Origin of the sequence: Pseudomonas sp. B2M1-30 (assembly GCF_025447575.1) — a bacterium.
In the GTDB taxonomy this organism is placed as follows: Bacteria; Pseudomonadota; Gammaproteobacteria; order Pseudomonadales; family Pseudomonadaceae; genus Aquipseudomonas; species Aquipseudomonas botevensis.
Window position 1 is genome coordinate 56,775 of sequence record NZ_JAOEJT010000002.1, and the last position, 56,172, is coordinate 112,946.

The 56,172-nt window shown below is 61.8% G+C and carries 53 protein-coding genes, 1 tRNA gene, 2 pseudogenes and 1 riboswitch (2 of these 57 running past the window's edge); of the genes and pseudogenes, 23 read left to right on the forward strand and 33 right to left on the reverse strand.

Annotated elements, in window-relative coordinates:
• Positions 1-213: the start of an NAD(P)-dependent alcohol dehydrogenase gene (locus N8H74_RS03920; RefSeq protein ID WP_262146301.1), read on the reverse strand. It extends 819 nt beyond the left edge of the window; 213 of the gene's 1,032 nt are visible here — the first part of the coding sequence; it begins with the start codon at positions 211-213; its stop codon lies beyond the left edge, outside the window.
• Positions 214-302: 89 nt separating this feature from the next.
• The gene (locus N8H74_RS03925; RefSeq protein WP_217829650.1) at positions 303-536 is read right to left on the reverse strand and encodes a hypothetical protein; all 234 of its coding nucleotides are present in this window, start codon (positions 534-536) and stop codon (positions 303-305) included.
• A gap of 162 nt (positions 537-698) precedes the next feature.
• Here N8H74_RS03925 and N8H74_RS03930 point away from each other — a divergent pair, with 162 nt between their 5' ends.
• The 3 genes from N8H74_RS03930 (at position 699) to N8H74_RS03940 (ending at position 2,316) form a co-directional block, all read left to right on the forward strand.
• Positions 699-1,343: an ATPase gene (locus N8H74_RS03930; protein ID WP_262146303.1), complete on the forward strand. Its 645-nt coding sequence runs from the start codon at positions 699-701 to the stop codon at positions 1,341-1,343.
• 83 nt (positions 1,344-1,426) lie between these two features.
• The gene (locus N8H74_RS03935; protein WP_217829652.1) at positions 1,427-1,765 is read left to right on the forward strand and encodes a hypothetical protein; all 339 of its coding nucleotides are present in this window, start codon (positions 1,427-1,429) and stop codon (positions 1,763-1,765) included.
• 170 nt (positions 1,766-1,935) lie between these two features.
• Entirely contained in the window at positions 1,936-2,316 is a 381-nt protein-coding gene (locus tag N8H74_RS03940; protein ID WP_217829653.1) for a DUF1801 domain-containing protein, read from the forward strand.
• Positions 2,317-2,374: 58 nt separating this feature from the next.
• Here the strand turns inward: N8H74_RS03940 and N8H74_RS03945 are convergent.
• Both N8H74_RS03945 and N8H74_RS03950 read right to left on the reverse strand, forming a co-directional pair.
• Positions 2,375-2,449: transfer RNA gene (locus tag N8H74_RS03945), tRNA-Gln, on the reverse strand.
• Positions 2,450-2,646: 197 nt separating this feature from the next.
• Positions 2,647-2,874, reverse strand: coding sequence for a hypothetical protein (locus N8H74_RS03950; RefSeq protein WP_262146304.1), 228 nt, complete (start codon positions 2,872-2,874; stop codon positions 2,647-2,649).
• A 207-nt stretch (positions 2,875-3,081) separates the two neighbouring features.
• On the opposite strand from N8H74_RS03950, the gene N8H74_RS03955 reads away from it, so the two are divergent.
• Positions 3,082-5,004, forward strand: coding sequence for a tyrosine-protein phosphatase (locus N8H74_RS03955; RefSeq protein WP_262146306.1), 1,923 nt, complete (start codon positions 3,082-3,084; stop codon positions 5,002-5,004).
• Positions 5,005-5,046: 42 nt separating this feature from the next.
• On the opposite strand, the gene N8H74_RS03960 is transcribed toward N8H74_RS03955, so the two are convergent.
• The 4 genes from N8H74_RS03960 to N8H74_RS03975 all read right to left on the reverse strand — a co-directional run bounded on the left by N8H74_RS03960 (position 5,047) and on the right by N8H74_RS03975 (position 8,965).
• Positions 5,047-5,973, reverse strand: coding sequence for an AraC family transcriptional regulator (locus N8H74_RS03960; RefSeq protein WP_262146307.1), 927 nt, complete (start codon positions 5,971-5,973; stop codon positions 5,047-5,049).
• A gap of 164 nt (positions 5,974-6,137) precedes the next feature.
• Positions 6,138-6,701 (reverse strand): manganese efflux pump MntP, encoded by a 564-nt coding sequence (gene mntP / locus N8H74_RS03965; protein WP_262146308.1) that lies wholly within the window; start codon positions 6,699-6,701, stop codon positions 6,138-6,140.
• Between the two features lie 8 nt (positions 6,702-6,709).
• Positions 6,710-6,879, reverse strand: a riboswitch (yybP-ykoY riboswitch).
• A 47-nt stretch (positions 6,880-6,926) separates the two neighbouring features.
• Complete coding sequence (locus N8H74_RS03970; protein WP_262146309.1) at positions 6,927-8,306, reverse strand: ATP-binding protein; 1,380 nt, start codon at positions 8,304-8,306, stop codon at positions 6,927-6,929.
• Positions 8,303-8,965, reverse strand: coding sequence for a response regulator (locus N8H74_RS03975; RefSeq protein WP_217829658.1), 663 nt, complete (start codon positions 8,963-8,965; stop codon positions 8,303-8,305). Before N8H74_RS03975 ends, N8H74_RS03970 begins: the two co-directional genes overlap by 4 nt.
• 167 nt (positions 8,966-9,132) lie before the next feature.
• On the opposite strand from N8H74_RS03975, the gene N8H74_RS03980 reads away from it, so the two are divergent.
• From N8H74_RS03980 to N8H74_RS04000, 5 genes and pseudogenes are all read left to right on the forward strand, one after another.
• Positions 9,133-9,399, forward strand: a complete 267-nt coding sequence (locus tag N8H74_RS03980) for a PepSY domain-containing protein (RefSeq protein WP_217829659.1) — start codon at positions 9,133-9,135, stop codon at positions 9,397-9,399.
• Positions 9,399-9,944: a cytochrome b/b6 domain-containing protein gene (locus N8H74_RS03985; RefSeq protein WP_262146310.1), complete on the forward strand. Its 546-nt coding sequence runs from the start codon at positions 9,399-9,401 to the stop codon at positions 9,942-9,944. Before N8H74_RS03980 ends, N8H74_RS03985 begins: the two co-directional genes overlap by 1 nt.
• A 51-nt stretch (positions 9,945-9,995) precedes the next feature.
• Positions 9,996-11,291: a sialidase family protein gene (locus N8H74_RS03990; protein ID WP_262146311.1), complete on the forward strand. Its 1,296-nt coding sequence runs from the start codon at positions 9,996-9,998 to the stop codon at positions 11,289-11,291.
• Positions 11,291-11,902 (forward strand): hypothetical protein, encoded by a 612-nt coding sequence (locus N8H74_RS03995; RefSeq protein WP_262146312.1) that lies wholly within the window; start codon positions 11,291-11,293, stop codon positions 11,900-11,902. The genes N8H74_RS03990 and N8H74_RS03995 overlap by 1 nt, the downstream gene beginning before the upstream one ends.
• 22 nt (positions 11,903-11,924) lie before the next feature.
• A pseudogene (locus tag N8H74_RS04000) lies at positions 11,925-13,958 on the forward strand (LTA synthase family protein).
• A 6-nt stretch (positions 13,959-13,964) separates the two neighbouring features.
• Here N8H74_RS04000 and N8H74_RS04005 read toward each other — a convergent pair.
• From N8H74_RS04005 to N8H74_RS04020, 4 genes are all read right to left on the reverse strand, one after another.
• Positions 13,965-15,428: a GDL motif peptide-associated radical SAM/SPASM maturase gene (locus tag N8H74_RS04005; RefSeq protein ID WP_262146313.1), complete on the reverse strand. Its 1,464-nt coding sequence runs from the start codon at positions 15,426-15,428 to the stop codon at positions 13,965-13,967.
• Positions 15,429-15,530: 102 nt separating this feature from the next.
• Complete coding sequence (locus tag N8H74_RS04010; RefSeq protein ID WP_217829665.1) at positions 15,531-16,103, reverse strand: DUF1842 domain-containing protein; 573 nt, start codon at positions 16,101-16,103, stop codon at positions 15,531-15,533.
• Between the two features lie 41 nt (positions 16,104-16,144).
• Positions 16,145-16,777 (reverse strand): DUF1842 domain-containing protein, encoded by a 633-nt coding sequence (locus N8H74_RS04015; protein WP_217829666.1) that lies wholly within the window; start codon positions 16,775-16,777, stop codon positions 16,145-16,147.
• Between the two features lie 32 nt (positions 16,778-16,809).
• Entirely contained in the window at positions 16,810-16,995 is a 186-nt protein-coding gene (locus N8H74_RS04020; protein WP_217829977.1) for a DUF1843 domain-containing protein, read from the reverse strand.
• Positions 16,996-17,682: 687 nt separating this feature from the next.
• Here N8H74_RS04020 and N8H74_RS04025 point away from each other — a divergent pair.
• Complete coding sequence (locus N8H74_RS04025) at positions 17,683-18,063, forward strand: VOC family protein (RefSeq protein ID WP_225929852.1); 381 nt, start codon at positions 17,683-17,685, stop codon at positions 18,061-18,063.
• A 3-nt stretch (positions 18,064-18,066) separates the two neighbouring features.
• Here N8H74_RS04025 and N8H74_RS04030 read toward each other — a convergent pair whose 3' ends face one another.
• Complete coding sequence (locus tag N8H74_RS04030) at positions 18,067-19,404, reverse strand: 2-hydroxycarboxylate transporter family protein (protein WP_262146316.1); 1,338 nt, start codon at positions 19,402-19,404, stop codon at positions 18,067-18,069.
• A gap of 131 nt (positions 19,405-19,535) precedes the next feature.
• Between N8H74_RS04030 and N8H74_RS04035 the strand changes: the two genes are divergently transcribed.
• Positions 19,536-20,453 (forward strand): LysR substrate-binding domain-containing protein, encoded by a 918-nt coding sequence (locus N8H74_RS04035; RefSeq protein WP_217829668.1) that lies wholly within the window; start codon positions 19,536-19,538, stop codon positions 20,451-20,453.
• 36 nt (positions 20,454-20,489) lie between these two features.
• Here N8H74_RS04035 and leuD read toward each other — a convergent pair whose 3' ends face one another.
• The 3 genes from leuD to N8H74_RS04050 form a co-directional block, all read right to left on the reverse strand.
• Positions 20,490-21,098, reverse strand: coding sequence for a 3-isopropylmalate dehydratase small subunit (gene leuD, locus N8H74_RS04040; RefSeq protein ID WP_262146317.1), 609 nt, complete (start codon positions 21,096-21,098; stop codon positions 20,490-20,492).
• Between the two features lie 3 nt (positions 21,099-21,101).
• Entirely contained in the window at positions 21,102-22,523 is a 1,422-nt protein-coding gene (gene leuC, locus N8H74_RS04045) for a 3-isopropylmalate dehydratase large subunit (RefSeq protein WP_262146318.1), read from the reverse strand.
• 174 nt (positions 22,524-22,697) lie between these two features.
• Positions 22,698-23,090, reverse strand: a complete 393-nt coding sequence (locus N8H74_RS04050) for a RidA family protein (protein WP_262146320.1) — start codon at positions 23,088-23,090, stop codon at positions 22,698-22,700.
• Between the two features lie 133 nt (positions 23,091-23,223).
• Here N8H74_RS04050 and N8H74_RS04055 point away from each other — a divergent pair, with 133 nt between their 5' ends.
• Positions 23,224-24,165 carry a LysR family transcriptional regulator gene (locus N8H74_RS04055; protein ID WP_262146321.1) on the forward strand — a complete coding sequence of 314 codons (942 nt, stop codon included), beginning with the start codon at positions 23,224-23,226 and terminating at the stop codon, positions 24,163-24,165.
• Here N8H74_RS04055 and N8H74_RS04060 read toward each other — a convergent pair.
• Positions 24,128-24,988: a LysR substrate-binding domain-containing protein gene (locus tag N8H74_RS04060; protein ID WP_262146322.1), complete on the reverse strand. Its 861-nt coding sequence runs from the start codon at positions 24,986-24,988 to the stop codon at positions 24,128-24,130. The two genes, N8H74_RS04055 and N8H74_RS04060, sit on opposite strands and share 38 nt — an antisense overlap.
• A 137-nt stretch (positions 24,989-25,125) precedes the next feature.
• Between N8H74_RS04060 and N8H74_RS04065 the strand changes: the two genes are divergently transcribed.
• The 4 genes from N8H74_RS04065 to N8H74_RS04080 are packed head-to-tail and all read left to right on the forward strand — an operon-like array spanning position 25,126 to position 29,363.
• Positions 25,126-26,178 carry an agmatine deiminase family protein gene (locus tag N8H74_RS04065; protein ID WP_262146324.1) on the forward strand — a complete coding sequence of 351 codons (1,053 nt, stop codon included), beginning with the start codon at positions 25,126-25,128 and terminating at the stop codon, positions 26,176-26,178.
• A 3-nt stretch (positions 26,179-26,181) separates the two neighbouring features.
• Positions 26,182-27,090 carry an N-carbamoylputrescine amidase gene (gene aguB / locus N8H74_RS04070; protein WP_262146326.1) on the forward strand — a complete coding sequence of 303 codons (909 nt, stop codon included), beginning with the start codon at positions 26,182-26,184 and terminating at the stop codon, positions 27,088-27,090.
• Between the two features lies 1 nt (position 27,091).
• Positions 27,092-28,195 (forward strand): extracellular solute-binding protein, encoded by a 1,104-nt coding sequence (locus tag N8H74_RS04075; RefSeq protein WP_262146327.1) that lies wholly within the window; start codon positions 27,092-27,094, stop codon positions 28,193-28,195.
• A gap of 49 nt (positions 28,196-28,244) precedes the next feature.
• Entirely contained in the window at positions 28,245-29,363 is a 1,119-nt protein-coding gene (locus N8H74_RS04080) for an agmatine deiminase family protein (protein WP_262146328.1), read from the forward strand.
• A 50-nt stretch (positions 29,364-29,413) separates the two neighbouring features.
• On the opposite strand, the gene N8H74_RS04085 is transcribed toward N8H74_RS04080, so the two are convergent.
• The 4 genes from N8H74_RS04085 to N8H74_RS04100 all read right to left on the reverse strand — a co-directional run bounded on the left by N8H74_RS04085 (position 29,414) and on the right by N8H74_RS04100 (position 32,911).
• A complete protein-coding gene (locus N8H74_RS04085) occupies positions 29,414-30,076 on the reverse strand; it encodes a glutathione S-transferase family protein (protein WP_262146329.1) in 663 nt (220 codons plus the stop codon).
• Positions 30,077-30,144: 68 nt separating this feature from the next.
• A complete protein-coding gene (locus tag N8H74_RS04090) occupies positions 30,145-30,528 on the reverse strand; it encodes a hypothetical protein (protein WP_262146331.1) in 384 nt (127 codons plus the stop codon).
• Positions 30,525-31,031 carry a PaaI family thioesterase gene (locus N8H74_RS04095; protein ID WP_262146332.1) on the reverse strand — a complete coding sequence of 169 codons (507 nt, stop codon included), beginning with the start codon at positions 31,029-31,031 and terminating at the stop codon, positions 30,525-30,527. The genes N8H74_RS04090 and N8H74_RS04095 overlap by 4 nt, the downstream gene beginning before the upstream one ends.
• 203 nt (positions 31,032-31,234) lie before the next feature.
• Positions 31,235-32,911 (reverse strand): MFS transporter, encoded by a 1,677-nt coding sequence (locus N8H74_RS04100; RefSeq protein WP_217829681.1) that lies wholly within the window; start codon positions 32,909-32,911, stop codon positions 31,235-31,237.
• Positions 32,912-33,180: 269 nt separating this feature from the next.
• Between N8H74_RS04100 and N8H74_RS04105 the strand changes: the two genes are divergently transcribed.
• Positions 33,181-33,561: a RidA family protein gene (locus N8H74_RS04105; RefSeq protein WP_262146333.1), complete on the forward strand. Its 381-nt coding sequence runs from the start codon at positions 33,181-33,183 to the stop codon at positions 33,559-33,561.
• 207 nt (positions 33,562-33,768) lie between these two features.
• On the opposite strand, the gene N8H74_RS04110 is transcribed toward N8H74_RS04105, so the two are convergent.
• On the reverse strand, positions 33,769-39,396 hold the full coding sequence (locus N8H74_RS04110; RefSeq protein ID WP_262146334.1) for a DUF6543 domain-containing protein: 5,628 nt from the start codon (positions 39,394-39,396) through the stop codon (positions 33,769-33,771).
• A gap of 278 nt (positions 39,397-39,674) precedes the next feature.
• Here N8H74_RS04110 and N8H74_RS04115 point away from each other — a divergent pair, with 278 nt between their 5' ends.
• Entirely contained in the window at positions 39,675-41,663 is a 1,989-nt protein-coding gene (locus tag N8H74_RS04115) for a U32 family peptidase (protein ID WP_217829683.1), read from the forward strand.
• A 73-nt stretch (positions 41,664-41,736) separates the two neighbouring features.
• On the opposite strand, the gene N8H74_RS04120 is transcribed toward N8H74_RS04115, so the two are convergent.
• Positions 41,737-43,047 carry an MFS transporter gene (locus tag N8H74_RS04120; RefSeq protein WP_217829684.1) on the reverse strand — a complete coding sequence of 437 codons (1,311 nt, stop codon included), beginning with the start codon at positions 43,045-43,047 and terminating at the stop codon, positions 41,737-41,739.
• A gap of 360 nt (positions 43,048-43,407) precedes the next feature.
• On the opposite strand from N8H74_RS04120, the gene N8H74_RS04125 reads away from it, so the two are divergent.
• Positions 43,408-44,478 (forward strand): GlxA family transcriptional regulator, encoded by a 1,071-nt coding sequence (locus tag N8H74_RS04125; protein WP_262146335.1) that lies wholly within the window; start codon positions 43,408-43,410, stop codon positions 44,476-44,478.
• 22 nt (positions 44,479-44,500) lie between these two features.
• Here N8H74_RS04125 and N8H74_RS04130 read toward each other — a convergent pair whose 3' ends face one another.
• Both N8H74_RS04130 and N8H74_RS04135 read right to left on the reverse strand, forming a co-directional pair.
• Positions 44,501-45,565 (reverse strand): alpha/beta hydrolase, encoded by a 1,065-nt coding sequence (locus N8H74_RS04130; RefSeq protein ID WP_262146336.1) that lies wholly within the window; start codon positions 45,563-45,565, stop codon positions 44,501-44,503.
• Positions 45,566-45,776: 211 nt separating this feature from the next.
• Positions 45,777-45,971, reverse strand: coding sequence for a PLDc N-terminal domain-containing protein (locus tag N8H74_RS04135; protein ID WP_217829687.1), 195 nt, complete (start codon positions 45,969-45,971; stop codon positions 45,777-45,779).
• Positions 45,972-46,171: 200 nt separating this feature from the next.
• On the opposite strand from N8H74_RS04135, the gene N8H74_RS04140 reads away from it, so the two are divergent.
• Entirely contained in the window at positions 46,172-46,864 is a 693-nt protein-coding gene (locus N8H74_RS04140) for a tRNA (adenine(22)-N(1))-methyltransferase TrmK (protein ID WP_279309265.1), read from the forward strand.
• 4 nt (positions 46,865-46,868) lie between these two features.
• On the opposite strand, the gene N8H74_RS04145 is transcribed toward N8H74_RS04140, so the two are convergent.
• From N8H74_RS04145 to N8H74_RS04160, 4 genes are read right to left on the reverse strand one after another with little or no spacing between them, the layout of a single operon-like run.
• Positions 46,869-47,555 (reverse strand): phytanoyl-CoA dioxygenase family protein, encoded by a 687-nt coding sequence (locus N8H74_RS04145; RefSeq protein WP_262146697.1) that lies wholly within the window; start codon positions 47,553-47,555, stop codon positions 46,869-46,871.
• Entirely contained in the window at positions 47,536-48,450 is a 915-nt protein-coding gene (locus N8H74_RS04150; protein ID WP_262146338.1) for an aldo/keto reductase, read from the reverse strand. The genes N8H74_RS04145 and N8H74_RS04150 overlap by 20 nt, the downstream gene beginning before the upstream one ends.
• A gap of 34 nt (positions 48,451-48,484) precedes the next feature.
• Positions 48,485-48,778 (reverse strand): superoxide dismutase, encoded by a 294-nt coding sequence (locus N8H74_RS04155; protein ID WP_262146339.1) that lies wholly within the window; start codon positions 48,776-48,778, stop codon positions 48,485-48,487.
• A gap of 41 nt (positions 48,779-48,819) precedes the next feature.
• Entirely contained in the window at positions 48,820-49,374 is a 555-nt protein-coding gene (locus tag N8H74_RS04160; protein WP_262146340.1) for a flavodoxin family protein, read from the reverse strand.
• A 133-nt stretch (positions 49,375-49,507) separates the two neighbouring features.
• Here N8H74_RS04160 and N8H74_RS04165 point away from each other — a divergent pair, with 133 nt between their 5' ends.
• Positions 49,508-50,464 carry a LysR family transcriptional regulator gene (locus N8H74_RS04165; protein WP_262146341.1) on the forward strand — a complete coding sequence of 319 codons (957 nt, stop codon included), beginning with the start codon at positions 49,508-49,510 and terminating at the stop codon, positions 50,462-50,464.
• A 57-nt stretch (positions 50,465-50,521) separates the two neighbouring features.
• Here N8H74_RS04165 and N8H74_RS04170 read toward each other — a convergent pair.
• The 3 genes and pseudogenes from N8H74_RS04170 to N8H74_RS04180 form a co-directional block, all read right to left on the reverse strand.
• Positions 50,522-50,755: pseudogene (locus N8H74_RS04170) on the reverse strand (MFS transporter); the annotation flags it as partial.
• A gap of 172 nt (positions 50,756-50,927) precedes the next feature.
• A complete protein-coding gene (locus N8H74_RS04175; RefSeq protein ID WP_262146342.1) occupies positions 50,928-51,413 on the reverse strand; it encodes a hypothetical protein in 486 nt (161 codons plus the stop codon).
• Positions 51,414-51,665: 252 nt separating this feature from the next.
• On the reverse strand, positions 51,666-52,001 hold the full coding sequence (locus N8H74_RS04180; protein WP_262146343.1) for a hypothetical protein: 336 nt from the start codon (positions 51,999-52,001) through the stop codon (positions 51,666-51,668).
• 304 nt (positions 52,002-52,305) lie between these two features.
• On the opposite strand from N8H74_RS04180, the gene N8H74_RS04185 reads away from it, so the two are divergent.
• Positions 52,306-52,989, forward strand: a complete 684-nt coding sequence (locus tag N8H74_RS04185; protein ID WP_262146344.1) for a hypothetical protein — start codon at positions 52,306-52,308, stop codon at positions 52,987-52,989.
• 73 nt (positions 52,990-53,062) lie between these two features.
• Here the strand turns inward: N8H74_RS04185 and N8H74_RS04190 are convergent, their stop codons facing one another.
• A complete protein-coding gene (locus tag N8H74_RS04190; protein WP_262146345.1) occupies positions 53,063-54,916 on the reverse strand; it encodes an ABC transporter ATP-binding protein in 1,854 nt (617 codons plus the stop codon).
• A 221-nt stretch (positions 54,917-55,137) separates the two neighbouring features.
• Between N8H74_RS04190 and N8H74_RS04195 the strand changes: the two genes are divergently transcribed.
• Positions 55,138-56,172 carry the 5' portion of an alpha/beta fold hydrolase gene (locus tag N8H74_RS04195; RefSeq protein ID WP_262146347.1) on the forward strand. The gene runs 21 nt beyond the window's last position, so 1,035 of the gene's 1,056 nt are visible here — the first part of the coding sequence; it begins with the start codon at positions 55,138-55,140; its stop codon lies beyond the right edge, outside the window.

Here is a 56,172-nt window from a genome sequence, read left to right on the forward strand (position 1 = left end):
CACTTCATGGCCGGGGATGAACGGGTACTGGCTGATGCCCCAGTCGTTGTCGATCAGCGACTGATCGGAATGGCAGACGCCGCAATATTCCACGGCGACTTCGACTTCCTCGTCTCCCAGCGGGCCGGGATCGTAGCTGTAGCGCTCCAGCGGCGCGCCGGCTGCTGTGGCGGCCCAGCCGGTGAAGGTCGAGGGTTCGGTGCTGTTGCTCATAGGGACACCTCCGGATCAGGAGACCGGGGCCTGGCAGCCCTGGCGCCGCGGACGCAGCGTGGAGAGTCTAGCGGGTCATCGAGTAATCGCTACAGCCAGTTTTCGACGATGCGCCGATCCAGTTCCTCCCAGAGCGCCATGCCCAGCACGCGGGTGGTGTTCAACCCACGCAGATAGCCACGCAACTGATTGGCGGTATCGCGCACGCGTTCGGCGTCGGTGTCTTTCTGGATCAGTACGGTTTCGTATTCCACCAGATAGTCGGCGACGCGCTCGCGGAACTCGGGCAATACGGCATCGCGGATCAGATCAAAGGTTCGCACAAGTCATCCTCGGTTTTTTTCGTTGTATTGAGTGTGTCGCAGTCTGCACGGGGTTGAACTATCGCTTCAAGTAATAGTGACCATCACCAAACGCAAGTTCTGCTTTGGCGCCGATGAGCGGAAAATCGCCTCCATCGAAACGCTGCTCAAGGAATTTGCGCGATGAACAGATTGACCCGACTGGCTGTAGTCGCCCTGCTGATGGGCGGGGTTGCAACGATTGCACCGGCTTACGCAGACGACACCCAGTCGTGCCACTTTCTACCCATCGCCGGCAGCAGCGCCGGGCTTGCGCACTCGCAAACGGTCGGTGTGCTGTACAGCGAAAACACGCTGGACGACCTGCAATACCTTGAGCGCTACCACGATGTGGCAGTGAACGGTGCGAAAGATGCGCTCGATGCGCGGATTCGCGAGGCCTTCGTCAGCAGCTCCGACCCGGAACTGGCGATCGACTGGCTGACCCGTTCGCTGCAACAGCAATTTCTCTCGGTGACGGTCTACGCCAGTCTCGATGAACTGGTGCAGGCCAAACCTGATCTGGTGGTGATGCTCGACACCCACAACCGCTTGCTGACCCAGCGCAACAGCCAGGTAGAAGCACGCTTCGCCGCGCGCTTCTACGATGCCGGCCTGCAATACATCGGCAAGGCCGAAGGGGCGGTCGAGAAGCAGATGCCGTCGGTGTGGGTTCACAACAAGGCAGCGCCGGAGATCGCCGCGCAGATCGAGCAACAACGTGATCTGCAACTGAGTGCCTTGAAGCAGTTCGACGATTCGCTCAAGGCTCTGGTGACCGCTGGCTGATGGCATGACTCAAAACAGCGACGAAAGCGCCCGTGACGCCGAACGTCGCTGAGAACCGAACCTTTATTTTCAGGATTTTATCCATGCGTGCTTTTTTTGTTCCCGCCCTGGCGTTTGCCGCTTTGCTGACGGGGTGTGCTTCGGCACCGAACGACCCGACGCTGACCCTGCAAACCCACAAGACGCCTGCGCAGTACGCCGAATGCGTGGTGCCGAAACTGCAGGGCAGTTCGCTGAATCCGACGGTGTCCCAGACCCAGCGCAGCTACCGCATCGTAGTGCCGAGCAAAGTCGCGGCGGACAACGTACTGGAGGCTTACAAGGCCCAGGATGGTGGCAAGGTGTTCTTGTACGAGCGCCACTTGCTGGCCTCGAGCTTCATGCCTTCGAGTTTTGAACGTGCCGCCCAGGAATGCCTGTAACCGCTGAACGTTTTTGAAGATGCTCCTTTGGTTGGCCGCAACCAACCAATTTTTTGCCCCGCGCCATGCGGGGCTTTTTTTTGCCTGGCGTTTTTCATGGGCAAGCGAGCGCCGGATCGGCAGCTACGCTGGTGGGGTTACGAACCCGCAAGCAAGGGAGCACGAACATCATGAGTGAAGAGCAGCAAGGTCCGGCTTCGGCGCTGATCGACGCCAGAATCAAGGAGCTGGGCGACTGGCGCGGCCAAATGCTGGCCGAGATCCGGGCGATCATCCATGGGGCGGATGCCGAGGTGGTCGAGGAATGGAAGTGGCGGGGCGTACCGGTCTGGTCACGGCACGGAATCATCTGCACGGGGGAGACTTACAAGTCGGCGGTGAAGATGACATTCGCCAAGGGGGCCGCGCTGAAAGATCCGTCGAAACTGTTCAACGCCAGCCTCGAAGGCAATACCCGGCGCGCGATTGATTTTCACGAAGGCGACAGCATCGATGCCCAGGCGTTGAAAACGCTGGTACGTGCGGCAATTGAGTTGAATAAAAAGAAATGAATCTGACCACTTGAACAAGTGATCTGGAGGATTTTGCGGAGGGAGGAAATAGAGAAAATGGCAGGGGCGGCTGGATTCGAACCAACGCATGGCAGGATCAAAACCTGCTGCCTTACCGCTTGGCGACGCCCCTGAAGCTTTTGCCGCAGTCCCGAAGGGTCTGCTGCAAGAACGGGCGGAAATTTACCAACATTCGAGGCGTCTGGGAACCCCCGAAGGCAAATAAATTTCATGGAAAACAGCTACTTATTTTCCGAACCGGCCGAAATGCAGGTTTTGCCGCCGATTTGCTCCGGCAAACCCGACGCAAAACCTGCAAGCGGACCACCCTCAATTGCCGTCCGCCACCTTGCGCTCGATCTCGTCGACCTTGCGTTGCAACGCTTCGGCGTCCTGTTCCTTGGCGCGGGTGGAAGAGGGCGTGATGACCTCGTCCACGGCTTCGGTAGCGCGATCCGGGTCCGTCAGGTCCCGTTCCACGACATTCACCGGTTTACCCGAGGTGTCGGTGGGCGGAGCATTGGACGGGGCGGTGGATGAGCGGTCGTCGTTGTTCATGGTGCTGTCCTCCGTAGGGTTTAAACGTTGGATGCAGCGGCAGAACGCGAGTTCGAGTTTTTTACCGGCCGCCCCGGCCTTGAGGACAGAAAGCGCACTTCACGGACCGATCGCGCAGGCATTTGATTCGCGAGGCAACTTGTCACAATCGGTATTTTTTCATTGCCGATAGTGATCAGCCCAACGCGTTTTCAATGAGGCTGCATCGTGTTTCAACGTCTTCTGTGTTCGCTGTCCGTCCTGAGCCTGTCCATCGCCGCCGCCCAGGCCGCCGACGATTCCACCGCCCTCAATACCCCGCGCCTGACCGGGATCGACAACTTTCGCGACATCGCCGGCACCACCACCGCCTACGCCACGGCTCACGACGGCATCATGCGCGCCGGGGTGTTCTATCGCTCCAATGCGTTGACGCCGACCGCCTCGGACCTGACGACCCTCAACGGTCTGGGCATCAAGGCCATCTACGACCTGCGCACGCCCAGCGAAATCGCGGCCACCCCCGATACCCTGATCAGCGGCGCGACCTACCAGAACATCGACATCATCGGCAGCACCACGTCCGGCGCCAACATCACCACCGTTTCGTTCAAAAGCGCCGCCGATGCTATTGCGATGATGCAGCAGACCAATCGCGCGTTCGTCAGCGATGCCGGCATGCGCAGTCAATTCAGCGTGCTGTTCAATGAACTGGCCGGGGTCGATGGCGCGGCGCTGTTCCATTGCACCGCCGGCAAGGATCGCACCGGCTGGACCGCTGCCGTGTTGCAGAGCATCGCCGGGGTCGACAGCGCGACCATCATGAGCAACTACCTGGCGACCAACGATTACACCGCCGCCCGTGTGGCCGCGACCTTGAAGGCATTGCCGCCGAGCATGGCGACGGTTTATCTGCCGTTGCTGGGTGTCGAGGCCAGTTACCTGCAAGCGGGCCTGGATCAGGTCACCGCGCAATACGGCAGCATGGACAACTACCTCAAGCAAGGACTGGGATTGTCCCAGGAAACCCTTTACGTGCTGCGCGGCAAAATGGTCGAGTACAACAGCCTGCCCGGCCAGGCGGGTCTGGTCGGCAACGCCGCTGCCGGCGCGCAGTTGTTGCAGCAGTTGCAGAACAGCGACCTGTCGGGCACCTACAGCGCCTACAACTACTACCTGCAATCGGCGATCGACGGCGGTAGCCTGGGAGGCGTCGAGTCCACGGTCGGCGGTCAGGTGCACGCCGATGCGGCGAGTTACCTGCTGCGTCAGGACGCGATGATCGAGCAGGCCGCCGCGCCCTACGCCAGCGGCACTGACCTTAAGGTCGGCCAATATCGCCTCTGGACGACGGCGCTCGCCGGTTATCTGAGCACCGACGGTTCGTCCCACGCCGCCAGCAGCAATGAACACAGCCAGGGCATGATGGTTGGCGTCACCCGGCGTTTCAGCGAGCAACTCAGCGCCCATGGCGGTTTCGGCTACAGCAAGGGCAGCGTCGGCGGGGCCGGTGGCGAGGCGGATACCGATTACACCTTCCTCGCGCTGGGCGCACGTTTTGCCCCCAATGGGCTGGAGCGCGGACTGTTTGTCGACGCCGATGCCAGCGCCGGTTACATCGACTACGACAGCAAGCGCGACCTCGGCGGTGGCCTGGGTTCTGCCAAGGGCAACAGCCACGGCAACCTGACCGGCGCAACGCTGGCGCTGGGTTACCGTTTGCCGGTCGATGGCGTGACCCTTGAACCGCGCCTCGGTATGCGGATCAGCCGCGTGGACCTGGCCGGTTTCAAGGAAAAGGGCAGCGAACTGGCGCTCGATGTCGATGACCTGCAGCAAACCCGTCGCAGTGCCGTCGCCGATCTGAATGCGTCATTCGCACCGGTGACGATGGGGGCCTGGCAACTGGTGCCTGGCGTTCGCGTCGGTTACGAGCATGTGCTGGGAGACCATGAGGTCGACAGTGAAGGCCATCTGCTGGGGCTGGATATCGAACAGCGCGCGGCGTTCGATAACCGCGACCAGTTCAGTGGCGCGGTGAATGTCATGGCCAATCTTGGCCCGCTGAGCGTGGGGGCCGAAGTCGGTGCCAGTGGGGGCGATGACAGCCATGGCTTTGCTGGCAGCCTCAAGGCCAGCTACCTGTTCTGACCGGCCAGCGGTGGCGAGGAAGCAAGGTTCTTCGCCACCGTTTCAACGCAGTCCTTTGCGGACATCTGCCGGACTGACGCCGTAAGCACGCTGAAAATACTGACAAAACCTGCCGACATTGCTGAACCCGTATTGCAGCGCCACCTCGCTCACCGAGGACACCGTGCCTAGCGCCAATGCCTCACGGGCACGCGCCAGCCGTACCTGCCGCTGATACGCGACAATCGAAGTCCCCGTAAACCGCCGAAACCCGTCCTGCAAGGCGCGCAGACTGACGTTGCTCAATTGCGCCAGATCCGTGCCGCTGACCAGATGCTGCGGATGCGCCTGGATGTATTCGATCGCCTGTTTCACATGTCGGGGCGCAATCATCGGCTGTGGATGGCGCAACGCTTCGCTGAAATTGTGCGGCCAGGCTTCCAGCACCGCATCCACCAGCATCTCGCGCAGGCGTGACGGCAGCAGGGTGCCAGCGCTCATCAGCAGGTCGAACTCGGTGCCGGTCGCCAGGTCGATCAGCGCACGGATGCCCTGGCACGCCGCGCTGTCGAGATTGACCTTGGGTTCGAACTGCAGCTTTTGCAGGATCGGCCTGCCGAGCAGCGTCGACAGGCGCTCGGTGAGAACCCGGCGGCCAATCGACATGCCGCGATGGGCGTGATCGTCGATGAAACGCATCGAACGCAGTTCGGCCTTGTCAACGGCCAGCCCGACCTGCGTCGTGCCCAGCGATTCGGTGGCGTGGTTGAAGAGGATTTTGCCGGCGCTGGGAATGACAAACGTCACTTCATCGAACGGCAGCGGAAATTCGACGGCGAAATCGCCGCGATAGTGCATGCGCCGGAAACTCACGTCTTCGTAGCGGCCATACACGCCGCCAATGACGATGTCCTTGGGCGGTGGCGGAGAGTCGCCGTAGCGGTTGCCGAACATTTTGGAGAACAGGGCGCCGAAGTCGTCGCGGTTCATGTCATTGGATCTGAGGATGATGTGCTGTCGCGTCGTGCCTGAGTACACCTGAGGTCGCCTTGGCTATGTGCGGGTCGGACAAACGCCGGGACGTTAGCAGGCAGAAATGACAGATTCGTGACTGGCAGCCCGGCGCGCCTGCCAGTGTTCGCGGGCGGTCGGTATCAGGCCGACAGATGCTCGTACAGAATCGTCGCCCCGACGATCATCAGCACCACGCCACCGACGATTTCAGCACGCTTGCCGACCAGGGTGCCGAGAACTCGGCCGAGCATCACGCCGACAGTGACCATGGTCATGGTCGCCAGGCCGATGGCCGCTGCTGCCACCCAGATGTTCACGTCGACGAAGGCCAGTCCCACCCCGACGGCGAGGGCGTCGATGCTGGTGGCGACAGCGGTAATCGCCAACACCAGGAATGAATGCTGACCGGGTTTTTCTTCTTCCTGCTCATCCTGCTTCAGGCCGTTGTAGATCATGTGCAGGCCCAGCACCAACAGCAGAGTGAAGGCGATCCAGTGATCCCAGTTTTCCACCCAGCGGGTGGCAGCCTGGCCGATCAGCCAGCCCATGATCGGGGTGATGGCTTCGATGACACCGAAGATCAGACCGGTGCGCAGTGCTTCGGTGAGGCGTGGTTTGTTCAGGCTGGAGCCTTTGCCGATGGCGGCAGCGAAGGCGTCCGTGGACATGGCCAGGGCGAGGAAGATCAGGGAAACAGGATTCACGGGCAAGACTTCCGGTCGGGCTATGAGTCAACGACACAACCACACGCCCGACCTCAGGCATGGATGTGTCGTCGGTCTCACCAACCAAAAGGTGTTCGTACCACGGCGTGTTGCCGAGAATGTTGATACGAACGCTTCCGAAGGACTCGGAAACAGGCTACTCCCCAACGAGGCCGGCATCATAGACGGGTCAGGATGAAAAATTCGTCAAATTCGCTTAATCGATCAGCCCACGGCCGGGCCCGCATTGATCCGCAGTTCGGCACACAGTCCGCCCTGGGGGCGGTTGTAGAGTTGCAGCGTGCTGCCGAGCTTGTTGACGATCATCTGCACGATCGCCAATCCCAGGCCTGCACCATTGGCATGGCCCTGGCTGTAGAAGCGCTCGAACAACCGCGCGTAGTCCTGTTCGTCGATACCCGGACCTGCGTCTTCGACGCTGATGCATGCGGCGCCGCAGGGGTGGGGGGCGACCTGAACCCGGACTTCGCTGCCGGACGGCGCGAAGTTGAGCGCGTTGGTTACCAGATTCTGCAAGGCGATGGCGAGGGCCACCGGATCGGTTTCGACGGGGCAGTGATGGTCGCTGTCGAGGATCAGATCGACGTTTTTTGCCAAGGCCAGCGGCGTTAACTCGGCAAGTTCTTCGCGCACCAGCGCGGTCAGCTCGACGCGGATTTTTTCCGCCGCCGCCAGGCGCGGTTCGATGCGGGCCATGGTCAGCAACTGACTGGCGATGCGCGTGGCGCGATCCACGGCGCTGACCAGAAACTCCAGCGCCTCGGCCTGTTGCTGCGCACTGGTGGCCAGTTGCGCGTTCTGTGCATGGATGCGCAGGATCGCCAGCGGTGTGCGCAGCTCGTGGGCCGCATCGGCGATAAAACGCCGCTCCCGTGCCAGCAGGTCATCGATCTGCTGCAACAGGCGGTTGAGCGCGGTTTGCATCGGTTCGAGATCGTTAGGCAGAGGACTCAGGTGCAACGGCTTGAGGGTGTCGGTGTCGCGACCCCGGATTGACTGGGCCATGACCCGCAACGGTTGCAAGCCCCAGCCGATGGTCAGCCAGATCAACGTCGCCAGCAACGGCACGCCGATCAGGCTTGGCCACAGTGTGTGGCCGACGATGCGCTGGATCAGATCCTGCCGGATGTCATCCCGTTCGCCGACCCAGATCAGCAACCCTTGTTGCGTATCCTTGAGCAGAAATGCGCACCAGTCTCGACCGTTTTCCATCAGGTCGTGGGAGCCGAGGGTGGCCGGCGGTTGATCGAGCAGCGGCGCCTCAGCCGAGCGCACCAGCAACTGGCCGTCGTTGCGCCAGACCTGAAAGGTCAAACGCGTCTCGTAGGGATGTAACGCCTCGCCATCGTCCATCCGGCTCATGGCCTCATCGAAGGCGCGATGCAGGCGATCCCAGTCGTTATCGTCGGGATCGCGCTGGGCCAGCACGCCTTGCAGCAGGCGCGCACTCTGCGCCAGTTGGGCGTCGTAGATCTCTTCGATTTCGTGGTGGCTGTAACGCACCACCAGCCATGAAATCAGCACATCGCCGATCAACACCAGAATCAGCACCGGCACCAGAATCCGCGCACGTATGGACATCATGGTTTGAGTTCCACGACGTAGCCGACGCCGCGTACGGTGCGGATCAGTTCGGCGCAGAGCTTTTTACGCAGATTATGGATCAGTACCTCCAGCGTGTTGCTCTCGACCCGTTCCTGCCAGCCGTACAGCGTGCGGGACAGACGTTCGCGGGTGACGACCTTGCCGGGGCGGACCATCAATTGATGGAGCAGCTGATACTCCATCGGCGTCATCACCACGTCGTTTCCTCGCCACGTGACCTGCTGGCTGACGGGGTCGAGGCAGACGCCGGCATGTTCCAGCACCGGTTGCGCACGCCCCTGGCTGCGCCGCAACAAGGCACGGATACGGGCCTTGAGTTCGTCGACATCGAACGGTTTGATCAGGTAGTCGTCGGCTCCGGCATCCAGCCCGGCGATGCGTTCGGCGGTGCCGTCGCGGGCGGTGAGGATCAGCACCGGCAGATCCTGCTGGCTGCTGCGCAACTGTTGCAGCAGCGTCAGGCCATCGAGCTTCGGCAGGCCGAGATCCAGCAGCAACAGGTCGAAGCTCTCGCTGCGCAGGGCGTGCAAGGCGCTGGCGCCGTCCTGCAGCCAGTCGAGGGTGTAACCCTCGTTGCTCAGGGCAACGCGGATGCCCTGGATGAGGGCGAGGTCATCTTCGACCAGAAGTAGGCGCATGGTGGTGCTCGCAAGGTTACCGATGGCGTGACGGCGCAATCATGCCGTCCGCACGGGCGTCATGGCAGTTCTGACATCGGTAAAGATGTAACGGCGCGTTGCCAACTAAGGTTTCACTAAGGTTGCTTTCGCACAGTGGAGCTTTCCCGTCCCGTGAGAGTGTTTCCATGCGCAAGCTACTGCTGTTGTCCCTGATCGTCGCCAGCCCGCTGGCCATCGCCGGCCCGCAATGCACCACTGCCGAGCGTTCGCAATGGCAAGACCAGAAGGCCTTTCAGGAACAACTGAAAAGCCAGGGTTATGAAATCAGTAAATTCAAAGTCACCGATGGCAATTGCTACGAGATCTACGGCTTCGACAAGGACAAGCGCAAGGTCGAGATCTATCACGACCCGGTCAGCGGTAAAGCAGTCAAGACCGAGATCAAGGGCTGATGCCAGGCCAATCCCTGCGCCTGTGGGACCCCGTAGTGCGGCTGTTCCACTTGTCCATCGCCGGCGTCTTCGTTGGCAATTACTTCTTTAATGAAGCGGGCGACGACTGGCATGTCTGGCTGGGTTACTACGCCATGGGCTGGCTGCTGGTGCGGCTGGTGTGGGGATTCATCGGTCCGGCCAGCGCGCGCTGGTCGGACTTCTGGCCGACGCGCGCGAGACTGGCAGCCCATGTTCGGTCGCTGCTTGAGCGGCGTCCGGAGCGCCGTCTCGGGCATTCGCCGATCGGTGCGCTGGTGATGATCCTCATGCTGTTGGCGATGCTGACCACCGGTCTGAGCGGCTGGGCCATGGAAGAAGTCGATGCCTTGTGGGGGGCCGACTGGCCGCTGCAAGTACACGAAACCGCTGCCGACGCCTTGCTGGTGATGGTCGCGATTCACATCGCGGCAGCGCTGTTCGAGAGTTTCCAGGTGCGCGACAACCTGCCGTTGTCGATGCTCACGGGACGCCGGCGGCGTTTACCGGACGATCCGCAGCGCTGACACGGAGGTTTTTTTGATGCCTTTTCATCCTGAATCTGCCGTGAGCCTTTTATGCGTGCGCTGTCCTTTCGCTTGAAATTTCTTATCGTGGCGCTTGCCGTCAGCCTGATTTTTTTCGCGGCGTGGCGCAGTCATCCCGCGCATGTGCTGGCGCCTTTCGCCGACGCTACTCCCGACGTGCCGGCATCGGTGGCCGTTGCCGAGCCGACCTACAGCAGTCGTTTCGTGTCATCCGAACTGGATGATTTCGTTCATTCGTCATCGGTCACGGCGTTGCCCGGCGGTGACCTGATGGCTGTGTGGTTCGCCGGCTCGCGTGAAGGCGCCGCCGACGTGCAGATCCGCACCGCACGTTTCAACGCGAGGGCGGCCGAGTGGGGCGCCGAGCAAGTGCTGGCGACCCGCGAATCGACGATCGCCGGCACGGGGCGCTACATCCGCAAATTGGGCAATCCGGTGATTGCCCTGGCACCGGATCAGCGTCTGTGGATGTTCTATGTCTCGGTGTCCGTGGGCGGTTGGGCCACCAGCGCGATCAACGTGATGGTTTCCGATGACCTGGGGCGCAACTGGTCGGCGTCGCGTCAACTGGTCACGTCGCCGTTCTTCAATATCAGCACGCTGGTGCGCGCGGCGCCGGTGTTCCATGCCGATGGCTCGATTGGCCTGCCGGTGTATCACGAGTTCATGGGCAAGTTTGCCGAGTACCTGTATCTGAGCGCGGATGGCGAGGTGATCGACAAATTCCGCATCAGTCGGGGCAAGCATTCGTTGCAGCCGACCATCGTCCCGCTCGACGAGCGCCGCGCGGTGGCGATGCTGCGCTATGCCGGTGACACCCATCATCGGGTCCTGGCCAGCCGCACCGACGACGCCGGCCAGACCTGGAGCGAACCGTATCCGCTGGAACCGTCCAACCCCAACTCGTCGCTGGCGGCGGTGGGCACCGCTGATGACGGTTTGCTGGTGGCGCTCAATGACCTGCGCGACGGGCGCTTCAAGCTCAGCCTGTACGGCACGGATGCTAGTCTCAACGACTGGCGCAGTGTGATCGAGCTTGATCAGTCACCGGACCCGCGCGGTCAACCATTCTCGCCTGAGGCCTACAAGGCAATTATCGGCGAAGGTTTTCGTGCATCCAGCGGCGCGCAACGTCTGCCGCTGGAACAGCGTTTCCTGAGCAATCTGGACTACCGGGTGTGCAAGCCTGAAGGCTGTGAGTTCGAGTACGAGTACCCGTATTTCAGCCGTGGCAGCGATGGCCTTTATCACCTGGTTTATTCGTGGAACAACACCTTCATCAAACATGTCAGCTTCAACGATGCCTGGCTGGCGGAGCGCCTGTGATGCTGTTTCTCTGGCAAGCCCATTTGACGTTCATCCTGCTCGGTTTTGTTCTGCTGGGCTCATTGCGTGCCACCCATGGCTGGCGTCCGTGGCTGTTACCCCTGCTGGCAGTGACAAGCTTTGTTCCACTCAACGGTCTGCCGCTGGCGGCATATGTGCGCAGCTATACCGATGATCTGGCGATCACGACGCTGGTGTTTCTCGGTTGGGCCAGTCTGTCGCGTCTGGGTGTCGTACAGCCATTGCAGCGGCCTGCACGCCTTCAGGTGCTGCTCCAGTTTGCCGGTCTGGCGCTATCGCTGTATCCGGCGACCTTGGGCCTGACCTATTTCGACCCTTACCGCTGGGGTTTCAATCCGCGCCCGATGATTGTCCTGACGGGGCTGGCGGCGCTGGTTCTGCTGTGGCTGCGCAATGGCTTGGCGGTGGCGATGCTGGCCCTCGCCACACTGGCGTTCGCCCTGCGCCTCAAAGCATCGGAAAACTATTGGGATTACCTGATCGATCCGCTGCTGGCGGGGTACTGCCTGATCGCCGCAATCATGCTTGCCGCCAAAGCGCTGTGGCAGCGGCTGCGTCGCCCATCAACAGCGGCGACGCCTTCAATCTGAACGAATGACATCGAGGTAAACGATGGGGTGGTTGCAATCGCGTCGCCTACGCTACGGCGTGGGTGCGGCAGGCCTGTTGTTCGCGCTGCTGGCGCTGCTCAGGCTGGGGTTTGTGCTCGGGTTTTCCGGGATCGAAGCCGGACGGCTTTTTGCTGATCCGCAGTGGCTGGAAACGCTGGGCATCGGCCTGCGTTTCGACTTGCGTCTGGCAATCTTGCTGATGTTGCCATTGGCGCTGCTGGCCTGGCTGCCGCGCTGGAACCTCACCCGTGTGGCGCTGCTGCGCAAGGTGGCAAGGGCCTACTGGCTGCTGGTGTTGGGGCTGATCGGTCTGGTGTACGTCATCGATTTCGGCCATTACGCCTACCTCGGTGTGCGGATCAATGCCACGGTGTTGCGCTATCTGGAGGATGCGCAGATCTCATGGCAAATGGTCTGGGAAACGTACCCGGTGCTGTGGATCGCTCTCGGCTGACTGGCCGGCGTGATGCTGTGGTTCCTGGGGTTCTTGCGCCTGGAACGGCTGACGCTGGCGCAAAAACCTCGGCAGATTCGCCGTACTTCGCTGGCATTGGGCACCGGAGCAACAATGGTTGCTGTGCTGCTGGCCCTTCTTGGACGGGTGGAAAACCTCAACCTGGAAAACCCGGTGCCCCTGCGCTGGAGCGATGCGTTCTTTTCCGGCAATGCGCAGGTCGCCGCACCGGGGCTCAACCCGGTACTGTTTTTCTACGACACCCTCAAGGCCGGACAAGCGCAGTTCGATGAAGCGCAGGTACGGGCGCATTACCCGGTGGTATCGCGCTATCTGGGAGTGGATCAGCCTGACCCGCAGGCCTTGAACTTCGACCGTCAGCAAGGGGTGCAGCCCTATCGGGTTGCGGCCGGGCGGGCGCCGAACGTGATGTTTGTCATGCTCGAATCCCTTGGTGCCAGCGCCGTGGGCGCCTACGGCAATCCGCTGAACCCGACGCCGAATCTTGATCGCCTGGCGACCCAGAGCTGGTTCTTCAAGCACTTCTATGTGCCCGTCACCGGCACCGCTAAAACCGTGTGGGCGAGCATCACTGGCGTACCGGACGTGACCCGCCAGGAAACCGCGACCCGCCATCCGCTGATTACCCGTCAGCACACGCTGATCAACGCCTTCAGCGACTATCAGAAGCTGTACATGATCGGTGGCAATGCCGGGTGGGCCAATATCAATGCGTTGATCCAGCAAAGCATCGATGGGGTGCGCCTGTATCAGGAAAGCGACTGGCGTTCGCCGCTGGTGGACGTGTGGGGAATCTCCGATCTGGATCTGTTCAAGGAGGGCGACCGGATTCTGCGTGAGCTGCCGCAAGACCGACCCTTCTTCGCCTACGTACAAACCTCGGGCAACCACCGACCGTTTACCATTCCCAGGGACAACGATGGTTTCGAAGTCAGCGCTCTGCCTCTCGAACAGGTGCAGAGCGCCGGATCGCGCAGCGTCGAGCAATACAACGCGGTACGTCTGCTGGACTTCAACATCGGTCGGCTGATGGAGCTGGCCAAGGCTGGCGGTTATTACGACAACACGATTTTTGTGTTCTTCGGCGATCACAACACGCGCATCAGCCGCATCCCGCACATGCCCCCGGCGTTCGAGCAACTGGGGCTGGAAAGCAACCATGTGCCGCTGCTGATTCACGCGCCAGGCCTGCTTGAACCCCGGGTGTTCGACGAGGCGACCGGGCTGGCTGATTTACTGCCGACGGTGGCCGGCATCGCGGGTATCCCGTTCAGCAACGGCGCGATGGGACGTGACATTCAGCAACCGTCTGCTGAGGGTGAACGGGTGGTGCCGCTGGTGCTGCGCGAAGGCACCTTCCCGGTGATCGGCGGAGTGACCCGCGATTACCTGCTGCAAATGCAGCACGACGGCAGCGCGCCGACCTTGCACGATTTGAAGTCGAACACGCCGCTGGAAAACGTCGCCGGGCAGCACCCCGAGGAGTTTCGGCGCCTGACCGAACTCACCCGAGGCCTGCACGAAAGCGCACGGCTGATGCTCTACCGCAACGTGCGCTGAGCGGCATCAACTCAAGGTACTGGGCGCCACTCCCAGCAGGCGCGTCAGGTTGTTCATGATCGCTTGCTGGCGCATCCGGTCGGCCTGGTATTCGGCTTCGGCGGCGGCGACATCGGCGGCGCAGTGCGGGCAGGTCGTTTCGTGGGGGTGGATGTACTGGCGGCAGCCGCGACACAGACTCAGGCGTTGCGGGATGCGGCCCTCGTCCGGTGATTTCTGGCCCTGATTGATCCACGCCAGCTTGATCACCTGGCCGCTGTCGCTGACGCTGGCGACCTGTTCGCCGGTGTCGATGTGTTCGGTGATCAGGTCGAAGCGGCCGACGGCAAAGGATTTCTGCGCGGCGTCTTCGAGCTTGACGATGCGTTCGCGCAGTCCGCGTTTTTCCAGTTCCAGGGTGCGGTAATGGCAGTACGGGTTGTTGCCGGGTTTGCCCAGCAGCGAGTGCGACGTCCAGGTGCAACCACCCCGGCAGACGTCGTTGTAATAGCAGGTGCGGCAATAACCCCACAGGTCATCGACCGAGCGCAGACGGCCGAAGTGGATGCCTTCGCTGTAGTGCCAGATGTCGTGCAGGCTCATGTTGCGTACGTTGCCGCCGGAGAAACCGACGGTGGCCAGCGACGGACAGCCTTTCACCGTGCCGTCCGCTTCCAGCGCCAGCACGGTCTGGCCGGCCGCGCAGCCGCTCCAGTGAATACGCTCGTCGCCGAAGCCGCGCCACAGGTGTTCGTAAGGGCCGTAGTAACCGATGTTGTTGCCGACGTTCATCAGCAGGCCACGATCCAGGCCTTCGCGATACAGCCGCGCGAGCAGCGGCATCACGTCGAGCAATTGATAGGGCTGCAACAGCAGCTCCGGGTGATCGACCGCGTTGCCCATCGCCACGGTGAGCTGGATCTGCCAGTGAGTGGCGCCGAGTTCGATGATGGTGTCCATCAACTCCGGCAGGTCGGGCAGGGTGGCCGCGCCAATCTGCGTGTTGACGCTGACCGCCAGTCCCGCAGCCTTGGCGCGGCGCAGGGTGTCCACGGCCTTGTCGAATGAGCCGGGTACATTGCGCACTGCGTCGTGCAAGGGCGCGAGTCCGTCGAGGGAAATGCCCACGCCGTTGAGGCCGGCGTCCACCGCTGCCTGCATCTTCGCCGGGGTCAGGTTGCGCCCGCCGGTCTGGATGGCGCAGTACATGCCGTGGTCGTGAATGGCGCGAATCAGTTGCGTCCAGTCCTTGCGCAGATAGGCCTCGCCGCCGATCAGGGTGATCTCGCGGGTGCCGAGGGCGGCCAGGGAGTCGATGACGTCCAGGCATTCGCGGGTATTGAGCTCGTCGGGGCGCCGATGCCCGGCGCGGGAGCCGCAGTGCAGGCACTTGAGGTCGCAGGCCAGGGTGATCTCCCAGACCACGTGTACCGGCACGTAGCGTTTGAGATCGTTTTCGCTGAGGTAGCGGGCAGGGCGGTTGTCTGTCATGGGAATCCTTGTGCACAGGCCTGTGCACGGCACGAATGGACTGACCTCGGGGGTGCTGGAACACCGGGCGCGACCCCTTTCGGCGGCGCCCGGTGTTGTCGCTTAGCGCGCTTCCAGTCGCGCGATTTCCGCGTTCAGCTGACCGAGCGCAGTGCGCAAGGCGTCGTGGTGAGCCAGTTGCTGTTCGCCCTGTTGCACGGCGACCTTGATCTGCGCCAGATCACCGCTTTCCCGGGCCGTCTGCACGGCCACCGCATACAGCGGCACAGCGTGATGGGGCGGCGGCTCGACGGTCGATGCCTGATGCACCGCCACGTGCCTGACCTGGTGCCACTGACCGCCTTCGTTGTAGCGGTAATCGACAAACCCGCTGGTCCAGTTGTCGAGGATGCCCTTGAGGCCGAAAGTCTGGGCGATCTGACTCAGCGGACCGCTCGGGCTGCCGGCGAGGGTGAGGATGATGTGACTCTCGACCGATGGGGTCAGTTTGGCCTCGGAATAGTCGCCCCAGACGCGGGCATGGAAATTGAGCGGCGGCCAGGTGCTTTGAAAGATGCTGGCAACGCCGCTGACTTTTTTGCTGACGGTGTTGACCAGCAGGTCGAGGGTCAGAACCGGTGCGCCGAGCAGTGAATTGCTGGCGATGAGGCGGGTGTGGAAAAGTCCGATCGACATGGTGTTACTCCCTTGAATGATTGGCGGATTCAGTGGCCGGATCAGCGTGCTTGCAGCTTGCTGATTTCGCCCTTCGCGGCTTTTACTGCCTCCTGCAGTTCGGGTTGCTGATCCAGTTGCTGTTGGGCCAGCTTCGCCAGGCTCTTCATCTGGGCCAGGTCACCGCTGCTGATTGCGCTCTGGATCGGCGCGGCGTACAGCGGCAGGATCGGCGGGTTCGGAAGAATGACCGGGCCGGGATTGAAGGGTTGAAAGACGTGCGACGGAACCTCGACCAGATGCGCGGGCACGTTGTTCACCTCATGCCAGCGCTGGCCGTCGAAGTATTCATAGTTGGCCACGCCTTCGCGCCAGTCTTCGCCGACCACCAGATGGATCTTGAAATTCACGATGGAGTTGGAGCCGGGGCCGCCGTGGTTGCCCTGGGCGGTGATCAGGATCTTGCTGACGGCGGGTTTCATGACCGTCATGTAGGTGTATTCGCCCCAGACGTCCGAGTCGATGTCGAGCGGCGGGTTGGTCGCCTGGGTGATGGCGGCGGTGCCGGTGACATGCTTGTCTGGCGTGGAAACCAGCAGGCTGAGTGAAAGGCTTTGCGCACCCGGCAGGCCGGTGCCGATCCGGTAACTCACAGGAAACAAGCCGACGTTTTGTTGCTGAACAGAACCAGACATGTTGATTGCCTCCATTGCAGTGGGTAATGGCCCTAGGGTTTTTCCAGACGGGAAACTTCCCTGGCCAGTTTTTCGTACGCGGTTTTCAGCTCTTTCGCTTCCGGCTTCGTCGAATCGCGCTGCTTCAACAAAGTCTTCATCTGCTGCAGGTTGCCTCCAGTGATCGCGTCCTGGATGGCCACCCCGTAAGGGGGCATGTTGTGATTTGCACCGGTCATATCGAGGGCTTCCTCGCAGGTGTTGCCGTACAGCCCCCGTCGACGCAGGGGCGCCTTTCCTGGCGGGCAGGCAACATCTCTCGTCTGGAAAACCGGCGACAGTCTTCCCGGTGAGGTCGCGACCTGAACCGTCCGGATCTGGTGGTGAATTCGAGTCTGCGCGGCTCGACGAACAGTCGTCGGGTCAGGCGCGGGCGCCGTCAGCCGAAACCGTCAGGTCTGGCCGCAGGGGGCAACGAAGGGGGCTGCCGGAGGGGCAAGCGGGGGAAGTGCGTCTGTACGTTGTTCATCTTTCTGTCCTTGATAGAAAGCAACGAAATACAGGGATCGGTCATTCACTCTTCAAGAGTGCAAACCTGCGCAAGCACAAAAAACCATCCCTGATTTATCTTCCAGTGCTGCTGATGGCGAGCGACAGACGGGCTGCTCGTCACGTGGCCAGCATTTCGCCAGCCACGCAACCCTAGACCCGAATCCGCGCGCCTGCCAGAAAAAGCGCCGAACGGTCATGCTGGTTTGCAAGAGGGAAATTGGCGGTTCAGCAAAGGGGTTGACGATAACCGCTTCAACCGCTTGATTTGCGTTCCTTATCCCGCCCGGCCCGGATTTACGGGAGAAGAACGGGGCGCTGGCGACTCGGGTCGCAAGCTTGCTACCCATTGCTGCACGGACCCGAGTGAAGTCATCATGCGCGCGATGCTCACCCCAACCGCCGAGGCCGACATGCCCCTGACCTTGCTCCTTCGCTGCAACGATCTGGCCAGCACCCGCGACCATTACCGGGATGTCCTCGGCTTTACCGTGACGGACTCATTCGAGCCGACCATCACCGCGCAGCTCGAGGACAGCCGGCTGATCTTCACCGGGCAGGATCTCTGGTCGCTGCCGGTTTCCTGCTCCGGGACGTTCTACTTTGCGGTCAGCGATGTCGAGCGTTACTACCAGTCGATCAAGGACAAAGCCGAGATCGTCTGGCCGCTTCAGGAAATGGCCTATGGCTCACGGGACTTCGGCATTCGCGACTGCAATGGCTACCACCTGGCGTTTTCCCAGATCGAGCCGCGCTGATCTTCAGGCAAAAATCCCCAGCAGCAGCGTCGCCAGAATCACCGTCGAAGCCCCGCCGATCCGCGTGGAAATCTGCGCGAACGGCATCAGTGACATGCGATTCGACGCCGACAGGATCGCCACATCGCCGGTGCCGCCCAGGCCGCTGTGGCAGCAGGTGACGATGGCCGATTCGATGGGGTACATCTTCATCAGGTAGCCGATGAAGAAACCGGCGACGGTCATCGACACCACCACGCTGATGCACACCAGCACATACCCCACCGAGAACACCTTCACCACGCTGTCGAGCGGCACATAGAGCATGCCCAGGCCGATCATCACCGGCCAGATGAACGCTGACGACACCAGTTTGTAGAACGACTGCGCGCCTTTCTCCAGCCGCTCCGGCAGCACCCGCACGTATTTGAACAGCACCGCCGCGAGAATCATCATCACCGGCCCCGGGATGCCGACGACTTTTTCCAGCAGGCCGCCAAGCACGAAGAATGCGCAGATGATCAATACGCCGGCACCCATCAGCCGCAGGTCGATGTGGGTGGCGGTTTCTTCCTTGACCTTGAATTTGTCGTTCTCGGCCTTCGCCCGAATCAGCGCGCCTTCGCCGTTGATCGCCGGGCGTTTCAGGGCCATGCGGGCAAGGTAACCGGCGCAGATGATCGCCGCGATGTTACCTACCACGGCGGCCGGCACCAGCTGTGCGACATAGATGTCCGGCGTGCCGCCGAGGATTGCCGAGTAGGCCAGGGACAGCGGCAGAATCCCTTCGCCAATCCCGCCACCGATGATTGGCACGATGATGAAAAAGAACGTGTGGTAAACGCTGTAGCCGGCGAGTTTGCCGACGATCAGCCCGCTGGCGACCGCCGCCAGAGTGCCGACGAGCAGCGGGATGAACATGCGCAGCATGCCCTGCACGAGAATGAACCGGCTCATGCCCAGAATGCTGCCGACCACCAGGCTGGCGATCACGAAATACAGGAAGTTGGCTTCCTTCATCAGCATCTTCGTGGCGTCGAGGGTCGGCGCGCCGAAGAAGCCGTAGAACACCAGGATCGACGGCAGCATCAGGCACAGGATCGCACCTCCGCCGATTTCCCTGAGCAGCGGCAGGCGCGAGCCGATCTGGCCGAAAAAAACGCCCATGGTCATGATCACCGCGAGGCCGCCGATCATGTTTTTCGGCAGAAAACCCAAGTGTGCCGAGAGAAACACGATCACGGCGATGCCGAGGAATATCGGCAGCGGGATCACGCCGATTTCGTAACTGCGCAGGCGTTGCAGCCAGCCGTCGGGGCGGCCGTCGTCAAGTTTCAGGGATTGCTCAAGGGCATCGTTCATGACGCTGTTCCTCATGTTTGTTTTTATCGAGGATTCAAGGAAAACCACGGTGAACCGGCAGCGCGTGGCGGTCCGGTAATTTGATGGTATCTTTCGCAAATCACGCGATAAACAACGGAAGTATGCGGCGTATGAACACGAATCGTGACCAATTCCCCTTGCCCGAAGACCTCAAGGTTTTCCTCACCGTGATCCGCAAAAACGGCTTCGCCAGCGCCGCCGACGAGCTGGGTTATTCCCCGGCCTACGTCAGCAAACGCATCTCGGTACTGGAAAGCACGCTGGCGACGCGACTGCTGCATCGCACCACCCGGCGCATCGCGCTGACCGACGACGGTGAGCGGGTGCGGGTCTGGGCGGAAAAACTGCTGGGGGAGTTCGATCATTTTCTCGGCGAGATCTCCCAGGCCCGGCACCAGCCCAGCGGTTCGCTGCACATTTGCAGCAGCTTCGGTTTCGGGCGTAACCACGTGGCGCCGGCGATCTGCAAGCTGTCGCAGACCTATCCCAAACTCGATATTCGCCTGGATGTGTTCGACCGGGTGGTGGACATCGTCGGCGAGGGTTTCGATCTGGAAATCCTCGTCGGCGACGACCTGCCGGGCCAGCACCTGGGGCGCAAACTGGTGAGCAACCGCCGCGTGCTGTGCGCAACGCCCGAGTACCTGGCGCGACGCGGTACGCCGCAATCCCTCGATGACCTGAAAGATCACGATTGCCTGGTGCTCAAGGAGCGCAACAATTCGTTCGGCGTGTGGAACCTGACTCGCGACGGACAGGAGGAATCGGTGCGGGTCAGCGGCCCGTTGTCCTCCAACAGCGGCGAGATTGTGCTGGAGTGGGCGTTGAGCGGCGGCGGGATTCTGCTGCGTTCGATGTGGGACGTGAAACCGATGCTGGAGCAGGGCCGGCTGGTGCAGGTGCTGGAGCAATACACCCAGAGCGCCAACGTCTGGGCGGTTTATCCAACCCGGCTCAGCGAGTCGGCGAAATTGCGGGTTTGCGTGGAGTTTCTGGAAGCGTATTTCCGCGACATGTCTGTCGAATAAAAAGCTCGGGCGCCATCAGCGCCCGGCCTTTTTTTGTCAGCCCAACCAGGGATTGTCCGCCAGATGCCGGGCTTCGAAGGCGCGGATCTGCCCGGCCCGTTGCAGCGTGGTGCCGATCGCATCGAGCCCCAGCAGCAGCGATTGCTTGCGCAGTTGATCGATCTCGAAACCGATCACTGAGCCGTCCGCCAGTTCGATGTGTTGTTCCGGCAGATTGACGCTGATCTGCGCCGTGGCGGCGATGCTGCTGGCCTCGGCAACGCGCTTGAATCCGGCCTCGTCCAGTTGAATCACCAACACGCCGTTGCGCTGGCAGTTGTCGTAGAAAATCCCGGCGAACGTGGTGCCGATCAGTGCGCGGATGCCGACTTGCTTCAAGCCCCAGACCGCATGTTCGCGACTGGAGCCGCAACCGAAGTTGGGGCCGGTGACCAGAAACGTCGCGGTATTCCACGGCGCCTGGTTGAGCACGAATTGCGGATTCGGCTCGCCGGAAGCGAGGAACCGCGAATCGAAGAACAAGCCGCGATCCAGCCCTTGGCGATCGATGCCCTTGAGAAACTGCTTGGGCATGATCACGTCGGTGTCGATGTTGGCGGCCAGCAACGGCGCGGCGCTGCCGGTGACGGTGTTGAATGTCTGCATGGTTCAAGCCTCCTGCGCGAGCGCGCGCACGTCAGTCAAATGCCCGCTGATGGCGGCGGCAGCGACCATCGCCGGGCTCATCAAGTGAGTACGCGCCCCGGCGCCTTGACGGCCCTCGAAATTGCGATTGGTGCTGGAGGCGCAACGGTCGCCGGGGGCGAGTACGTCATCGTTCATCGCCAGGCACATCGAGCAACCCGATTGCCGCCATTCGAAACCGGCGTCGAGAAAGACCTGCGCCAACCCTTCGTCTTCGGCCTGCTGCCGAACCAGCGTCGAACCCGGCACGATCATCGCCCGTACGTGAGTCGCCACATGCTTGCCGCGCACGACGCGGGCGACGTCACGCAAGTCCTCGATCCGCGCGTTGGTGCAGGAGCCGATGAAGGCGTGGCTGATCACCACGTCGCTCAGGGGCATGCCCGGTTGCAGGCCCATGTAGTCGAGGGCGCGTTGCAGACCCTGACGCAGAATCGGGTCGGGTTGCGCGGCCGGGTCCGGCACATGCCCGCCGACCGGGGCGGCCTGATCGGGGCTGGTGCCCCAGGTGACCATCGGCTCCAGCGCCGCGACGTCGAGGGTGACCTCGCGATCGAACACGGCGCCGTCGTCGCTGCGCAGCGTTTTCCAGCGCTCGACGGCCTGGGTCCAGCGTTCGCCCTTGGGCGCGCGTGGCTTGAGTTGCAGGTAGGCGAAGACCTTGTCGTCCGGCGCCATGAACGCGCCTCGGGCACCGGCCTCCACGGCCATGTTGCAGATGGTCATGCGCGCTTCGACGCTGAGGGCTTCGATCGCCGGGCCGGCAAACTCGATCGCATAACCGGTGGCCCCGGATGCGCCGATGCTCTCGATCAGCGCCATGATGATGTCCTTCGAGGTCACGCCCGCGCCGAGCACGCCGTTGACCGTCACGCGCAGGGTTTTCAGGCGTTTGTAGACCAGGGTCTGGGTGGCCAGCAGGTGCTCGATCTCCGAGGTGCCGATACCGAAACCAAAGGCGCCCAGCGCACCGTAAGTGGTGGTATGGCTGTCACCGGCGGCCACGACCATGCCGGGGAGAATGAAGCCTTGCTCCGGCGCCACCACATGTTCGATGCCCTGGCGTTTGTCGAGGACATCGAACAGCTCGATGCCGAAATCCCGGCAATTCTTCTCGAAATACGACACCTGCTGCGCGCCGCCGGCGTCCGGCATCGTCGCCGTGCGGGCAGGGGCGGTGGGGTTCACATGATCGACCACCGCCAGCGTCGCCCCCGGCCGCCAGACTTCACGTCCAGCCTCGCGCATCCCGCTGAAGGCTTGCGGGCTGGTGTACTCGTTGGCGACCTGACGGTCCACATAAAGCAGCACATGGCCCTGATCGTCGAGGGTGCAAACGGTGTGGCTGTCGATGTGCTTCTGGTACAGCGTTCTGGGGCGGCTCATGGGCGTTGGCTCTTTTCGGTCGGTTCGGACTACCGAAAGAATATTCAACGCGAGATTTGCATCAAGATTGCTTTAGTGAAGTTGTTAATCATGAAGTGTGAATAATCAAAGGCTGTGGCGTTGTTGCCCTCTCCCTTGGGAGAGGGCCTGGGTGATGGGGCGAGGGATTGCAGCTCAAACCTCCGGCAGCTTCGCAATCACCTTGATCTCGAAATCAAACCCGTACAGCCACGTCACCCCCACAGCGGTGATGTTCGGAAACGGCGCCTCGCCCCAGAACTCCGGCACGACTTCCCAAATGGTTTCGAACTTGGCCTGCGGGTCGACCATGAACACGGTCACATCCAACACATCATCAAAGCTGCAGCCCGCCGCATCGAGAACGGCATTGAGATTGCTGAACGCCAACCGCACCTGCTGTCGCAGATCCGGCTCGGGCGAGCCGTCTTCGTGGCTGCCGACTTGCCCTGAGACAAACAGAAAACCATTGGAGCGCACGGCTGGTGAGTAGCGATTGCGCTCATAAAGCGCCTGGCGTTTGGGTGGGAAAACGACGTCACGGGTCATGGGGTGTCTCCTTCAAGGGGGTTGAACCTGTGTTGAAGGAAATTTAAAGCGCTTGCGCCGGGCGGATAAACCAGCAACCTTGGCGATCACTGTTTTTGAAATCCAAACAATCGGCGCGAAATCCGGGGTGCCAATGGACCGTTTTGATGCAATGCAGGCGTTCGCGCGGGTGGTGGAGGCGGGCAGCTTCACCAAGGCGGCGCAGACGCTGCACATGAGCAAGACCACCGTGACGCATCTGGTGCAGCAACTGGAGGCGCGGCTGCGGGTCAAGTTGCTCAACCGCACCACGCGCAAGGTCAACGTCACCGTGGACGGCGCGGCGTACTACGAACGGGTCATCAGGCTGCTGGCCGACATGGAGGACGCTGAAACCAGCCTGTCCGGCGCTTCGGTCCAGCCCAAGGGACGTCTGCGTGTGGACGTGCCCAGCCCGTTGGCAAAGCTGATTCTGGTCCCCGCGTTGCCCGGGTTCTATGCGCGCTACCCGGACATCCAGATCGAGATGGGCGTCAGTGATCGCATCGTCGACATCATCGATGAGAACGTCGATTGCGTGGTGCGTGGCGGTGAATTACGGGATCAGTCGCTGATGGCCCGGCGGGTCGCCGATCTTCAACTCGGAGTGTTCGCGGCGCCGGATTACCTGGCCCGCGCCGGCACTCCGGTAGATCCTCGAGAGCTGGAAAACTCCGATCATCGCGTGGTCGGATTCCTCTGGGCGCGCACCGGCAAACCGTTGCCTTACTCCCTGAGCAATCACAACGAACGACTGGAAATACGCGGCCGTCATGCCCTGGCCGTGGATGACGGCAATGCCTATCTGGCAGCGGGCCTTGCCGGTCTGGGGGTCATATGGCTGCCCAAATACATGTCCGATGCCCATCAGGCGCGGGGCGAACTGGTGCCGCTGTTCGAAGACTGGCGCCTCGATCCGATGCCGCTGTACGTCGCCTATCCACCGAACCGGCATCTGAGCCGCAAGGTGCGGGTGTTCATCGACTGGGTCGCCGAGGTCATGGCCCGGCACGCACCGCTCATTGATCGGCCAGATGCTTTAGTAGCCACTCGGTAAAGGCCCGCGCCATCGGGTCGCTTTCACTGTCGCGGTGGGTCAGTAACGCCCAGTTCGGGCCGCGGATGGTGTTCTCCGCCAACGGCTGCAACAGCCCGTCGGCGCGCGCCTTGCGACTGAGCAACTGGCTGACCAGGGCAATGCCGAGCCCGCTGCAGGCGGCGTCCAGCAACAGCCCCGGGTCGGAAAAATTCAGCCCCTGACCTTGCTGACCGACGTCGATCCCGGACTCCACCGCCCAATGGCTCCAGTCCATCTCCCGCTCGCCGTGCAGGGTGGTGCGCCGGGCTGGCGCGACCGCCAACAGGCTCGGATGACACGCCGGATACAGCCGATCAGCATGCAGCACGCGGAAGCTGCATTCAGCCTGCGAACTGATGTCGTCGCGCACCGCGAGGTCGATGGTCTGGGTCGCCATGTCCGGCACTTCGTCAGTGCTGAAAATCCACAAATCCACTTCCGGATGCTCGCGACGGAATTCGCCCAGGCGCGGCAGCAACCAATGCCGGGCGAACGCCGGTGTGGTGTTGAGCACCAGTTGATTGGGTTTCTGATATTGCCCCAGGCGCCGGATGCCCACGGCCAATTGCTGGAGCATCGCCTGGGTGGTGCTGAGCAGATCGTGGCCGGCATCGGTCAGGGCGACGCTGCGTCCGCTGCGGAAAAACAGCGGCTGCTCAAGGTACGCCTCAAGGCTGCGGATCTGCTGGCTGATCGCTGACTGGGTAAGGCTCAGCTCTTCGGCGGCCTTGTGAAAACTCCCCAGTCGAGCCGCCGCTTCGAAGCCGCGCAGGGAGCTGAGAGGTGGCCAGTGTTTCAGCATGATCGATAAGTTCCTCTAATCATTTATCCGCTAAATCCATCGTTTGTTCGCCCTGAAGGGCCTGCGTAGCATAGCTGCCAACGCCGCCAAGGCTGTTTTTCATTGAACACAATGGCTTAACTCAAAGGGCTTTTACCATGCAGCAGAACAATAAAAACAACAACGGTTGGATGATGCCGGCTGAGTGGGTGACCCACGCCGCGACGTGGATGGTCTGGCCGCACAATCAGGCGCTGTGGGAGTCCGGTTGGGGCGTGACGCTGCCGCTGGTGCAGGAAGATTTCGCCCGGGTGGCCAACGCCATCGCCCGGTTCGAACCGGTGAAAATGGTGGTCGATCCTTCCGCCGTCGCCAGCGCCAAGGCCTTGTGCGGGCCGAACATCGAATTGATTGAGCTGGCGGTCAACGACAGTTGGTGCCGCGACTCCGGCCCGAGTTTCGTCTGCCATCCGCAACAAGGCCTGGCCGGGGTGAGCTGGCGCTTCAACGCCTGGGGCGGCAAATCGGCCCATGATCTGGACGAAAGCCTGGCCCGCCGCGTGCTCAATCAGTTGGGCGGCGAATGTTTCGGCACGTCCCTGAGCAACGAAGGCGGGGCGATTCACGTCGATGGCGAAGGCACGCTGATCACCACCGAATCGGTGCTGCTCAATCCCAATCGCAACCCCGGCGTGAGCAAGGCCGAAATGGAAGAAATCTTCAGCCGCCTGCTCGGCGTGAAGAAAACCGTCTGGCTGCCGGGTGACCCGGATTATGTGACCGGCGACATGACCGACGGCCACGTCGATGGCGTCTGCGCCTTCGCCCGTCCTGGCGTGCTGCTGGTGGACGCGACCCATGACCGCAGCTCGGTGTACGCCGAAGTCGTGCGGGAAAACCGTCGTGCGCTGGAGCTGGCGACCGACGCTCAGGGACGCAAATTCGAGCTGATCGAACTCTATGAAGCCAGCGATGCGGTGGACACCGAGGCCGAAGTGTTCTGCGCCTCGTACACCAATTTCTACATCGCCAACGGCGCGATCATCATGCCGGCCTATGGCATCGACGCTGACAAGGTCGCCGCCGAAACGCTTGCCCGGGCCTTCCCGGGCCGCGAAGTGGTGCCGGTGCGCATCAATCATCTGGCCCATGGCGGCGGCGGGGTGCACTGCATCACCCAGCAACAGCCGGCCTGGCCGGTGGAGGGTTGAGTCATGACGCTGTTGAACATCGCCACCACCCAGATGCCCTGCACCTGGGATCTGAAAAGCAACCTCGATCTGGCTGAGGTGCTGGTACGCGAAGCCGCCGCGAAGGGCGCGCAGGTGATCCTGTTGCAGGAGCTGTTCGCCACGCCGTACTTCTGCATCGAACAGAACCATGCGCACATGGCCCTGGCCGAGGAATACCGCGACAGCAAAGTGTTGGCGCGCTTCGCCGCCCTGGCCCGTGAACTGGGCGTGGTGTTGCCGCTGAGCTGGTATGAAAAGGCCGGCAACGCCTACTTCAACTCCCTGAGCGTGGCCGATGCCGACGGACGCCTGCTCGGGGTCTATCGCAAGACCCACATCCCGAACGCCATCGGCTATCAGGAGAAGGAATATTTCAGCCCCGGCGACACCGGTTTCCGCGTCTGGGACACCGCGTTCGGCCGGCTCGGCGTGGGCATCTGCTGGGACCAGTGGTTCCCCGAGACCGCGCGCTGCCTGGCGCTGATGGGCGCCGAAGTGCTGCTGTTTCCCACCGCCATCGGTTCGGAACCGGGCTGCGCGGAGCTGGATTCCCGGGACCACTGGCAGATGACCATGCGCGGCCACGCCGCTGCCAACCTGCTGCCGGTGATCGCGTCCAACCGGGTGGGTCATGAAGTGGCGGGCAGCGACGCGGATCTGCAAATGCGCTTCTACGGCTCGTCGTTCATCAGCAACCACAAGGGCAAGTTGCTCGCCGAAGCCGACCGTGACAGCACGGGTGTGCTGGTGCACACCCTCGATCTGGCAGCCATGCGCGAAGACCGTTTGAGCTGGGGGATCTACCGCGACCGGCGCCCGGAAATGTATGGCCCGCTGCTGAGTCAGGACGGCCGTCACCTTCACGCCCGCTGGAATCCTCAAGGAGTCTGATATGCATACCCCGAACAAGTGGTTGCTGGGCGCTCTGGGCCTGGCGCTGGTCGGCGTGATGCCCGCCGTACACGCCGAAGACAAGACCCTGCGGTTGTACAACTGGGCGGATTATTTCGCCGAAGACACGCTGACAAAGTTCACCGCCGAGACTGGGATCAAGGTGATCTATGACGTCATGGACGGCAGCGAAACCCTGGAAGCCAAGATGCTCTCCGGCGGCAGTGGTTACGACCTGATTTTCCCCGGCGACACCGTGGCCGAGCGCCTGATGCGCGCCGGCAGTCTGTTGCCGCTGGAACCAGCGAAAATCGCCGCGATGAGTGATATCGAACCGGGTCTGCAAAAACTGCGCAGCCACTACGAACATTCGAACAAGGCCACTGTGCCGTATACCTGGGGCACTATCGGCCTGACCTACAACGCCGAGCAGATCAAGCAGCGCATGGCCGATGCGCCGGTGAACAGCCTGGACATGCTGTTCAAACCGGAGCTGGCGGCGAAGTTTGCCGATTGCGGGATCTCGATGATCGACTCGCCGGACGAAGCGCTGGCGGTGGTGCTCAACTACCTCGGTCGTGATCCGCGCAGTGGCAAGCCGGCGGATCTGGCGGCGGCCAGTGACGTGCTGATGAAGCTGCGGCCGTACATCCGCAAGTTCCAGTCGCAACCGGTGACCGACCTGGTCAACGGCAACCTGTGCCTGTCGCTCGGCTACAGTGGCGACATGACCCAGGCCCAGCGCACCTCGGACAGCGCCGGCAAGAAGACCCAATTCCAGTACCGCGTGCCCCGCGAAGGCACCACGGTGTGGATGGACACCATGGCCATTCCGGTCGATGCCAAACACCCGGAGTACGCCTACGCCTTCATCAACTTCGTGATGCGCCCGGAAAACATGGCCGCCATCAGCAATTTCACCGGTTACCCGACCTCCAACGCCAAGGCCCGGGCCGGGGTGGACGAGGCCATGCGCAACAACCCGGATATCTACCTCGACGAAGCGACCTATGCTCGTCTGATACCGGGCAAGGACATTCCCCAGGCCGACATGCGCGCGCGTATGCGCACCTGGACCAAGTTCAAGACCGCCACTGCAAAGTGATTTTTATCCGGGCCGCCCGGCGGCCCACTACAACATCAGGAACGTACACATGCCGACTCGTCGCGAGTTCATCAAACAGGTTTCCGTCGCCGCCGGTGTCGGTGCTGCCGTCATGGGCCTTGGCCTGTCATCGGCACGCGTGCTGGCGGCCGGCACAGGGCGCTGGTTCATGCCCGACGAGGGCGACAAACATGAGCGCGCGTTCATGGCATTCGGCGCGCAGGACGCCATCTGGGAAGACTTCACCGAAGACGTCCAGGAAGCCCTCGGCCGCATCGCCCGGGCCATCGCTCGTTATGAGCCGCTGACGATCTATTGCCGCAGCGGTGAACGCAGCCTGGCCGAAGAGATTTGCGGTACATCGAACATCACCTACCAGACCGCTGCACTCGACGACATCTGGATGCGCGACATCAGCGCCAACTTCGTCATCGACGACAACAACGGCCTCGGCGCGGTGGATTTCAACTTCAGCGGCTGGGGCGGCAAGCAGCAACACGCCAAGGACGCGAAGATCGCCAAACGGGTCGCAGCCGATGCGCAAGCGACCTACATCCGCAGCGAACTGGTGGGCGAGGGCGGCGGTATCGAAGTCGACGGCCACGGCACCGCGATCATGACCGAGAGCTGCTGGATCAACAGCAATCGCAACCCGGACTGGAGCAAGGCGGATGTCGAGGCCGAACTCAAGGCACGACTGGGCCTGCGCAAGATCATCTGGCTGCCGGGGATCAAGAACAAGGACATCACCGACGCTCACGTCGACTTCTATGCGCGCTTCGTCAAACCGGGCGTGGTGATCGCCAACCTCGACACCGACGAGGAGTCCTACGATCACAAGGTCACCCTGGCGCACCTGGAAATCCTCAAGAAAGCCACCGACGCCGATGGCCGTGCGCTGCAAATCCATGTGGTGTCGCCACCGCTGAAACCGCGCAAGAGCAAGTTCAACCAGGACAACCCGGACTTCGCCGCCGGCTACATCAACTACTTCGTGATCAACGGCGCGGTCATCGCCCCGGAGTTCGGCGACAAGGCAGCGGACAAGAAGGCGTTCGATCTGCTGAGCCAGCTCTACCCGGACCGTGAGGTGGTGCAAATCAACATCGACGCCATTGCGGCGGGCGGTGGCGGGATTCACTGCGTGACCAGTCATCAACCGGCGTAATACCCGTCATGACTGCTCCCACGCAGAGCGTGGGAACCTTCGATAACCGATCAGCGGAAACGCGCGGGAAGCGCCTCGGCGAACGGATAGAAGTCAAACCACGGTTTGGCTTCTTCGAGAACCCGGGCAACGGAAGGGCGCTGCACCAGTCGTTCGAAATAGGCATGCAACCGGTGGTGATCCTCGGGAATTGGCACCAGTGTGCTCGCATAGAACAACGCGGGGGCGGCAGAGCAGTCGGCCAGGCTGAAGTCCGGGCTGGCGACCCATTGGCCGCTCACTAATTGCCGTTCCAGCATGCCGTACATCGTCAGCAGGGTGGCCCGTTCGCCGCTCAGATCAGCGTTGCCGGCATGGATGCGGTCGGCAACGATTCTCTGCAACGGCGTCTGCCCGTAGTGATCGAAAATCCGGTCCCATAACCGCACTTGCAACGCGGTGTCCCAGTCTTCGGGAATCAGCTTCGTCGAGCCGCCATGGACGTGATCCAGATACTCGATGATCACACTCGACTCCGCGATATTGCGCTGGCGGGCGCGATCCTGAATCACCGGGAACTTCACCAGCGGCCACAAGGCCCGCAACTCCTCGCGTTCGGCCTCGCTGGAGAGGTCGATCAGGCGCTTTTCGAAGGCGATCCCCTGTTCATACAGGGCGATCAGCACCTTGTGGCAGTAGGACGACAGCGGGTGGTAGTAGAGGGTCAGATCCATGGGGCGGTGCTCCGGGGCAGCGGCAAAAGGCACTACACAGGTATAGCTCGCCTATGCACCGGCAGTCTTCACTTCGCTTGATAGTAGCGGATCAATTGCCTCGATTTGATGAAGGTGACGTAGCCGAGCGCAGCTATCAGCAATAACGCCAGTGCCGGACCAGCAGCGTTGGCTCCTGTGTTGAATTGGACATAGAGCGAAAAGACGAGAATCAGTGCGACGTAACTTGCCAGGCATTTGTTGAAAAGCGCCAGAAGCAGCGCAACGCTTGCGACGATCACTGAGTGGGCGACGGTGATCAGTCCCATTTCCATCAACAGTGAAGAGGGGATGCTACCGAATTTGAGTTGGGCGACCGTCACCGGGATTTCGTACAGAAACCATTGCAACGTGCCGACCAGCAGCAGGCTAAGGGCAGTGATCGACAGTAAGTGTTTTGTTCTGGAGCTCATTGGCCTTCCTTGCGTTCATGCGCCGCTGCGGCGAGTTGTTCAGTGTCCACCCGCACAAAAACCGAGTCGCCCACCGCTGTCAGCACATCCCCGGCGTAGACCTCGCAGATCACCCGGGTCTTGCGCCCGACTTCGCCCTCGACTCTTGCGCTAAGGGTCAGCGGCACGCCCATTGGCGTCGGTTTGATGAACTTGATGCCGAGGTTGCCGGTGACGCAGTTGATGCGCGGCAGGCTCTCTGGCTCGCGTTGTTCGGCGCGGTAGTGGTAAGCCATTGCGGTCCAGTTGGAGTGGCAGTCCACCAGCATGGCGATCAGCCCGCCGTAGACCAGTTCCGGCCAGCCGCAGTACATGGCTTCGGGCAGGTGCTCGGCGACGACATGCACGCCGTCCTCGTGCCAATGGCTCTTGATGTGCAGACCATGGGGATTGCTGCTGCCGCAGCCGAAACAAACCCCTTCCGGAGCGGCGGTGTCTTGCAGGGAAGTGCCGAGAGTCGTCATGCCGGGATCATCCTTAAACAGTGAGCAGAACCGGGGCGGATTCTAACCCTGAACGGCTCGGTTTGAGGATGCTCTCCTACAGTCTCGGAGGACTCCTTGTGGGAGCGGGGCTTGCCCGCGAAGGCGTCGGGTCAGTCAATATTATTGCGACTGGTCCGACGCCTTCGCGAGCAAGGCCGCTCCCACGAGGAGGGGGAGCGGTTTCAAGAATGCTGAATATCCCGATCCTTGGTTTCCGGCAGGAAGAAGATTCCCAGCACCGCTGTCATCACCGCAATCACGATCGGATACCACAAGCCGTAATAGATATCTCCGGTTGCGGCGACCATGGCAAACGCCACCGTCGGCAGGAACCCGCCAAACCAGCCGTTACCGATGTGATACGGCAGCGACATCGAGGTGTAGCGAATCCGTGCCGGGAACAGTTCCACCAGCCACGCCGCAATCGGCCCGTACACCATGGTCACGTAGATCACCAGAATGGTCAGCAGGAGCAGCACCATCGGGTAGTTGGTCTTGGCCGGGTCTGCTTTCTCCGGATAGCCGGCCTCTTTGAGTGCGGCGCCGAGGCTGGCGGTGAAGGCGTCGTTGCGGGTCTTGAAGTCGGCGGCGGGCAGGGCGCTGCCCTCGAAGCTCTCGATCACTTTGTCACCGATACGCACCTGCGCCACGGTGTTCGGTTCGGACACGACGTTTTCGTAAGGAATGGCCCGCTTGGCCAGCACGGTTTTCGCCAGATCGCACGAACTGGTGAATTTGGCCTTGCCCACCGGGTCGAACTGGAACGAGCACTGGTCGGGGTTGGCGATCACTTTGACCGGGTTCTTCTCCTGGGCGACGAACACATCCGGGTTCCCGTACTGGGTCAGCGCATGGAAGATCGGGAAGTAGGTCACCGCCGCCAGAATGCACCCGGCCATGATGATGCCCTTGCGGCCAATGCGGTCGGACAGGCTACCGAACAGCACGAAAAACGGCGTGCCGATCAGCAGCGAACCGGCGATCAGCAGGTTGGCGGTCTGCGGGTCGATCTTCAGCGTCTGCAACAGGAAAAACAGCGCGTAGAACTGCCCGGTGTACCAGACCACCGCCTGGCCGGCGGTGCCGCCGAGCAGGGCCATGATCACGATTTTCAGGTTGTCCCAGCGGGCGAAGGATTCGGTCAGCGGCGCTTTCGACGCCTTGCCCTCGGCTTTCATCTTCATGAACACCGGCGATTCGTTCAGTTGCAGGCGGATGTACACCGACACCGCCAGCAGCAGGATCGACAGCAGGAACGGAATCCGCCATCCCCAGGCCTCGAACGCTTCAGTGCCCAGCGCGGTACGGCACGCGAGGATCACCAGCAGCGACAGAAACAGACCAAGGGTCGCGGTGGTTTGAATCCACGAGGTGAAATAGCCACGCTTGCCCTTCGGCGCGTGCTCGGCCACATAGGTCGCCGCGCCGCCGTATTCACCGCCCAGCGCCAGGCCTTGCAGCAGCCGCAGGGTGATCAGAATGATCGGCGCCGCGACCCCGATGGTCGCGTAACCTGGCAGAAAACCCACAATGGCCGTCGACACACCCATGATCACGATCGTGATCAGAAACGTGTGCTTGCGCCCGATCATGTCACCCAACCGCCCAAACACAATCGCCCCGAACGGCCGCACCGCAAAACCGGCGGCGAAGGCGAGCAGGGCGAAGATAAAGGACGTGGTCTCATTCACGCCGGCAAAGAAGTGCTTGGCGATGATCGCCGCCAGAGAGCCGTAAAGGTAAAAGTCGTACCACTCGAACACCGTCCCCAGGGACGAGGCAAAAATGACCTTGCGCTCCTCCTTGCTGACACTGTGATGCGGGGCGCTGCCTGTAGACATGCTGTCGAGAACCGCCATGAGTGTTTCTCCGTCGTGCTTTTTGTTGTTGCAGGCCGGAGCACCTGACAGTGTTGCTGTACCCATGGCCTGGGGTCGTTGTCGCATCGCCCGTGTATCAAGCGGGCACAGACTGACGGCCTCACCCTTGGGGGGAGGTTCCCTTGAGCATAGCTGTCGAAACACGTTCCTTCTTCAAACAGCGCCCGGGGCCTGTAAACTGGCCGCCCGAAATGGCGCGCATCCTTGAATGCACACGCCGTCGATCACTTTCAGCAAAGGATTTTCCCATGGCCAATCAAGACCTCAGCTACACCCCGGACCCGGATGCAGACTCGATTTCTTCGGACGTTGTCGGCTTCAACGGGATTCTGGTGTCGACCCAGATTCCGACCCGTGCCGATGGCAGCCTGGAACTGGGCGATGTCATGTTGCAGAGCGAATGCACCTTGCAGGCGCTGAAAGTGGCGCTGGAGAAGGCCGGCAGTTCGATGGATCGGGTGATGCACCTGACCATCTACCTAACTGATATGGCCGACCGTGCGGCGTTCAATGAAGTCTACAAACGCTTCTTCGCCAAGCCATGGCCGGTGCGCGCGGCGGTCGGCGTGGCGGCGCTTGCGGTGGACGGCATGAAGGTCGAAGTCACCGCGATGGCCGCCAAGGCCTGACCTGGACCCTGTGGGCAGGCATCAGGCACAAAACCTGTGGGCTGGCCTGCCAGCGATAGCGGTGTGTCAGGCACCATCAATGTTGAATGTGCTGCCGTCATCGCTGGCAAGCCAGCTCCCACAATGTTCCGGGGGTGTCTGCCGAATTGGCGTCTGGCACAAAACCTGTGGGAGGTGGCTTGCCAGCCCCCACAAAGTGCGAAGAACCTACAGGTTTTCGAAGTGCGCCAGGGTCATCGACTGCCTGCCGATGTCGGCGTGGGGCAACGAGGGATCATCGGCGTGGGTCAGCAGTCGGTGTTCCGGCAGTTTCAAATGGCCCTTCTCGAACTCACGAAAACCCTGTGTCGCCTTGTTGTAGTGAAAGTGCGCGTACCACAGCAGGGTGGCGGGCGTTTTCGTAAGGTCGTGGATCTCGTACTCCTGCATGAAGTCCCGACGCCCGTCGCGGCGCTTGCCGAGGTCGACTTTGTCTTTGGCCTTGCGAATTTCTACAACCTTCTGCTCCAGCAAGTCGACGAGCATGCCGTCAGTGGGGTTTTTGCTCCTCAGTGATTGTTCGGTGCGCATTTGCCGACCGCGCGTCTTGAGTTGAGCGGCGCTGTCGCGCAACGACTTGATAAGTGCCGGTTCGGCATCGAGCTTTTCCAGACGCTCGGCGCGATGGGTCAGTTCATCGGCTTCGCTGACCAGCATATGCTCCAGGTCGACCGGCAACATGTCTTGCTCGGCGTAGGCGTTCACTTTGGTTTCATAAGTGGGTAGGGAATTCAGGCGTTTGCGGGCTTCGGCTAGCAGGTTGTCCAGATCTGCGGATGTCGGTTCATTACTTTGCACCGGCGGATTCAACAGGCGAAAACGACCGTTGGTATTCTGTTCCCAAACCTCGGTCACTCCGCCTTTACCCGTCAGCTGAAATTGTCGAGTCTGAGTCGTTGGCTCCCAGGACTCGACGCCAATCAGAGTTGCACCGTCTACGGTAGTAAACGTCTTCTTGGTAATCGTGCCGCCCGTTTGCCGGGTGTGTGGCAGTAGACGCGCGGTACGTGCGTTTTCGGCCAGTTCTTCGATTAGCGCTTCCAGTTGCGGGATTTCATCGAGGCGCAGGTGTTGAGGGTAGGTGGTGGCCCATACGCGAATATCCCGCAGGAATGATTGGTAAGTATCGATGCAGTTTTGTAGAACCTGATTGCGTTGCGTGGCGGTCATTACGGCTGCCGAGAGGTTGTGTTGCGAGTCCATCGCCCGGTGAGTCCTCAGGCTCATTTCGTCCGCCTGCCGATGGAAGAACAGCCATGAAGCATCGGACATGTCCTCGTGGCGGTGGATATTTTCCAGCATGTGGTTGGCTTTGAAGTAGAGCAGATTACCCTCGGACATGCGACCGTTTAGAACAGTGAGTTGTTGGCTGAACAACGCTTTGTCTGCAGGGTCGATGATGCGCTCGTACCATCGATTGAGATCGCGCATGAGGATTTCGATGGTCTCGATCGACTTCAGGTTTTCCAATCGGAGTTGGCGCATTGTCAGTAGCAAGTTCACTTGCTTGCGAAATGCGCTCCCGGGCAATTTCACCAGTTCATTGAGAAGTCCGTTGATCTGATAGGTTCGTCGACGGAGATTGTTATTGTGCAGGTGAACCAGAAATTCGAGGCGGTCTGCTACCTTGCCGGCATCCTTACTCAAATCTTTGTTCAACAAGCGTCGATTGTTGCCATGGCGAAGGGGAATTAGCTCGACCAGCAGCGCATAACGTCGTTCGGTAAGTTCTATATCGCCCTTGCACACAATCTCGGCCGCTGGACCCAGCCGGTAACGATCGTAATCCGATGCGCCATAGTAATGGTCGAGAATGACTTTGCTACGCGGGAATCGCGCTTGCATTTCTACCGTCAATGCTTCAGCAACGCTGGTCAATTGGTAGAGACGCCGGAATCCACGGTCTACCCACCAGCGCGGCAGCCGCTCGCGAATCGCCAGTGGCCAGAGCGGATCCAGCGCCTCGGCGACGTGCCCGATTACGTTGCCACCGCCCAGTCCGCCACCATCGAACGTCGTACCGTGCACCGCGAAATGGGTGTTCCACTCGCCGTTTTCATCCAGGGCTATCGGTTGTTTGTAGGTCTTCTGCGCGGTGCCGCTCAGGCGCCAGCCACGGGAATCTTTACTGGGTTCTACCTGGTAGACCTGCCCGCAACGGACAATGAAATCACCGTCGGGGTGTCGATAAACATTGCGATAGACACCGGCCTTGCCTGGCTCGATAGCGACCAGGTTGATACTGCGCGGGCAGGTGTAACCATCGAAGCGAGCTAGGTGGTGAGGGGCTGGGTGTCTGGTTGCTGGCGTGGTTGTTCGTGCGGATTTAATGGGACTGAACGACAGGTCGTCCAACTGCCGCTTGCGGGTCAGGGTTCGGGCGGCGTGGGTCGCCGTGCCGGGCGCGTGAGCGGGCGGCCGAGCCCCGCCCACACTCACCCCCGGCAAGATATCCATGGCCGCATCGATCAGGCACAACAGCACCGATTCCAGCTCCGCCACGCCATCGCCAACCCGGCCGCGCAGGAAGGCGGCGGCGGCCTGGTTGGCGCTGGTCCAGGCGTCGTACAGGGCGATCGTGGTGCCGACGAAGGGCACCATGCTCAGGGCCATTTTCAGGTAGTTGAACGCGCGCGGGCCGTTGAGCGCGTAGCGTTCCAGGTACAGCGCATCGTTGGAGCGCGAGGTGCCGCGATGGGCCTCGATCAGCCGGCCCATGTGCACGTTGAGCAGGTGCGCGGCCAGAGTGGTGCTGGCGGGCCAGCGGGTGCCGACGCCGATCAGCGCGCTGAAGCGTTTTTCGCTGGCCTGGCCGATCCGCACTTCGTGGGCGCGGACGTTGCCCAGCAGCGCGCGGCCGGCAAGGTAACCGGCCCAGGTGTCCTGCGCGCACTGGTTGAACAGGCCGAGGCGGGCTTCTTCCAGGCTGGCGTAGCGGCGCAGGAGCCGGCCGTCGGGGCTGTCGGGCAGGTAGAGCAGGGTGATGCCGCTGGACGGTTGCTGAATGAAGGTGACGCCGGCCAGGGTCACCGGGCCTTCGTCCGGGGTGTCCTTGCCGCTGCTGTTGAGCGTCGCCGGCAGCAGAATGACGGACGAAGCCTCTGCACTCTGGCCATCGATGGCCGCATCGAAGATCCGCTGCTCGTCGGCGCTGATGTGCTGCTGCAAGCGTGCGTATTCGCCTTGCAGACGCAGCATCAGGCCCCAGGGCTCGAGCAGGCATTCGCGGCGGTGCTGGTTGACGAACGGTGGATCGTCACTGGAACCCATGAATACCTGACGGATCAGGGTTTCATAGGCCTTGGCCAGATCCAGTTCCGGCAGCACCCGGTTCAGGTACGCCTTGGTGATGCCGCGCACCAGCGTCTGGCGCTCGGCCTCGCTCGACGCCGTGGCTTCGACGCGCAGGAAACCCAGGCGCAACTGCATCGGTTCCAGGCTCATCGACGGCGTGTTGTCGAGATTCTGCTGCGCCAGTTCCAGCAACGCGATCTTGCTGCGGGTCTTGCTCGGCACCAGCACCAGTTTCACCGGCGTACCCGGCGCGCCGGGGGCGGGAACGGTGTGTTTTTCCGTGGCCACCGAGTCCGGCAGATCCAGCTGGATGTCGAACTCACCCTTGAGCGAGAAATCCTTGCGCAGACGCTCGTGCAGGTGCTGACGGGTGAACGGCTCGCGCGGCGGCAGGGCGATTTCCAGCAGGGCGTGACTGCGCTGCATGGCGCCGATGTAGTGCTCGATCAGTTGCTTGAGGGTGCTGCGCGTGCCCAGGGACAGGTTGCGCAGCCAGTCCGGCAGGTTGTCGGCGAGGGTGGCGCTGCGGCGCTGCTCTTGCAGATGGGCGAGGGCCAGTTGTCGGGCGCCGCTGACCGGCACTTGCAGGGCCGCGCGAAACCGCTGGCGCAGCGTTTCCAGCTGCTCGGCCAGTTGCGTCGCCTGCGCCGGTTCGCTGTAGCGCTGGCGCAGGCTGGCGAGTTGCTCGTCGAATTCGAAGGTCATTTCGTGCAGGGCGTGATGCAGCGGGTCGCCGCTGATGGGCGTCAGTTGCACGACGAGTTCGGCGTCCTGTGCATGGCGCTTGAACACCTCGCGTTCGAGGGCGCGGCGATTGGCGAAACGTTGCACGCCACCGCCGGCACCGGGCCAGATCAGCAGCAGGCTGTGGGGCGACTCGGGATCGTGCAGGGCGGCGGTTTCGGTGATGATCCAGGGGCCGTTGAGGGCGGTGCGGGTGCTGTTGGCCTGTTCGATGAGTGAGAGCGAGAGGCTGGCGACGCAGGGGTTGCGAGTGGTTTTCTCGGTGATTTCTTCGGTGGTTGCGCTGGCGCCCTCGCGAGCAGGCTCGCTCTCACCGGGGAGCTGCAAAATGTGCTTGAGCGTTTGGTGTTCATCGTCGCTCAGTTGCTTGAGAGTGTGTTGCAGGTCGGCTTCGGCCAACAGGGCTTTTTTGTGCGCGCCATGCAGGGCGGTGAATTCGCGATTGAGGGTCACCAGGTCCAGCGCGCGCTCGCGGTACAGCAATTTGTACGCAGCAGCGTCGGCGTCGGCCTCGGCGCTTTCCAGGGTCTGGAACCGTTGATCCAGGGTCTGCCGTTGTTCGGCGCTGGCGTGCTGCGACCAGTGTTCCAGCGCAGCCTGCTGGCGTGCCACGGCGGCCTTGCGCACCGGCCAGGGGATGTCGGCGTGCAAGGCGCCGAACCACAGCGGCTCATCATCAGTTGCCTCAGAAGGCGAATTGAAGGATGTCGGCGGCATGGCAAATACGCCGCCGACGCTGAGCTGGCGATCCAGCTGCCCGGCCTGATCCAGCACCTGCGCGCCATGTTCGGCCAGCCCCGGCCGGTTCGGCGTGGCACCGCGCAAGGCTGCCAGGCGTGCCTGTTGCCAATGGCTGAGTAGGTCGGTCATGCCCTGGGTCAGCGGCAACGCCCGGGGGCTGTACTCAAAACGCAAGTCGCTGGCGGGCAAGCCCTTGGGCACCAGACCCTGACGGCCCAGCCAGGCCTGCAAGTCGGCGCGTTTGGCGAAGGCCTGCAACGCCACGGCCTGCTTGGGCAGGTAGAGCAATTGCGCGCCGTTCTGCGAATCGCCGACGCTGATCACCCAGGCGTCGGGCAGCGTGACACGGGTGTCGTTGCTCAGCAGCAGATCCACCCGTTCGGCACGCACCGGTTGCGGGCTGGCGGACGTGTCGTCCATCAGCAGCCACAGCGGGCGCAGCTGCTCGGCGCTCAGGGTGCGCTGGGCCAGTGCCACGTGAGCCGTGGCTTCCAGATGAATGCGATACAACTGACTGGCGCGCTCGCGGCGCGAGAGCGGTGTGCCCGGGGCGCGGCCATCCCAATGCGCATTCCAGCTCTGCTCCAGCGCCTGCTGCGGGTCGAGGTTGTGCAGGCGGATGAGCAATTGCAGCGGTGTGAGAGTGCTCAGTGGATGCTGTTTGCTCAGGCCGGTCACGACGCAGGGGCGATCGAGGGCGGCCGCCAGATTGGGGTGCTTATGGACAAAGGCCCAGGCCTGGGCGAGGCCAACGACCTGTTCGGCATGCTGCTCCGATGCACTGAAACGCAGGCCGATTTCCGGCTCGCCGAGGTCGAGTTGGCGCTCCAGCGCAGCGCTCAGCGCCCGTTGGGTGGACGGCACGCCGGCAAACAGTTCGCGCAGGCCGCTGCTGGCGTGGCGCCAACGTTCGAGAGCGGAGTGCAGCAGGCCGCTGTCGATGTTTTCGGACAGGTGGCTGGCGGGCGGCCAGGCGCGGGGTGAAGGCAGGTCATCTAAAGGAAAATGGTTGGGCATGATCAATACGTTCGTGGGGCACGTGGGAAATCCGCGTGCGGAACGAGGTATTGGAAGAAAAGTGCGGGGTTGGTGGGTGTTACATAGTTGGCACCCGAACGGCCAGCACACGATAGGTGTGTTGGCTGAACCGCTGCTTTCGCGGGCAAGCCCTCTCCCACAGGGGATCGGCGGTGATTTTGCCGCCTCCGTTGCCACCCGGCAGCACAGGCGTGCCCGGCGGGCGTTTCGCGGCTACAATGCGCGCCTCGACCGTGAAAGCCTGACTAAAAAAACATATGTCCTTGCCCAAGCATCATCTGGAATTGCTCAGCCCTGCCCGTGACGTGGCCATCGCCCGCGAGGCGATCCTGCACGGCGCCGATGCCGTGTACATCGGTGGCCCGAGCTTTGGCGCGCGCCACAACGCCTGTAACGAGGTGAGCGAAATCGCCGAGCTGGTGGAGTTCGCCCGCCGTTACCACGCGCGGATCTTCACCACCATCAACACCATCCTGCACGACAACGAGCTGGAGCCGGCGCGCAAGCTGATCCATCAGTTGTACGACGCCGGTGTCGATGCGCTGATCGTCCAGGACCTGGGCGTGATGGAACTGGACATTCCGCCGATCGAGTTGCACGCCAGCACCCAGACCGACATCCGCACGCTTGAGCGGGCCAAGTTCCTCGATCAGGCCGGCTTCTCGCAACTGGTGCTCGCTCGTGAGCTGAACCTGCAGGAAATCCGCGCCATCGCCGACGAAACCGACGCGGCCATCGAATTCTTCATTCATGGCGCGCTGTGCGTGGCGTTTTCCGGCCAGTGCAACATTTCCCACGCGCAGACCGGGCGCAGCGCCAACCGTGGCGACTGCTCCCAGGCCTGCCGTCTGCCGTACACCCTCAAGGATGAAAAGGGCGGCGTGATCGCCTACGAAAAACACCTGCTGTCGATGAAGGACAACAACCAGAGCGCCAACATCCGCGCGCTGGTCGAGGCCGGTGTGCGTTCGTTCAAGATCGAAGGTCGCTACAAGGACATGGGCTATGTGAAGAACATCACCGCCTATTACCGCCAGCGTCTGGACGCCGTGCTTGAGGATCGCCCGGACCTGGCTCGCGCCTCCAGCGGCCGCACCGCGCACTTCTTCGTGCCGGATCCGGAAAAAACCTTCCACCGGGGCAGCACCGACTACTTCGTCAGCGAGCGCAAGATCGACATCGGCGCCTTCGACTCGCCGACCTTCACCGGTCTGCCGGTGGGCATCGTCGAGAAAGTCGGCAAGCGTGACATGCAAGTGGTCACCCATGAGCCGCTGTCCAACGGTGACGGCCTCAATGTGCTGGTCAAGCGTGAAGTGGTCGGTTTCCGCGCCAACATCGCCGAGCCGAAAGGCGAGTTCGACGAAGACGGCCAGAAACGCTACCGCTACCGCGTCGAGCCGAACGAGATGCCGGACGGCATGTACAAGCTGCGCCCGAACCATCCGCTGAGTCGCAACCTCGACCACAACTGGCAGCAGGCCTTGCTCAAGACTTCCGCCGAGCGTCGTATCGGCGTGAGCTGGCTGGCGAAGCTGCGTGAAGAACGTCTGGAACTGACCGTGACCAGCGAAGAGGGCATCAGTGCCAGTGTCGCTCTGGACGGCCCGTTCGGCGCGGCCAACAAGCCGGAACAGGCGCTGGACACCTTGCAGGATCTGCTCGGCCAACTGGGCACCACCCAGTACCACGCCACTTCGATCAAGCTGGACGCGCCGCAGGCGTTCTTCATCCCGAACTCGCAGCTCAAGTCGTTGCGCCGGGAAGTGATCGAAGCGTTGACCGAGGCCCGCGTCGCCGCCCACCCACGCGGTGGCCGCAAGGCGGAAACCACGCCGCCGCCGGTGTACCCGGAAGCGCACCTGTCGTTCCTCGCCAACGTCTACAACCAGAAGGCCCGCGACTTCTACCATCGTCACGGCGTGAAACTGATCGACGCCGCCTACGAGGCCCACGAAGAGGCGGGCGAAGTGCCGGTGATGATCACCAAGCACTGCCTGCGTTTCTCCTTCAACCTGTGCCCGAAACAGGCCAAGGGTGTGACCGGCGTGCGCACCAAGGTCGCGCCGATGCAATTGATCCACGGCGATGAAGTGCTGACGCTGAAGTTCGATTGCAAACCGTGCGAGATGCACGTCATCGGCAAGATGAAAGGCCACATCCTCAATCTGCCGCAACCGGGCAGCGTGGTGGGGCATATCAGTCCGGAAGACCTGATGAAGACCATTCCTCGGGCGCCGCACTGATCGAGCGGTTGTACAACGGGCAATAAAAAACCGGTGACATGAGTCACCGGTTTTTTTATGCCTGGACGAAACCTTAACCGGCTTCGAAACGCGAGGCCGGCGGCGGCGCGGCTTCGCCGCTCAAGGCATCGACCATCGGCGGATGTTCCTGGGCGGCCTGGCGCAAGTCTTCGGTGACCCGCAGTTCCGCGCCGGTCGGCGAGAACGTCGCCGCTGCCGCGAAGGGCGCCGGGTTGGCCGGCACCGGGCGCTTGCCTCGGCGCCAGAGGAAGAACATCACCATCCCCAGGTTGACCAGCGCAAAGGCCCAGAACAGACCGGTTTCGCCATGAGCGTTCATCGCCGGGGAAATCAGCAGAGGACTCATGGCCGAGCCCAGGGAGTTGATCAGCAGCATGCCCTGGATCATCGGCACCAGCGTCTCGACCGGGGCGCGGTCGGCGGCGTGGCTGACCGCCACCGGGTACAACGCGAAGATCCCGCCGCCCAGCAGGAACAGCATCGCCGCGAGCATCGCCGAGGACAACGGCACCAGCACGATCACCAGCGACAGCACGGTACAAACCGCGCACAGCACGGTCAGCACTTGCAGGCGATCCTTGCGGTCGGACCAACGCCCGACCGGGTATTGCAGCAACATCGCGCCGAGGATCGTCCAGGCCATCATGTTGCCGACTTCGCCGATGTTCAGGCCGATGCGTTGCAGGTACAGCGGCAGCAGGGTGTAGACCGCCGCGATGGTCACGCCGGAGCCGAAGCAACCGACCAGCCCGGTCGGCGACACGCCCAGCAGCGCCCGAGGTTTGAGTGGTTCGACCTGTTCCAGCAGCGGCGAGACGCGCGGCAGGATCACGATCGGCAGCACCGAGAGGGTCGCGAGCATGCCCGCGACCATGAACGGCGCGCCGTCGCTCAGACCGGTGATCTTGCCGAGGAAGGCCTGGCCGAGCACGCCGGCACCGTAGAGAACGATCATGTACAGCGCGAGCAGGCGGCCACGGATCTTCGCGTCGCCGGCCAGCAGCAGCCAGCTCTCGATCACCAGAAACACGCCCACCGTCGCCCAGCCGTTGATCAGACGCAGGACGAGCCAGCCCCAGGTGTCATAAAACAGCCCTTGCAGGAGGATGGTCGCGGCGATCAGCGAAGCGAAGCTGCTGTAGGCGCGGATATGGCCGATGCGCAGGATCAGCCGGTCGTTGAAGATCGCGCCGAGGGTCAGGCCGATGAAATAGCCGGAGGACACCAGGCCGATCATCGTCGCCGATTCGCCGGCGGCGCCCAGGCGCAGGGTGGTCAGGGAAGACAGAAAACCGTTGCCCAACGCAACAATGAACAGCCCGAGCAGGGGCGCCAGCGCCATGGCCAGCAAACGCGGTGTCATAAAAACCTCAAGTGATCGAACAGCGGAACGTGCGCCTCTGCGCAAGCGCGTGCCAAGCCGAAGTGTGTTGTGGGCAAACGTCGGCCGAACGGGCAGGACGGTTGAGCCGGGCACACTGCGGATGAGTGGTCGGCTGTTCAAACTTGGGTGTTGTCATGGCTGCGGGCAGGCACCGGTCCGGCGACTGCAAGAGGAGGCGCGATTTTAAGCCTTGTGCGGTATTTGCCAAGGTGCGGCGCCTGCGGCGTTGGGACGCACCCCCCTCACTCCGGCCCTCTCCCCATCTCCCAATCTGCACGCCCGTGCCGGTTGGGGCGAATTGCATTCATTCCCGAGTATTTTGTCCGTCCGGCGGTTAGCATGACGACCTATCCTTGCACTGAACGACCTGTTCCAACGACATCGACGGACCGCATCTTGATCGAACGACGCCAATTCAGCGGTGGCATGAAGGGCAAGAACCTTCGCTACCTCAACGAGTCAACCTCCGGGCCAGGCCGCACGACCCGTGCAGGATTTGTGCTGCTGGAGCATTTTTCCCTGCCGGCCTTCACCCAGTCGCTGGATACCCTGGTGACTGCGAACCTGCTGCGCCCCGGCCTGTTTTCGTCGCGCACCTTCGGCCTTGCCGATGGCGAAGTCATCAGTGACCTCGGGTTGGTGATTCGCCCGGATGCGCGGCTTGACGCGAGTGCGCTGGAAGAACTCGATCTGCTGGTGATCTGCGGCGGTTACCGCACCGAGTTGAAGGCCTCGGATGAGTTCGTCGCGTTGCTGAAAACGGCGGCGGAGGCGGGGATCTTGCTCGCGGGGTTGTGGAACGGCGCGTGGTTCCTGGGGCGGGCCGGGGTACTGGAAGGCTACCGCTGCGCGATCCACCCGGAGCATCGGCCGGCGCTGGCAGAGATTTCCAAGGCGACCCAGGTCAGCAGCGAACCCTATGTGATCGACCGCGACCGCCTGACCGCATCGAGTCCGTCCGGGGCCTTTCACATGGCGCTGGACTGGATCAAGAGCCTGCATGACAAGGCGCTGGTCGAGGGTATCGAGGACATTCTGGCGTTCGAGGAATCGCGCTATCGGCGGATCAAACCGACCGAGAACATTTGCGTCAGCGCGCCGCTGCGCGAAGTGGTCAAGCTGATGGACGCCAACCTCGAGGAGCCGCTGGAGCTGGAGCAACTGGCGGTGTATGCCGGACGTTCCCGGCGCCAGCTCGAACGGTTGTTCAAGGAGCAACTGGGCACCACGCCGCAGCGTTACTACATGGAGTTACGCATCACCGAAGCCCGGCGCTTGCTGCAACACACCGAGCTGTCGCAAGTGGACGTGCTGGTGGCTTGCGGGTTTGTCTCGCCGAGCCATTTCAGCAAATGCTACAGCGCCTATTTCGGTTATCGCCCGTCCAAGGAAAAACGGCTGGTCAAGTGACCCGCCGTTTTTTGCGCAAGCGTCAGAGGTGGTCGGCGTCGATGATCGCCTTGGCGAACGCCTGCGGATCTTCCTGCGGCAGGTTGTGGCCGATGCCGCCGTCGATCAGGCGGAACTGGTACTTGCCGGTGAAGCGCTTGGCGTAGTCCTCGGGCGCCGGGTGCGGCGCACCGTTGGCATCGCCTTCCAGGGTGATGGTCGGCACGCTGATGGACGGCGCGGTCGCCAGTTTCTGTTCCAGCGCCTCGTACCGGCTTTCGCCCTGCACCAGGCCTAGGCGCCAGCGGTAGTTGAACACCGTGATCGCGACGTGATCCGGGTTCTGCAACGCTTTGGCGCTGCGGTCATAGGTGGAGTCGTCGAATGCCCATTTCGGTGAGGCGAGTTGCCAGATCAGCTTGGCGAAGTCGTGGGTGTTTTTCGCGTAACCGGCTTCACCCCGCTCGGTGGCGAAGTAGAACTGATACCACCATTGCAGTTCAGCCTTGGGCGGCAATGGATTCTTGCCCGCCGCCTGATTGCCGATCAGGTAACCGCTGACCGACACCAGCGCCTTGACCCGCTCCGGCCACAACGCCGAGACGATATCCGCCGAACGCGCGCCCCAGTCGTAGCCACCGAGTACCGCCTGCTGGATCTTCAGCGCGTCCATGAAGTCGATGACATCACTGGCGAGCGCGGCGGGCTGGCCGTTGCGCACGGTTTTGTCGGAGAGGAAATGAGTGTCGCCATAACCCCGGGTGTAAGGCATCAGCACCCGATAACCCTTGGCCGCCAGCAACGGCGCCACTTGGTCGTAGCTATGAATGTCGTACGGCCAGCCGTGCAGCAGAATCACCACCGGGCCATTGGCCGGACCGGTTTCGGCGTAGGCCACGTCAAGCACCCCGGCCTTGACGTGTTTCAGCGGGCCGAAGGGCAGGTCGGCGTTCACGCTGGCGGCAGGCTTGATTGCCTCAGGCGCGGCGGTCTGGGCGTTGGCGGCGCCCATCGCGCCGAATTGCAGCAGTGCGGTCGCCAGAATCGACAGCCCCAGCAGGCGGCGACGGCTATTGGCGGACGGCGAGGTGTGCAGTGCATTCTTCATGGGAAGTCTCCTTTGCGATCGACGGGGGCGGGGTCCGGCTGAACCCTTCAAACCTGGACGCCAGTAAAGCCCGACGACGTATCCGGGCTGTTTCAGATTCCTTCGCAAAATGCCGACGACTGTATCCCCGCCAGGTTCGTACACACTGCGATACAAACCCCGGGCAGAAAAAAGCCCCGAATGATCGGGGCTTCACCATTTATGTTTGCGCTTATGCCTGCGTGACATGCTTCGGCCCGGCCAAGGCCCAGGCGATCAGTCCGATCAATGGCACAAACACGATGAACACGATCCATACGCCCTTGTCGCTCGACTTCCCTGCGCTCTTGCGCACCCGATTGATGGCCCACAACTCGATGAGCAACAACACGACTGCCAGAACGATCCACGTGGTTTCGATATGCATGAGCTACCTCCTGATGGTCTGTTCGTTAGGCGGGCTCGTGGGGGTGGGGTTCATTAAATTTGCCGGTTGCTGTCGGCCTCGACGCCTGCATGAAGCCAGGACTGTCGTCGCAATCATTTGAATTTCCGCGCAGACCCCGACAGAATCGCGCCCCGATCCGACCCTGGTTGCGGGTCATCCAAGGTTGAGTGAGGTTGCGGTTGAACGAACAGACATTGTCCCGGCGCCTGGAGCGCGTGGCGGCGCATTTGCCGACCGGTGCGCGGCTGGCCGATATTGGCTCGGATCATGGTTATCTGCCGGTGGCGCTGATGCGCCGTGGCGCGATCGCGGCGGCGGTGGCCGGTGAGGTGGCGTTGACGCCGTTTCGCGCGGCTCAACGTACTGTGCGCGAGAACGACCTGGACGAACAGATCAGCGTGCGTCACGCCAGCGGTCTGGCGGCAATCGAACCGGACGACCGCATCACCGCGATCAGCCTCTGCGGCATGGGCGGCGAAACCATCCGCGACATCCTCGAGAGCGGCAAGGCGCGCCTGAGCGGCGAGGAGCGGCTGATCCTGCAACCCAATGGTGGCGAGCAACCGCTGCGTCTGTGGCTGATGGAGAACGGCTACCGCATCCTCTGCGAGGAAGTGCTGCGGGAAAACCGCTTCGACTACGAAATCATCGTCGCCGAGCGTGACGGACCGGTGACGTACAGCGCCGAGGAACTGTACTTCGGGCCGCTGCAAATGCAGGCGCGCAGTCCGGCGTTTGTGCAGAAGTGGCAGCGTATGTTGCGCTTGAAGCGCCAGACGCTGGCCCAATTCGCCAAGGCTCGAACAGTACCCGAGGACAAGGCAAAGGACATTGCGCGGCAGGCTGAGTGGATCAGTGAATTGTTGGCTTGAGCTGTTACCCGATGGGAGCATCCGCCGGCTCAAAGCGATCGGACGTGTCCATCCGCACATTGCGCAGGCCGACGGTTTGCAGATGCGACGCATACAGCGGCTCAGCAAAGTAACTGATCAGAATGCAGCGTCGACGCCCACCGCTCGCGTTCAGACTGCCGGCATGCACCAGGTCGGCATCGAACACCAGGATGTCGCCCGCCGCGCCTGAAAGCTGCACTGATCGGGATTCGTCATTGAAGTCGTCCGGCGGTGCTCCCGGCTCCGGACGGTGGCTGCCAGGGACAATCCGTGTCGCGCCGTTCTCGGGGCCGTAGTCGTCGAAGTAGGCGAGGGCGTTGACGATGTCACCGGGTCGTTGCGCCGACAAGTCGCGGTGCAACTGTTGATGACCGCCGCCAGCAAGTGGTTCGCGACCTTCGACCTGCGAAAGAAAGAATCGCTCGCCAATCAACTCGCCCACCACCGCCAGCAATGGCGGCAGACGACAGACCGCCTGAATCCGCGAATCCACATCCAGTTGCGAATGGCGCCAGTCGACGCCACGGGGCACCGGCCATTGATTCGACGGCCTCACGCCGGCATCGAACGTGGCTCGCAGGTCAGCCAGCCATGCGCCGGGGATTGCCTGACGGAGCAGGGCATAGCCGTTTTGGTGGAGGTGTTCGCGGTCACTTGATTTGTGTCGGATCTCCGATAGCCCAGGCAATTCCGTTTCCTCGGTCCAGTGACGTGATAAACGCCATGTCGTGTGGGTCGATGGTGAACCCGAAAATATCAAGGTTCTGGCGCATACGGATGGGGTTCAGGCTTTTGGGCAGCACCGCGTACCCATTCTGGACGCCCCATCTCAGAAGCAACTGCGCCTCGGAAACCGCGTATTTGGCCGCCATGTTTTTGAATACATCGGTGTCGGCCGCCGATTCCTTTGGCTTTGCGCTGTCCTGTCCCGCACCGGTTCGCCAAGTGGAAAGTGGCGCCAGACTACTATAGGCAATCGGCGAAATTTCACTGGCCTTCATGTAGGCAAGCAGGTCGGGTTTCTGCGACCAGGGATGCAGTTCGATCTGGTTGGCGTCCGGCGCCGGGAATCCGGCGAGTTTGATTTCCTCCAGATGGTCCTGATTGAAATTGCTCACCCCCACGGCCCGCACCTTCCCCGCACGCTTGAGTTGCAGAAGGGCGTCCCACTGCTCGATGCGCTTTTCGCCACCGTGCGGTGAGTGAATCAGATACAGGTCGATGTAATCGAGGCCCAGGCGTTTCAGGCTGGCCTCGAATTCAGCGATGGTTTCCGAGGCGGACTTCGGCGACTCACCCCAGCCTGGATTGCCAGGCCAGAGTTTGGTCGTGACGAAAATGTCTGAACGCTTGAGACGGGCGGATTTCAGCCCCGCCTGAACACCTTCGCCAGTGCCGGTTTCGTTCTCGTAAACCGAGGCGGTATCGATATGTCGGTAACCGCATTCAATGGCGTTCGACACCGCTTTGGCGGTATCCGCCGGGGGAATGAGATAAGTCCCGAATCCGACGGCGGGAATCTGTACGCTTTCATTGATGGGAAAGGTGTTCGGCGAAGCGCTCATGACGTGCCCTCACAGGGGTAAAAACGATTGTTTTTTACGATGGCTTGAACAGGGTTTCCCAGCCCAGGAAAGGCCCGAGCGGGATGATGTCCCAGTCGATGAAACCGAACTTCGCCAGCGGGAAATCGAGCAACACTTGGCGAGCCTCTTCCATTGAGTCGCACTCGGCGATGATTGCCACACCCGGCCGATCCTTTCGAAAGTAAATGTCGCGAATGAACTCACCCTTGTAGAGCTTCCACGCGTGAACCACTTCATCGAGCAGATGAGCGCTGAATTGTTCGTGGTTCGCATCCGGCAGCGGGACATCAAGACAGATCATTTTCATGAGGAATACCTAGAGTCATGCAAGGGGCTGGCGGGCTTGTGTCACGCGGCAGGAGTCAGGCGGCTGACCTGCTCGGCGACGCGCTGCCCGAGGTACGCGGCGGTTTCGAGATCGCTGGTGATCGGTGAAATGTCGGGCGAAACGTCATCGGATTGCGCCATGGCGCCCAGCCAGCTACCCAATCGGTTGAGTTCGTTGGGGCCGCGTCCCGGGAACAGATCGAGACCGACCCACAGCATCCCGTGCTGGGCCGCGAAGAGGGCCATGGTGATCAGCGAATTGAGTTTGTCGCCATTCTGCGCGCCGGAGTTGGTGAAGCCGGCAGCAACCTTGTTGCGCCAGGCCATGGGCGTCCAGGCCGTGCGGGTCGCGTCTTCCATGAACTGCTTCAAGCGCGCACTGACGGTTCCGTTGTAAGTCGCAGAGCCGAAAATCAGGGCGTCGCTTTCGGCCAGGGCGTCCCACGAGATTTCGTCAGTACCGACGGCGATCAATCGGGCCTTGGCGCCCGTTACACGCTCCACCCCCTTCGCGGCCGCTTCGGCCTGCTTTTTAGTGTGGCCGTAGCCGCTGTCGTAAACGATGGATACCAACACGGTGATGAACCTCGATAGTGAGTGATGCAGCGGATTTTCACTTGCCGCATTGCCTACCGGAAGAAAGGTACAGGTTGAACCACTCTCAACCTGAAGTTTAGAATCGGCCGCACAATCCAGGAGGGAAGGGCGTATGGATTCATCGCAACGCGTGCGCGCAATCGTCTCGTTCATCCAGGCCGTGGACGCCGGAAGCTTCGCCGCCGCCGGGCGAGTTCTGGGGCTGACTTCCGCCGCGATCAGCAAGAACGTCGCCAGCCTGGAAAAGTCGTTGGGGGTTCGCCTGATGAATCGCACGACCCGCTCTCTGACCTTGACCAGCGAGGGCGAGGGATTTCTGCGTCAGGCGCGAATAGCGCTGGAGGCACTCGACAGCGCGGTCGACATGATTGCCGCCCGCCGCGCGGTTCCCAGCGGCAAGGTTCGGATCTCGACCAGCGCAGCTTTCGGCAACGATCATCTGTTGCCGGCGCTTCCGGCGTTGCTCGCGCGCTACCCCGCGTTATCGATCGAGGTCGATTTTGATGACCGGATCGTCGATATCGTGAAGGAGGGCTATGACATCGTCATTCGCGGCGGCAGCATCGCGGACTCTGCCCTGGTGTCGCGGCCGGTGTGCAAGTTGAATGCGGTGTTGATCGCGTCGCCCGAATACCTCGAGGCTCACGGCACGCCGAAAAAGCCCTCGGATCTCAACAACCACCGGCTCATCGCGCGGCGCTTTCTGGGTGGGCGCGTTTCGCCCTGGATCTTCAAAGCGGCGGACGGCGCGCTGACGACCCTGGACCCCACGGACGTCGCGGTTCTCACGCTCTCCGGACCGGAGGCATTGGTTCAAGCCGCGCGTGACCATGTCGGAATCGCCCAGGTCGGGGTGCATCTGGCGTGGGAACATCTGCGCAATGGCTCGCTGAAAGTGCTGCTCCACGAACAGCACCAGCCGGGTAGTTACGAAATGGTCATGCAATACCCCCACCGCGCACTCATGGCCCCGCGAGGGCAGGTGACGGTGGATCACCTGCTCGCGGCGTTTTCGGGGGATGAGAACTTGCATGTCACGATCGAGTCGCTGGGGGCTTATGCGGTGTGAGTCCGCCGCGTCTCAGTTCAACGCCGCCGCCAATGAACAGGGCTTAGAGCGCGGGCCGTTGCCGGCGCGGTAAACGCCGAGCCCGAGCAAGGCGAGGCCAGGGAGCAGAAACCTGCAGATCAGCATCTTGCGTCGATCGACACGGTTGACCAGACGGGGGGCAATCGGGCAGCCCAGCACGAAGAGCATGCGCTTTCCATAACCGGAGCACAGCAGACTGCTGAATGGCAGTTTTCGCTCTTTGGATTGTTCGGGGAGATTGGCCAGCGAAAAGTCGGCACCGTACTCCCGGAGGGAGAGGGGGCCGACCGGGTACATCCTTTACGTTTGAGACCGGGCACATGGTTTACAGGTATCAATCATGGTCAGGAGGTACTGACCATGCATGGAGTCAAGAGTCCTCGATGGATCAACGAGTGAAATCAGTCGCGACTGGCTCACCGCCGCCGCTGATTGGTGTTTCTCAGGAAGCATCCTGATAACTGCACCCCACATACAGATCGCTGTCCTTGTTTTCCGTGGAAAGCACTCGCACGATCGCGCCGTTGCCAAGGCTGCGCTGGTAGTCGACGTAGCCTTCGGTATCCAGCACCTTTTTCAGTTTCAGCGTGCTGGCGAGCTTCTCGGCATCTGCCTTCGGGCTGCTGCTGGCGGTTTGCAGGAAGAAACCGAAGCGATCAATCATCACCGCAGTGCTCGACGACACCCCATGCACCGTCAGCGCCGGCGTGACCTGCCACGCGCCACCGCCCCACGGGGTGTGTGCTTCGTCGTTGGCGAGTGACAATTGCTTGGCATCCACCAGCTCGTTGAACGCGCCGACCTGCTTCAAATTGCCCTGACACTCGGCCAAGGCCTGGAACAGTTCGCCGTGAGTCGGAGTGGCCGCCGACGCGGAAAAAGTGAACAGGCAACCCGCCAGCGTGGTGATAGCAAAAGAGACTTTCATGACGACATCCTTGTTGGGTTCACCCCACAGGTGAAGAGCGCCCGGGGAGAACAGCGTTAGTTATGGTTATTGAACTCGCGATCCGTTTGCACAAAGGTCTGCGCAACGGGCCTGAAGTGTGCCATAGCCAGGTTCGCCAAGGGATCAGGGCTTCCCTGAGTGGGCACTTTGCGACGTTCACCTCCCGCAATAACGAAAAAGCCCGGCGGATAAGGCCGGGCTCTTGTCGAGTATTGCGCTAAAGCCATGCATTCAGACGGCACGGCGTTCGATCAGACGATCCGAACCGTTTTCCGCAACGGCGTCGCTGAACAGCGGGTCGGTCTGAGTCGCGTCGGCAACTGCATCGCTGAACAACGGATCGGTTTCAGTGGCGGCAGCAACGGCATCGTTGAACAGTGGATCGGTTTGGGTCGCGGCAGCTACAGCGTCGCTGAACAGTGGATCAGTTTCAGTAGCCGCTACAGCGCGTCTTTCCAGCAAACGATCAGCTCCGCCTTCAGCGACCAGAGGCTGCGTGGAGGACGCAGCGAAAGCGTTCAGCGCGAAGACCGAGAGAGCGATGCTGAGAAGGGTTTGGCGTTTCATCTTGTGTGCTCCGTGAGGCAGTGGTTGGGTATGGAGCCGATCTTACGCCGCTGATTTGATATGAGAACTTCATTGAGTTGATGATCGCTATTGATGCGGTCAATGAATCAAGTAGCTATTCCTAGACCCTCTACACCGGCATTGACCGAAGTCTGAAAGGCTCCTGAGTATCCAATACGCGAGGCAGCCCCCGAAAATCAGCCATTCCCTCCGACCAGGGTTCTGCGATAGTGGCGTTTTGTTATCGCCTTCCGGAAGGGATACTTTCTGGAAACTTATCCGCCGTTCAACGCAAGGAAGGGCAATGAAGGGAATTGTCACGCTGGTTCTGTTTTTGGGGTTATACGGCTGCACCGCCGATTTTCGAAGCTCTGCGCCGACGTTCTGGACAGATGGCATCATGCTGGAACAGAAGAAAGTCACTGTGGATGATCAACACGCCAAGGTGATCATGCAGGCTTCAGGCGATGCACGGAACCCCGTGGATTTTGCAGTGGTTCGAGGCAACGACCCGGATAAACGTCCCGATCACCTGGGGACGGTGGTCAAACCGTTTCGCAATAAAGTCGGCGGATGGTTCAGTCGTCTGAGCAGCGCCATGAGCAAGCATTTCCCTCAGTTGGAAATGCAGGCCGATCCCGGTCAGCCTTTGCAAGTGAACGGGGTATCGACGTTCAGCGGTCAGCAGCCGGCACCGGGGTATCTGACGCTTTACAGCCATGAACACGTATACAACGCGTCGAAGAACAAGTGGGAGGAAAAGGTGACCGCCAATCCGAGCGTGCCGACGCATTACACCTGTGGGCCGATCATCAGCACCTTCATTCCCGAGAAGCAAAAAGTCTATCTGGCGGAGTTTGCCTTCGTCGATCAGGGTGACGGGTGTGAACTACAGGTCTATGACATCACCCGGCCCGATCTACGTGTCCCGGTCGTTGCCATCAAAGACACGCTGCCTTCATCAAGCAGGGCGTACCACACCCCCTAGGCCGTCGCTCGGCACGCGTTCAATGTTGCTCGGAGGTGGCCAGTCACGACTGACCGCCTCCAAACATTTCCACCTAATCCACCGCTTCGGCTACCCCCTGATCCTCCCCCAGAAACCCGCCACTCTGATGCTGCCAAAGCCGCGCATAGGTGCCGTTTTTCCCGAGCAGCTCCGTATGAGTTCCCTGTTCAATAATCCGTCCCTCATCCATGACAATCAGCCGATCCATGGCCGCGATTGTTGACAGGCGGTGGGCGATGGCGATGACGGTTTTGCCTTGCATCATCTCATCGAGGCTTTCCTGGATGGCGACTTCGACTTCCGAGTCGAGGGCGCTGGTGGCTTCGTCGAGCAACAGGATCGGCGCGTTCTTGAGCATCACTCGGGCGATGGCGATGCGTTGGCGCTGGCCGCCCGAGAGCTTGATGCCGCGCTCGCCCACCAGGGTGTCGTAGCCGCTGTGGCCCTGGCGGTCGCTCAGTTGGCTGATGAAGCCGTCGGCCTGGGCGTTGGCGGCGGCGCGGTGGATCTGTTCGTCGGTCGCGTCCGGGCGACCGTAGGCGATGTTGTCGCGGATCGAACGGTGCAGCAGGGAAGTGTCCTGCGTGACCATGCCGATGGTGCTGCGCAGGCTGTCCTGGGTGACATGGGCGATGTTCTGCCCGTCGATGCGGATCTCGCCGCTGTCCACGTCATAGAAGCGCAGCAGCAGATTGATCAGCGTGGATTTGCCGGCGCCGGAGCGGCCCACCAGGCCGATTTTTTCGCCCGGGCGGATGTTCAGGCTCAGGCCATCGAGCACCTGGCGTTCACCGTTGTAGTTGAAGCGCACCTTGTCGAAGGTCACCGCGCCGCCCATCGGCACCAGCACGCCGGCGTTCGGCGCGTCCTGCACCTTGGGGCCACGGGTCAGAGTGTCCATGCCATCCTGCACGGTGCCGATGTTTTCGAACAGCGACGTCATTTGCCACATGATCCAGTGCGACATGCCGTTGATACGCAGCGCCATCGCCGTAATCGCCGCCACCGCGCCGGTGCCGACTTCGCCCTGGTGCCACAGCCACAAGGCATAGCCGCCCGCACCCATAATCAGGCCAACCACCAGCGCCTGATTGACGATTTCGAACTGGCTGACCAGGCGCATCTGGCGGAACCCGGTCTGCTTGAAATCCTCCATCGCCGCCCGCGCAAAGTGCGCTTCACGCTTGGAGTGGGAGAACAGTTTCACTGTGGTGATGTTGGTGTAGGCGTCGGAAATCCGCCCGGTCATCGACGACCGTGCGTGGGCCTGTTCCTGCCCGACCTGACCCAGACGCGGCACGAAATACAGCATCGCCAGCCCGAACAACGCGACCCAGGCAATGAACGGCAGCATCAGTTTCAGATCGAAGCCGCCGGCCAGGGCGATGATCGCAATGAAATAAACGCCGATGCCGGGCGCGATTTCGATCACCGTGAACAGCACTTCGCGCACGGCCAGCGCCGTCTGCATCACCTTGGTCGTGACCCGACCGGAAAACTCATCGGAAAAGAACGAAAGGCTTTGCCGCAGCATAAGCCGGTGGAAGTCCCAGCGCAGGCGCAGCGGCAAATTGATCGCCAGAATCTGGTGCTGCACCATCGTGCGCAGCGCCACCAGCCCGATGCTGGTCACCAGTACCAGGCCAATCCCCCACAGCACGCGAGTTTCCTGCCCACTGACATCGCCGCCAGCCTGCCAGGTCGCCAGCAGATCCACGACCTGCCCGAGAAACGAAAACAGCCAGGCTTCATAGATCGAAACGCTGGCACTCAACAGTGCCAGCGCCAGCACATAACCGCGCGCGCCACGGGTGCAGGCCCACAGAAACCGCGCCAGGCCGGTCGGTGGCGGTGGCAGTTCATCAGGCGGGAAGGGGTCGAGTCTTCGTTCAAACACGCGAAGCATGGTGGTCTCCGAAATGATCAGCTGGCGGGGATTCTGCCATTTAACGGTGGGCTTGAGGGTTTTGCAGATGATGGGTTGACCCCATTGAGGGCCGGGTTGCTGCACTTTGTTGAGCGGTGACTGGCTCCGGGCCGCCATTCACGTATCCAGTTTTTCTGAATGTAGGCTTTAATGTCCGGGCTCATTGGCCGCTGCACCCGACTATCAAGGAAGAAACCATTTTGAAACGAGCATTCGGCGCTCTGCTGTTGACCTGTTTGACGACTTTCGCCCTCGCTGACGAGCGTCCTGTCGGTTTTCAATCTTCCACGTTGACGGCCCCGTCGCACGACCGCGCACTGGAAATCGTTGTCTGGTATCCCGGCGCAACCGCTGCCGCCAAACAGATGATCGGCGATGACGTGGTGTTCGTCGGCGCACCCGCTGTGCGCGATGCGGCGCCCGTGGCCGGCAAGCATCCCTTGGTGGTGCTTTCTCACGGCTACCGGGGCAACTGGAGCAACCAGATCTGGCTCGCCAGCGCCCTGGCGCAGAAGGGCTATATCGTCGCAGCGGTCAATCACCCCGGCACCACCACTCACAACCTCAGCCCGCAAGCGGCCGCGCAATTGTGGCTGCGTCCCGACGATCTGCGCCGAGTGATCGATGGAGTCATGGCGCAACCGGAAAAATTCGGCGCAGTCGCCGATGACCGAATTGCCGTCGTCGGCCACTCCCTCGGCGGCTGGACCGCGCTGGAAATCGCCGGCGCGCGTTTTGATCCGGAGCGCTTCGCCCAGGACTGCGAAACCCATCCGCAACTGTCCAGTTGCAGCGTGTACGGAAAGATCAATCCCGCCAACACGGCGCAATCCAACGCCGCGCTGGCGGGGGACTGGCGCGATAAACGCGTCACCGCCATCGTTTCGCTGGACCTGGGCCTGTCACGCGGCCTGACCGATCAGAGCCTCGCCGCGCTCCCGGTGCCGGCGCTGGTGATTGCGGCCGGCGTGCCGTCGCGCGACCTGCCCGCAGAACTGGAGTCCGCCAACCTCGCCAAACGCCTGCCGGCGGCTTCCAGTCATTACGTCGAAATCAGCGATGCCAGCCATTTCAGCTTCATGTCGCGGTGCAAACCGGGGGCGGAGGCGATGCTTGAAGAGGATGTGCCGGGTGACGGGATCATTTGTCGGGATGGCGAGAACGGGCGTCCACGTGAGGTGATTCAGCAGCAGGTTGTGGCGCTGATAGAAGATTTTCTGGCGCAGTCATTTGCG

Coding starts and splice junctions, on each gene's coding strand:
- N8H74_RS04135 (WP_217829687.1), bottom strand. CDS start 45,971: ATGCATATCGAAACCACGTGGATCGTTCTGGCAGTCGTGTTGTTGCTC.
- N8H74_RS03985 (WP_262146310.1), top strand. CDS start 9,399: ATGCCAGGCCAATCCCTGCGCCTGTGGGACCCCGTAGTGCGGCTGTTC.
- N8H74_RS04175 (WP_262146342.1), bottom strand. CDS start 51,413: ATGAAAGTCTCTTTTGCTATCACCACGCTGGCGGGTTGCCTGTTCACT.
- N8H74_RS04060 (WP_262146322.1), bottom strand. CDS start 24,988: ATGCTGAAACACTGGCCACCTCTCAGCTCCCTGCGCGGCTTCGAAGCG.
- N8H74_RS03935 (WP_217829652.1), top strand. CDS start 1,427: ATGCGTGCTTTTTTTGTTCCCGCCCTGGCGTTTGCCGCTTTGCTGACG.
- N8H74_RS04025 (WP_225929852.1), top strand. CDS start 17,683: ATGCGCGCGATGCTCACCCCAACCGCCGAGGCCGACATGCCCCTGACC.
- N8H74_RS04030 (WP_262146316.1), bottom strand. CDS start 19,404: ATGAACGATGCCCTTGAGCAATCCCTGAAACTTGACGACGGCCGCCCC.
- N8H74_RS04190 (WP_262146345.1), bottom strand. CDS start 54,916: ATGCTTCGCGTGTTTGAACGAAGACTCGACCCCTTCCCGCCTGATGAA.
- N8H74_RS04185 (WP_262146344.1), top strand. CDS start 52,306: ATGAAGGGAATTGTCACGCTGGTTCTGTTTTTGGGGTTATACGGCTGC.
- N8H74_RS04125 (WP_262146335.1), top strand. CDS start 43,408: ATGACGACCTATCCTTGCACTGAACGACCTGTTCCAACGACATCGACG.
- N8H74_RS04055 (WP_262146321.1), top strand. CDS start 23,224: ATGGACCGTTTTGATGCAATGCAGGCGTTCGCGCGGGTGGTGGAGGCG.
- aguB (WP_262146326.1), top strand. CDS start 26,182: ATGACGCTGTTGAACATCGCCACCACCCAGATGCCCTGCACCTGGGAT.
- N8H74_RS04095 (WP_262146332.1), bottom strand. CDS start 31,031: ATGACGACTCTCGGCACTTCCCTGCAAGACACCGCCGCTCCGGAAGGG.
- N8H74_RS04020 (WP_217829977.1), bottom strand. CDS start 16,995: ATGACCGGTGCAAATCACAACATGCCCCCTTACGGGGTGGCCATCCAG.
- N8H74_RS04080 (WP_262146328.1), top strand. CDS start 28,245: ATGCCGACTCGTCGCGAGTTCATCAAACAGGTTTCCGTCGCCGCCGGT.
- N8H74_RS03980 (WP_217829659.1), top strand. CDS start 9,133: ATGCGCAAGCTACTGCTGTTGTCCCTGATCGTCGCCAGCCCGCTGGCC.
- N8H74_RS03950 (WP_262146304.1), bottom strand. CDS start 2,874: ATGAACAACGACGACCGCTCATCCACCGCCCCGTCCAATGCTCCGCCC.
- N8H74_RS04050 (WP_262146320.1), bottom strand. CDS start 23,090: ATGACCCGTGACGTCGTTTTCCCACCCAAACGCCAGGCGCTTTATGAG.
- N8H74_RS03970 (WP_262146309.1), bottom strand. CDS start 8,306: ATGATGTCCATACGTGCGCGGATTCTGGTGCCGGTGCTGATTCTGGTG.
- N8H74_RS04105 (WP_262146333.1), top strand. CDS start 33,181: ATGGCCAATCAAGACCTCAGCTACACCCCGGACCCGGATGCAGACTCG.
- N8H74_RS04075 (WP_262146327.1), top strand. CDS start 27,092: ATGCATACCCCGAACAAGTGGTTGCTGGGCGCTCTGGGCCTGGCGCTG.
- leuC (WP_262146318.1), bottom strand. CDS start 22,523: ATGAGCCGCCCCAGAACGCTGTACCAGAAGCACATCGACAGCCACACC.
- N8H74_RS04015 (WP_217829666.1), bottom strand. CDS start 16,777: ATGTCTGGTTCTGTTCAGCAACAAAACGTCGGCTTGTTTCCTGTGAGT.
- N8H74_RS04115 (WP_217829683.1), top strand. CDS start 39,675: ATGTCCTTGCCCAAGCATCATCTGGAATTGCTCAGCCCTGCCCGTGAC.
- N8H74_RS03995 (WP_262146312.1), top strand. CDS start 11,291: ATGCTGTTTCTCTGGCAAGCCCATTTGACGTTCATCCTGCTCGGTTTT.
- N8H74_RS04035 (WP_217829668.1), top strand. CDS start 19,536: ATGAACACGAATCGTGACCAATTCCCCTTGCCCGAAGACCTCAAGGTT.
- N8H74_RS04110 (WP_262146334.1), bottom strand. CDS start 39,396: ATGCCCAACCATTTTCCTTTAGATGACCTGCCTTCACCCCGCGCCTGG.
- N8H74_RS04090 (WP_262146331.1), bottom strand. CDS start 30,528: ATGAGCTCCAGAACAAAACACTTACTGTCGATCACTGCCCTTAGCCTG.
- N8H74_RS04180 (WP_262146343.1), bottom strand. CDS start 52,001: ATGAAACGCCAAACCCTTCTCAGCATCGCTCTCTCGGTCTTCGCGCTG.
- N8H74_RS03960 (WP_262146307.1), bottom strand. CDS start 5,973: ATGAACCGCGACGACTTCGGCGCCCTGTTCTCCAAAATGTTCGGCAAC.
- N8H74_RS04005 (WP_262146313.1), bottom strand. CDS start 15,428: ATGACAGACAACCGCCCTGCCCGCTACCTCAGCGAAAACGATCTCAAA.
- leuD (WP_262146317.1), bottom strand. CDS start 21,098: ATGCAGACATTCAACACCGTCACCGGCAGCGCCGCGCCGTTGCTGGCC.
- N8H74_RS03990 (WP_262146311.1), top strand. CDS start 9,996: ATGCGTGCGCTGTCCTTTCGCTTGAAATTTCTTATCGTGGCGCTTGCC.
- N8H74_RS03940 (WP_217829653.1), top strand. CDS start 1,936: ATGAGTGAAGAGCAGCAAGGTCCGGCTTCGGCGCTGATCGACGCCAGA.
- N8H74_RS03930 (WP_262146303.1), top strand. CDS start 699: ATGAACAGATTGACCCGACTGGCTGTAGTCGCCCTGCTGATGGGCGGG.
- N8H74_RS04085 (WP_262146329.1), bottom strand. CDS start 30,076: ATGGATCTGACCCTCTACTACCACCCGCTGTCGTCCTACTGCCACAAG.
- N8H74_RS04150 (WP_262146338.1), bottom strand. CDS start 48,450: ATGAGCGCTTCGCCGAACACCTTTCCCATCAATGAAAGCGTACAGATT.
- N8H74_RS04165 (WP_262146341.1), top strand. CDS start 49,508: ATGGATTCATCGCAACGCGTGCGCGCAATCGTCTCGTTCATCCAGGCC.
- N8H74_RS04010 (WP_217829665.1), bottom strand. CDS start 16,103: ATGTCGATCGGACTTTTCCACACCCGCCTCATCGCCAGCAATTCACTG.
- N8H74_RS03975 (WP_217829658.1), bottom strand. CDS start 8,965: ATGCGCCTACTTCTGGTCGAAGATGACCTCGCCCTCATCCAGGGCATC.
- N8H74_RS04100 (WP_217829681.1), bottom strand. CDS start 32,911: ATGGCGGTTCTCGACAGCATGTCTACAGGCAGCGCCCCGCATCACAGT.
- N8H74_RS04065 (WP_262146324.1), top strand. CDS start 25,126: ATGCAGCAGAACAATAAAAACAACAACGGTTGGATGATGCCGGCTGAG.
- N8H74_RS04120 (WP_217829684.1), bottom strand. CDS start 43,047: ATGACACCGCGTTTGCTGGCCATGGCGCTGGCGCCCCTGCTCGGGCTG.
- N8H74_RS04155 (WP_262146339.1), bottom strand. CDS start 48,778: ATGAAAATGATCTGTCTTGATGTCCCGCTGCCGGATGCGAACCACGAA.
- N8H74_RS04130 (WP_262146336.1), bottom strand. CDS start 45,565: ATGAAGAATGCACTGCACACCTCGCCGTCCGCCAATAGCCGTCGCCGC.